Here is a 56,437-nt window from a genome sequence, read left to right as displayed (position 1 = left end):
TCCAGGCGAACCTCGCCCTGGGCCACCGGGCCGACATGCGCGACTACGGCATCGGCCTGCAGATCCTCAAGGACCTGGGCCTCACGAAGATCCGCCTCCTGACCAACAACCCGAAGAAGACCGACGCCTTCGTCTACTACGGGTTCGACCTGAAGGTGGTCGACCAGGTGGCGATCGTCGCGCCCGAGCACGTCGACCGCCGGCGCTACATGGACGCCAAGCGCGACAAGATGGGCCACATCCTGCCGACGCGCCCCTGCTGCGCCGGCGAGGACGACCGCCCCGCCGGGGCCGACGCCGAGGCCGACGTCGACCGCGACGCGGTGGGGGCCTGAGCCCCACGGGTGTAGCTCCCGATCTCGGGACTCGCTGATGACGTCTTCCCCCTCGCGGGGGAGGACAGGCCGCGAAGCGGTCAGGAGAGGGGGACGACGAGCGCGGACGCTGTTGGAGTCACCAACGGCCTATCCGACCGGCTCCAGATCCCACCGGCCGTCTCGCTTGGCTCCCCCCCCGTCCGGCCCTCCGGGCCGCCTTCCCCCGCCAGGGGGGGAAGCGCGTGATGATGTCCTATTCAAACCCAGGCCCGCGGGCAGTGGCCGGGCTCATCGCGAGAATGTCAGCGTGGGCCCTTCCTCGCCCTCGGCGGGGCCGAAGGTGAACGAGTTGGGGCCGATCCCGGAGATCTTGCCGGCCAGCGGCGGGCCCTCCTCCTGGAACAGGCCCAGGGTGTCGTCCCGATAGCCGGCCATGCCGGTGATCGTCTCCTTGCGGCCCTTCGAGTCGACCTCCCAGGTGAAGACGCCGTCCGCTTCCAAGGTCAGCGTGATCGTCAGGTCGTCGGAGGGACTGGCCGTCCACCGCCCTTGCAGGCTTGCCGGGGGGGGCGGCGGGACTTCGCCCTGGCCGTCGGCCGGCTGGGCCTCGGCGGGGCTCGACTCGCCCTTGGCCACCTGGTCGGCCTTGCGCAGGACCTCGACGAACGAGGCCGCGAGTTCGTCGTCCGGCGCGCTCCGGAGCACCCACTGGAACTGGGCCGCCGCGGCCGCGGCATGTCCCTGCGCCATATAGTGGTACGCCAGCAGGAAGTGGGGCGCCGGGTCGTCGGGCTTCGCCTTGGCCTCGGCCTCGAGCGCCCGGATTTGCGCCGTGTAGGTGGCGACGTCCGAGTACAGGCCGATGAGCGTCTCCCAGTCCCACGCCGGGACCGCGGAGAGGACCGCGTAGACGACCGTCGCCGCCTCGTCGAACCGCCCCAGCGCGAACAGGCAGAGGGCGCGGAACTCGTGGACCGACGGCTCGTCGGGCGTCTGCTTGATCACCTCGTCGATCATCTCCAGGGCGCGGGCGTAATCGCCCGCCTTGAAGACGTCGCGCGCCGCGGCGAAGGCCTGGTCGCTCGTCGCGACGACCTCGGGGGCCGGGGGATCGGCGGCGACGTTGATCGGCCGGGAGTAGTCGAACGCCGGCGCGGGCTGGCCCGCGGCGACGGCCGCGTTGTACGGGTTCGAGTAGTCACCGTAGATCACCGGGGCCGCGACCGTCCCCAGTCCCCAGGTGTCGTACGCGCCGACGCTCCAGGTCGGGAAGTAGTGGTACACCCCCATCGGCCGCGTCATCGGGACGCCGACCACGGCCGGGCGGAACCAGTTGGCCATCGCGCCGACGCCGACGCCCGTCAGCGCGCCGACTCCGAAGCCGGTCCAGAAGCGATCGCCCCCCCGGCCGCCTCGCCAACCGTAGCCGCCCATCCCCGGCCCCCAGCCGGGCCCCCCGCCCCAGCCGGGGCCGCCCCAACCTCGATTGTTGTAGATATTGGTCGTCCTGACGCTGTTCCCGCGCGCGACGCCGTTCCAGTTCGGCCGGCCACCGTCCCACGGGGGCCGATTCGCGACGCCGCGGTCGGGACGACCGCCATCCCAGCCCGGTCGGCCGGGGAAATTCCCGATCGCGCCGCCGCCGCCCGGCGGGGTCGGGCGCGCCGGCTGGGGCGCGAAGCCGGGCTGGCGCATGCCGCCGCCAGGCTGGGCCGGCCGCGCCATGCCGTCGGCCATGTTCGGGCGCGTCGGCGCGTTCGGGCGCATCGGCTGGGCCGGGCGCGTCGGCTGGGGGTTGAAGCCGGGCTGGCGCATGCCGCCGCCGGGCTGGACGGGCGGCCGGGCCATGCCGCCGGGCTGGCGCATCCCTCCTCCCATGTTCGGGCGCGATTGCGGCATGGACGGGCGGCCCGCGGGCGCCGACGGCCGGGCCATGCCGCCGGGGCGTCCCCCGCCGCCGCCTCGCATGCCGCCCCCGCCGCGCATGCCCCCGCCTCGCTGGGCGAACGCGGCGTCGCCGGCGATGAGGACGAAGCCGAGGCCGAGGGACGCGACCGCGGCGATGAAACGATGCCTGACCATGACCGGGCCTCGCGCTGCATGGGGACGGCCGTGAATGCCACGCTACATTGTAGGGCGCGAGGGCGTCGCCCCTCGCCGGAAAATGAACGAACCCCGGCCGCGGGCCGAGAAGTTCGGCCCGCGCCGGGGCGATTCGCGTCAGGGGATCGCGGCGCTGGGTCAGATCACGAAGCCGCCGATGGTGCCCGGCAGGCCGGTCGACGGGAGGCCCATGCCGAAGGGGCTGGTGATCCCGGGGACCATGGAGCCGGTGCCGATGCCACCGATGCCGCCGATCCCGGCGAGCGGGCCGGTGCGCAGCCAGGTGGAGGTGAACGGGCTGGCCAGGCCGGGCGTCACCACGCCGGTCCCGACGCCCGTCCCGACACCGGTGCCGAGGCCGCCGCCGATGCCGCCGATCCCGGCGAGCGGGCCGGTGCGCAGCCAGTTGGAGACGAACGGGCTGGCCAGGCCGGGCGTCGCCACGCCCCCCGTGCCGCCGAAGCCGCCGGGCGTCACCACGCCGGTCCCGGTCCCGATCGAGCCGGGGGTCGCGGTGCGCAGCCAGTTGGAGGTGAACGGGCTGGCCAGGCCGGGCGTCACCACGCCGGAGCCCAGGCCCCCGGAGCCGCCGAAGCCGAGCCCGCCGCCGCCGAGCCCGCCGGGCGTCACCACGCCGGGGCCGACGCCGACCGAGCCGGGGACCGCGGTGCGCAGCCAGTTGGAGGTGAACGGGCTGGACACGCTAGGCGTCACCACGCCGGTGCCGACGCCCCCCACCCCGCCGAGCCCGCCGGGCGTCACCACGCCGGGGCCCAGGCCGACCCCACCAGTCCGAAGTCCGCGCAGGGAGTTCGTGGTGCTGAAGCCGTCGGGCGAGAGGTTGCCCGGCGCGAAAAACCCGCCGTTGGGGCTGGGCGTGAGGTTCGTGCTCGGCGGATTCACCAGCACCGGATCGGCGCGGAGGGCGGAGGCCCAGGCGGACGCCACGCCGATGGCGGCCGGGGTCTCGCGAGTCTCCAGGGATTCCAGGGTCGGGCGACGCTTGATGGTCTTGGCTCGGCTGCGGATCATCGGTGTCTCTCCGGGCTGCTATATCGATAAACCGCGACGAGGGCTCGCGGGGGATCCCGCCGGCGATTGGCGCCGGTCCGTCGAGGGCTGGCGGCGGCCTTCCCGGCGGGCTACTCTTGACATTCGGGAGATCGTATTCGCGAAACGCGCGCCAAACGATCCGATCCAGATGCGAGATTCCGTCGATATTCCCGCGACGCGCGGCGGGCGGTGGCGACGGGGCGAGATGCGGGGGCGGGGAGACGATGCCAGAGCGCCGTACCTTCGTGCTGACGGACACGGCCCACGACCTATGGACCGAGGACTTCTCGATCGACGGCGACGCCGCGGCGGGCTGCGTCGTCTCCAAGCGCCGCCTGCGGGGGGGCCGTCGCGACGGCGTGGACCTGATCCGGGTCGACAACGGCGCCCTGACGTTCCAGGTCGTCCCCACGCGCGGGATGGGCCTGTGGAAGGCGGCGCTCGGCGGCGACCGCGTGGGATGGGACTCCCCGACCCATGACGGCCCGGTCCACCCCGCCTACGTCCAGCCCCACGACCTGGGGGGCATCGGCTGGCTCGAGGGCTTCGACGAGTTGATGGTCCGCTGCGGCCTCATGAGCAACGGGGCCCCGTTCCGCGACGGCGAGGCGCTCCACCCGCTGCACGGCCGGATCGCCTCCATCCCGGCCTGGTACGTCGCGGTGCATGTCGAGGGCGATTCCGTCGCGATCGAGGGCCGCGTCCGCGAGTCGTTCCTGTTCGGCGGCGGCGTCGAGCTGAGGACGACCTACGCGACGACGCGCGGGTCGAACGCGGTGACGGTCCGCGACGAGTTCGTCAACGTGAAGGACGTGCCGACGGCGATGGAGATCCTCTACCACTGGAACTTCGGCCCCCCCCACCTGGGGGAAGGGTCGCGGTTCGTGGCCCCCTTGAAGGAGTTGGTCCCGCGCGACGCCCGCGCGGCGGAGGGGCTGGCGACGTACGACGTCTACGGCCCGCCGGAGCCCGGCTTCGCGGAGCAGGCCTACTTCTGCTCCCTGCGCGACGAATCCGGCCGCACCGCGGCGATGCTCCGCGACAAGGCGGGGGAAAGGGCCGTGGCCCTGCGGTACGACGTGACCGCCATGCCATGCTTCACCCTGTGGAAGTGCACCGGCGGCCTCCGCGACGGCTACGTCACGGGCCTGGAGCCGGGCGTGAACTTCCCCAACCCCCGCCCCTTCGAGGAGGCCCAGGGCCGGGTCGTCACCCTCCCCGTCGACGGCCGCCACGTCATCGAGACGACCCTGGAAGTCCTCTCCGGCCGCGACTCGGTCGCCGCCCTGGAATCCGAGATCGCCCGCATCCAGTCCCAGGGCAATCCCGTCGTCCGCCCGAAGCCGACCGCCCCTTTCGCGCGCGAAGGTTGAGGGGTTCCCGCGACATGCGCGTCGGGCTATCGGCCCGACGCTTTAACGCCGGGAGCCCCGAGACGACGGTCTTCCCCCCTCGCGGGGGAGGACAGACCGCGAAGCGGTCAGGAGAGGGGGACGACCAGCAGGTGCGCTTCCACGATTCGGAAGCCCGCCCGACCGGCCGGGGAACCCGCCGGCCGTCTCGCCTGGCCTCCCCCCCATCCGGCCCTTCGGGCCAGCTTCCCCCACCAGGGCGGAAGCGGCTTAAGATGATCACGGCGGCGAAGAATCCTCGGCTTCGGGGACCTAGCGAGCGATGGAACCGAAACCTCGGCCCGAGTCGGATCGGCCGGAAGACGCGGAGTCGGCGAGGATCGATCCGTTGGCGCGCGCCCGCCGCCTGCGCCGGGAGATGACTGGCCCGGAGCGATCGCTCTGGCGGGCGCTCCGTGGGTTGAATCGGCGTGGCTGGAAGTTCCGTCGCCAGGTCCCGTTCGGCCCATTCATCGTGGACTTCTACGAGCCGGCCCGTCGACTCGTCATCGAACTGGACGGCGACAGCCACGCCGACCGAGGCGAATACGACCAATCACGGCAAGCCTGGCTGGAATCCCAGAACCTCCGAATGCTCCGGATTGCGAACGACGACGTTCTCGAGGACGTCGACGCCGTGGTCGAGGCGATCCTCGCCGATGCGAGGCTGGTGGAGGGGGTCGAGTCGCGGTAGGTTCGCGCCAAGTCGGATTCCGCCTCGCGGGGAAGCCAGGCTCCGAAGGAGTCACACGAGGGCGCGACGGCCGCTGGTGTAATCGAAGGCCCGTCCAGCCGGCTTCATAATCCGACGGTCTTCTCGCTTGGCTTCCCCCTCATCCGGCCCTCCGGGCCACCTTCCCCCGCCAGGGGGGAAGGGGGTTATGAGAGCCGATCGGGAGTCGTCAGCCCCCGGGGGGGGCAGGGGACGAATTCCGGTCCGACGAGAGCCCCCGCGTCCCCTTCGGGTCATCACCCGCGCCGGGCCACGTCGCGCATCGGCGGGAGGTCATCGAGCGCCTCGCGGGGGAGGGCCTCGACGAAGCGGCGGAGGGCCAGCTCCAGGTGTTCGGCGGCCTCGCCGTGCTGCTCGATGACGTCGTTCTGGTCCCAGCGGTCCTCGGGCTTGCGGTAGAGCTCGGGCCGGCGGGGCTCCTCGGGGTCGTCGACGAGGGGGAGGATCATGTGCCAGACGTGGGTGCGGATGGCGTACTCCTCCACGTCCATCCCCATGACGGCGTAGTCGCGGAACTTGGTCCGCTCGCCCCGGATCAGCGAGAGCAGGTCGCCGCCGTGGATCGGCGGGGCGTCCTCGGGGGGGCGGACGCCGAAGTGGCTCAGCAGCGTCGGCAGCAGGTCGACCGTCTGCACGATCGCCTGGTGCCGCGCCCCGCCGAACCGGGCGCCGGGCATGCGGACGATCAGCGGCGTGTGGACCAGCTCCTCGTACAGCCAGGGGCGGAACCGCCGGACGAACCCGTGCTCGCCCAGGGGCTCGCCCTGGTCGGCGGTGAAGATCAGCAGCGTGTCCTCGTCGCGCCCCAGCCGGTCGAGGGCGTCGAACAGCTCGCCGAGCCAGCGGTCGACCAGCGTGACCGCCCCGGCGTAGGTCCGGCGCAGGCGGTACAGCTCGGCCTCGGAGAGCACGTCCCCCACCGCGCCCGCGGGGACGTCGATCAGGGCGGCCACGTCCTCGATGTCGATCTCGGGCTCGTCGGAGAGCGCCTCGTCGACGAGGTCCCCTTCCTCGCCCGCCTCGAATTCGTCGGGCTCGATGGTGGCGTAGCGGTCGCGGTATTCCTCGGGGAGGTCCCAGGGGCCGTGGGGGCTGAAGACGTCCATCCAGAGGCAGAACGGCTCGGGGTCGTCCTTCCGGCGCTCGAGCCACTCGATCGCCGCCTTGACCGTCCGCGCGACGCCCGTGTTCTCCTCGCGGTCGGTCCCCAGCGCCTTGCGATTGCGCAGGAACTGCTCCCAGCGGGCCCGCCAGCGCTCGGCGACCTCGGGGTCGTCGTCCTCGTCCTCGGGGAGCCGCAAGCCGGGCTCGTCCTCCAGGCGGACGCCGCGGACCCGGGGATCGTCGGCGGGGATGTACGGGTCGTAGCCCTGGCCCCGGATCCAGATCACGTCGTCGAACCCCCGGCCGTAGCCCATCCCCTTCTCGCGCAGGAACGGGGAGTCGGAGATCAGCGCCGTGCGCACCCCCTGGCCGTTCAGGAAGTCGGGCAGGATGAGCTCGTCGGGCTGGAGCGGGGTCCAGCCGAGGTCGGGGTCGGTCAGGCCGTAGCGGCCCGTCCACCAGCTCCGCCGGGTGGGGAGGGTGGTCAGGTTCTCGGGGAAGTGGTGATCGAACACCACCCCCTGGGACGCCAGCCGGTCGAGGTTCGGGGTCTCGATCCAGGCGTTCCCGTAGGCGCCGAGGAATCCCAGGTGCACGCTGTTGCAGGCGACGACGATGGCGTTCATGGGGGACATTGTAATGACGCGCGCCGCCGCCGCCTACGGCCTGCGCAGCACCACCAGCGAAGGCCCCCGATACGCCACGTCGAAGCCCTGGTCCTCGAAGACCCCCACGTCCATCCGGCCGGGGAGCTTCCAGAAGATCCAGCGGAACTCCGGCGCGAGGTTCGGATACCCCTTCGGCTCGTTGACCGGCAGGACGTGGCTGTACAGCGACTTCCGCGAGGAGAGCGGCGCGGTGAACTCATACGACGCCAGCACCGCGTCGTCCGGGCCGACCTGGGCGGCCCACGACCAGAACGGCTCAACGTCGGCCGCGTCGACGGGCCTCGGGATGTGGGCCATCCGCTTCTGGACCTCGCGCGCGCCGAACGCCGACCACCCCGCCGCCGCCAGCCAGACGGCGGCCAGGATCAGCGCCCCGCCCCGACGCCCTCGCAGCCAGATCGCCAGCCGCGAATAGCCGATCAGCCCGGCGGCCATGGTCGTCGCGACCGACGGGACGACGTAACGGACGTGATGCCACGCCGTCCCGAACAGGAACCGCATCGCCCACTGCCCCGAGCAGAGGCTCCAGACCCACGGCGCCGACAGCAGCGCCGCGACCGGCGACAGCAGCGCCAGAACCCACCACGGCCCCAGGCCGTCGCGCAGCACCCACCACATCGTCTCCCAGGTCTGCGCCAGCGTCGGCTTGGCCCCCGTGAACTGCCCGACGTACTGCATCGGCGCGTACCGGCCCACGACCCAGTACAGGTACAGCAGGAAGACCAGGATCCAGCCCAGCCCGACGTCGAACAGGACGAGCCGCCAGGTCGCCTTGCGGCCCACGTCCTCGTCCTCGCGGGGGGGGAGGAACGCCAGCGCGGCGACCATGACGGCGAACTCCTGCCGGCACGCCAGCATCCCCGCGATCCCCGCCGTCGCCAGCCCCGCCCGCCGCGACCGCGCGCCCTGATACGCCCAGAAGACGAACGGCACGCCCATCGACAGCTCGCGGAAGTCGTTCCACGCCAGCGGCCAGATCAAGGGCGCGATCACGACCAGGCCCACCGCCGACAACGCCACCCGCCTCGATCCCGACTCCGACAGCACCAGCGTGAACGCCGCCGGGATCAGCCACCAGTACACGATGTTCTGGATCACCAGCAGCGTGCGAGGGTCCGGGAACGCGGCATAGATCGGCAGGATCAGGTAACGCGCCGGCGACAGGTAGTTCGACTTCCACGCCGACGGCCCCTCCGTCCCATAAGACGCGATCGGCCTCACCGACAGCACCGCGTCCCCCTGGGTGATCGACCAGTACCACTGGTTGTAGTACGCCAGGTCCCACGACCACCCCGTCCGCAGGTCGTGGTAGCTCCGCAGCGCCTGGACCGTCGTGACCGCCGTCAGCCCCGCCGTCAGCCCCGCCACCACCAGCCACGAGCCGATCCTCCCGTCGATGCGCATCGGTCCTCGGCCCCCAGGGACAGACGTTGGCGTCGGCCCGGGATACGTCGTCCCGGGAGCGAGGCGACATTATAACCGCGTTCGAAACGCCGCGGGCCGTCGACCCTTCCGAGTCGACGGCCCGCGGGCGGATCGGGGTTTCACCCGGCGTCGGTCACGAGCAGCCCATGCTGTTGCCACAGTTGAAGCAGCGGTAGCAGGTGCCGCAGCGGACGGTCAGGGCGCCGCAGTTGTCGCAGGCGGGGGCGTCGCTCTGGAACGAGGCGAACTGGCGGTCCTGGACGTCGAGCGCCGCGTCGGCGGAGACGGCCTGGGGCTGGGTCGGCGCGGCCTTGGCGGGGGCGACGCCCAGCGCGGCCTCGTGCTCCTCCAGGTCGGCGATCGTCGCGGAGCGACGGCCGTTGACCTTCACCGTCGGCGCCTCGACGGCCGGCGCGGCGGCCGCGGCCGCGGCGGGCTCCTCGTAGCCGCGGTTCGGCGAGTTGGCCTCGCGATAGCCCTCGATGAACTCCATGCCCAGCCAGCGGAAGATGTAGTCCGCGATCGACTTGGCGATCGGGATGTCCGGGTTCTTGGTGAACCCGGCCGGCTCGAACCGGCTGTGGGCGAACTTGTTGACGAAGACCTCCAGCGGCACCCCGTACTGCAGGCCGATCGAGATCGACGTCCCCAGCACGTCCATCAGGCCGCCGATGGTGGAGCCTTCCTTCGCCATCGTGATGAACAGCTCGCCGGGGCGGCCGTCGGGGTAGAACCCGACGTTGATGTACCCCTCGTGCCCCTGGATGTCGAACTTGTGCGTCATGCTCCGCCGCGTGTGCGGCAGCCGCTCGCGACGCGGCCGGGCCGACGCCGCGACGGCGGGGGCCTGGGCCGGCTTCAGCGACTCCACCAGGATCACCGCCGGCGCGGGCGCGGGGGCCGGCTCGACGGCCTTCGCCTCGGGCTTCTCCGACTTGTCCTTGGTGGAGACCGGCTGGCTCCCCTTGGAGCCGTCGCGATAGATCGCCAGCGCCTTCAGGCCGAGCCGCCAGCCCTCCAGGTAGGTCTCGCGGATGTCCTCGACGGTCGCCTCGTTCGGGAGGTTGCACGTCTTGGAGATCGCCCCGGAGAGGAACGGCTGCACCGCCGACATCATCCGGAGGTGGCCCAGGTAGTGGATGCTCCGGCCCCCCTGCGGCGGGGCGAACGCGCAGTCGAAGACCGGCAGGTGCTCGTCCTTCAGGCCGGGGGCGCCCTCGATCGTGTCGTGCGAGTCGATGTAGTCCAGGACGCCCCGGATCTCCGGCTCGTCGTAGCCCAGCTTGCGGAGCGCGGCGGGGACCGTCCGGTTGACGATCTTGAGCATGCCGCCGCCGGCCAGCAGCTTGTACTTCACCAGGGCGATGTCCGGCTCGATCCCCGTGGTGTCGCAGTCCATCATGAAGGCGATGGTCCCGGTGGGGGCCAGCACCGTCACCTGGCTGTTGCGGTAGCCGTTGGCGCGGCCGGTCTCCAGGCACTCGTCCCAGATCTTGTGGGCGGCCAGGCGGATCGCCTCCGGCGCCTTCTCGTCGATGGCGTAGGCGGCGTCGCGGTGCATGCCGATGACGTTCAGCATCGGCTCGCGGTTGATCGCGAACCCCTCGAACGCCCCCACGCGGCCGGCGTGCTCGGCGCTGGTCAGGTACGCCTGGCCGTGCATGACGGCCGTGATCGCCGCGGCGACCGCCCGGCCTTCCTCGGAGTCGTACGCCATGCCCGACGACATCAGCATGCTGCCGAGGTTCGCGTAGCCCAGGCCCAGGGGCCGGAACTTGTGGCTGTTGGCGGCGATCTTCTGCGTCGGGTAGCTGGCGTGGTCGACCAGGATCTCCTGGGCGGTGATGAAGATCCGGCACGCCGCGCGGAACTTCTCCACGTCGAACGCGCCCGCCTCGTCGACGAACCGGGCCAGGTTCAGCGACGCCAGGTTGCACGCCGAGTCGTCGACGAACATGTACTCGCTGCACGGGTTCGACGAGTTGATCGGCGCCGTGTTCGGGCAGGTGTGCCAGCGCTGGATCGTGTCTTCATACTGCACGCCGGGGTCGCCGCACAGCCAGGTCCCCTCGGAGATCCGGTCCAGCAGCATCTTGGCGCTGTAGGTCTCCATCGGCTTGCCGGTCATGACGGCGCGGGTGGTCCACTCGCCGTCGGCCTCGGCCGCCGCGAGGAACTCGTCGGTGCAGCGGACGGAGAGGTTGGCGTTCTGGAACAGGACCGAGCTATACGCCTCGCCGTTGAAGTTGGCCTCGTACCCCCGCTCGATGAGCGCCTGGGCCTTGGCCTCCTCCTTGATCTTGCACTCGATGAATTCCAGGATGTCCGGGTGCCAGACCTTGAGCGTCTGCATCTTGGCGGCGCGACGGGTCTTGCCGCCCGACTTCACCACGCTGGCGACGGCGTCGTACACCCGCATGAAGCTGACCGGGCCCGACGGCTTGCCGCCGCCGGCGAGCTTCTCGCGGCTGGAACGCAAGGTGGACAGGTCGGTCCCGGTCCCGGAGCCGAACTTGAACAGCATCGCCTCGCTGTGCGCGAGCCGCATGATGCCGTCCATGTCGTCGGAGACGCTCTGGATGAAGCAGGCCGACGACTGCGGCACCTCGTAGGCGTTCGTCGCCTGGACGACGGTCCGCGTCTCCTCGTCCCACTTCCAGTTGTTCGCCGGGCCGACGATCCCGTAGCAGTGGAACAGGCCGACGTTGAACCACACCGGCGAGTTGAACGAGCCGTACTGGTTCAGGCAGAGGGCCGACAGCTCGTCGTAAAACCGCTCGGAGTCCTCGACCGTGGCGAAGTAGCCGTCCTCGCGGCCCCAGTCGGCGATGGTCCGGGTGACGCGGCCGACGAGCTGGCGGACGGAGTACTCGCGCTTCCCGTCGGCGGGCGAGCCGTTGCCGGACGACACGTCGCCGTAGAAATACTTGCTGACGACCACGTTGGTCGCGAGCTGGCTCCACCCCTTCGGGATCTCGCAGTCGACCTGCTCGAAGATCACCGCCCCCCGCTCGTCCTTGATCGCCGCCGAGCGGGAATCCCACTCCACCTGATCGAACGGGCTGACGCCGTCCGTGCTGAAGACGCGCGGCACCACCATCCCCGAACGGCCCCTGGCGTCCTTCGCCCTAGCCGACGCTCCCTCGGGCTGGTGCTGCTTGCTCACGGTGGTCGCCCCGTCCAGCCTTCCTGCTCTCGCCATCGGCTCTCACTCCCCGTTGGTCGATCAGGAAATCGACAACGAAACGGCCGAGCCGGACTTTCGCCGGCCGACCAATTTTAGTCGATTGCCGTCCACCAATCCAGATGTTCATGCCTCGCCGGACGAATTGTTCGGCGTATCGGTTCGCGGAACTTGAGTCGGCGCACCCTTTAGGGCATGCGTCCTCGGCCCGGCGACGGCCGGGGCCGAGATGTTCGCGACGAAGCGGGATAAGGCTCCCCGACTGGGACGGCCTCGGCAGTTCCCTGGCAGTGGTTCTTCGCTCCACGACTCGGCAGCGGAAGCATGCGCGCGCCGGGCGTCGGACGGGGCGCAAAAAAAGCCCGCGGCCGGCGGGCGCGCCGGGCGCGGGCGGTAGAGGCGTTAGATCCGCGCGACGCGCGGGCCGGGGCCCGGTCAGGAGGCGCTGGGCAGGCCGACGATCTGGACCGTGGTGTACGGCTGGCGGTGGCCGCGACGACGACGCATGTTCTTGCGGCGGCGGAACTTCTGGATGATGATCTTCTTGGCGCGGAACTGGTCGACGATCTTGGCCGCGACCGCGGCGCCTTCGATCACGGGCGCGCCGATGGTCGGCTCGCCTTCGCCGGCGATCAGGAGGACCTTGGAGAAGGTGACGTCGTCGCCGGCCTTCCCTTCGCGACGGTCGACCTGGATGAAGTCGCCTTCCTGAACGCGATACTGGTGGGAACCATCTTCAAAAATGGCGTACATGGTTGGATCCGAAGCTCCTGGGCGGACGACGGGCCCGCGTTCGACGAGTCCGGGATGTCCGGGCTCGCCCGCCCCCCGACCTCTACCTGCTCGATTGGGTGACTCGATCTCGACGCGCGGAATCCCCTCCCGCGCGAGAAGAAAGTGAAACTGTACCCCAAGCAAGGGGGCCGAATCAAGGCGAGTCGACGCGCGTTGAACGGCAAATTCGACAAGGCCGTCCCACGCCTCATCCATAGGCGAGACCGCGAAACGCATGCGTCCCCTCTCCTCCCGGGAGAGGGGACGCGTGTTTCACGCTCTCCGAGAATATCATCGAATCCCGCGGATTCCCGGGGCCGATCGCCCGCCTCGCGGCATGGGAGGGGTGGAATCGGGAGGGAGGGGGGCCGGATGCGAGCGTTTCGACAATCGCCGGATGGCCTGCGAGCCCTGTTCGCGGGCGGATCGACGACCGGGATGACCGACGGCGAGTTGCTGGAGCGGTTCCGCGCGCGGACCGGGCCGGCGGACGCGGCGGCGGAATCGGCGTTCGAGGCGCTCGTGGACCGGCACGCGGCGATGGTCTGGGGCGTCTGCCGACGGTCGCTGGGCCGGGCCGACGCCGAGGACGCCTTCCAGGCGACGTTCGTGGTCCTCGTCCGTCGCGCCGGGTCGATCCGCGTCGACGGCCGGGGCTCGGCGGGTCGCTGGGTGTATGGCGTGGCGAGGAAGGTCTCGGCGCGGCTCCGCTCGGAAGCCCGCCGACGCCCCTCGGCCATCGTCGACCCGGCGCGTCACGACGACCCTGCCACGCTCGCCGAGCGCCGGGACGTCCGCGACGCCGTGGCCGACGAGCTGGACCGCCTCCCCCCGAAGTACCGTCGCCCGATCGAGTTGTGCGACTTCGAGGGCCTGACCTACGAGCAAGCCGGGCTCTCCCTGGGCTGGCCGACCGCGACGATCAAGAGCCGACTCGCCCGGGGCCGCTCGCGGCTGCGGTCGCGGCTGGAGCGCCGGGGCCTCGCCCCCTCGGCGGCGTTCGTCCTGGCCTCCTTCGCCCTGGAGGCCCGCGCCGGCGTCCCGAAGTCGCTGATCCCCCCCACCCTGCGCGCCGCCGCGCTCGCCTCGGGCCTGATCCCTGGGGCCGTCGCTAGGCTGGCCGACGGAGTCATCCGCGCCATGCTCATGGAGAAGCTGAAACCGCTGGCCCTCCTCCTCATCGCCGGTGCCGCCACCGCGGCCGTCGCCCGTTCGGCCCAAGATCCGGCCACGCCCCAGCGCCCGCCCATCGCGACCACGGCCGAGGCCCCTCCGGAGCCCGAACCCGACCGGCGGTTCATCAGGCACCTCGACGACGGAACGGTCCTGGAAGTGGTGGCGGTCGGCGACAATCGAACCGGGGCGACGAGTTGGTGGAGGCCGGATGGAACGCCGTTGCGGGAGGCTCCCTACGATCCGGGCCAAGCCGTGAGCAATCCCAACCCGATACCTGTCGATGCGCTGTCCCGGAAGCTCCTCGTCCGGATCGTCGGCGCGCCCGAAACGACCGACATCTCGGTGGGCCTCCCGTCGCGCAGCTATAACGCGCGGCGCATGGTAGACGATGCCCGTCCCGTCCTAACCGAACTCAGCGCCTTGTACCCCGAGACCCAGGCGTCCGCCGTCGTGGAATTTCGGTCCGCGGCCGGCCCCTGGAATACGGTCTCGGAGTGGATCGAGGGCATGGGCGCCATCGGCGGCGGGGAGCACCGCAACTTCGTCTTCGGGGACGTCATGCGCGCCGGGGCACCGCGTACGGACATCTCCCTCGCCCATGACGTCGGCGACGACGAGACCGTCCGGATCGTGGCCGTCGACGAGGAAGGACGCGAGCACGACGGGACCCGCCTGGGAGCATCCGCGCGTCATGTTCGACTGCTCACCGCCACATTCGACCTCCCCCGCGAACGGATCAAAAGATTCCGCGTCCAGGTCCGCCCCTGGACGACCATCACCATCCCCGACATCGCCCTCCAGCCCCGCGCGGCCGACAATCCACGTTGACCGATCCGCCCGGCCGGGATACCAAAACCGTCACGCCGCGTCGCGCCCGGGGTCCGACTACCGGGGTTTCGCGATTAATTTCCGGAATCATGAAATCCTCGCGCGCGACCCGCGGATTATCCGGCCGAAGAGGGATTCCTCGCTCTTTGGCAAATCGAAGGCAGCGGGAGAAGACGGGAACGGCCGGCGGCTCCATGCCCGACGAGCGTGAAACGCGCGTCCCCTCTCCCGTCGGGAGAGAGTGGCCCGGAGGGCCGGGCAAGGGTTGTCGGACTGGTAGACATAGCGGGGATTCATAACCACCCCCCCGCCAGCATGCCCGCGCTCCGACGCCCCTCACCCGCCGCTGGCGCGGCCGCCCTCTCCCGGGGGGAGAGGGGACGGGAACGCATCGACCGCCAAGACGACGGGGCTCAAAAAACCACTTCGAATTCGACGAACGAAGCCAACCTCGAACGACAGTCAATCGGATTGGCCGCAACAACTTACATCATTCCAGCGGCCGCTCGCGGCGCGCGAACGAAGCCAAATCGGACCCAGGGCGCGGGAGGGAGGCCGGCGATGCTGACAGCGATCCTGATCGCGGCGGTCACGGCGACGGCCGGGGGGTGGGAGCCGGTCGAGGACCGGGCGGGGCTCCGGGCCACGGCGTTCGCCGCGCCGGGGGAGGATCCCGAGCTGAAGCGGATCGACGCCATGCTGCTGGCGGAGACCGCCGGCCGGCCGATCGAGAATTGGCGGCTGGAATCGGTCCGATCGGCCTACGAGGCGCTCGCCCGCCAGGTCGGAGAAGACGCCGCGCGACGTCGGGCCGTCGACGAACGGCTCCGGCGGTTGGACGGGCTCGAACGGGCCTCCGCCGCCGCGCGGGGGTTCGTCGAGAAGGCGTCGAGGAGCGCCGAGCTTGACCGCGAGTTCGCCCGGCTGGAGCGTCGGCTGGCGGACGCCGAGCGCCGGCGCGGCCGGGCCTTCGACGCCGTGGGGTTCGTGCAGCCCTCGGCCCGGATGCACGAGGGCCGCAAGCTGTTCGCGCTGATCGGCCTGAAGGACGGCCTCGTCGCGGCCTACCTGGACGTCCCCCCCGGCCTCGACGCCCACGCCCTGACCGCCCGCCGCGTCGGCATCCGCGGCGCGGCCCGCTACGACGCCGACCTCAAGGCCCGCCTCATCTCGGTCCGCGACCTGGTGGACCTGGAAGCCCGAGAGTGATCGCGGAGGGGCGCTCGCCGTTGTTGCCTTCCTCTATATATAGGGGAGGCGGCGTCTCGACGGGCCGCGCGCGGGGCGGCTACGATGGGGGCGACGCCCGGGTCGGGCGCGAGGCCGGTCCCGTCGGGTCCGGGCGCCGACGCGGGGCACGTTCGCGATCGACTCGTGAAGGACGACAGATGCGTTCATATCCCCCCGCGCCCCGGGCGCGCGCCCGCTTCTCCGGCATCGTCGGGGCGGCCGGGCTGTTGCTGGTCTGGGGCCTCGTGGCCGCGGCGCAGGACCCCCAGCCGCCGGCCGACCAGCCGAAGGAGAAGGCCGACGACCCCAAGGCCGCCGCGCTGCTGGGCGAAGTCGCCAAGGCCTACCAGGCGCTCGAGGGCTACTCCGACCAGGGCCGGTTCGTGGTCGACATGACGGTCGGCGGCCGGCCCCAGAAGCAGGAGATGCCGCTCAACCTGACCTTCGCCCGGCCCAACAAGCTGAGCCTGGACGCCGGCCCGGTCAAGCTCGTCAGCGACGGCGAGACGATCACCACCGCCATCGAGCCCATCAAGAAGTACGTCGCCGGCCCCGCCCCCAAGGAGGTCTCCCTCGACGTCTTCCGCGAGGGCCCCGTCGGCGCCATGCTGTTCGGCGGCCCCTCGGGCGTGCCGATGTACATCCTGGTCAACATGCTCACCTCCCCCGACCCGGTCAAGGCCCTGGAGCAGCTCGGCGGCTCGCTCCAGCTCGAAGGGGACGACGAGGCCCCGGCGATCCTGATCGCCCGGTCGGAGGGCCCCGGCCTGAAGCTGAGCGTCGATCCCAAGACGAAGCTGCTGACCGACGTCGACATGATGATCGATCCCAAGCTGCTGGAGCGGGTCGCCCAGCAGGGGGGCGCGGTGACGGTCGGCAAGCTCGGCTGGACTTCCGGCGCCGTCTCCACCGAGCCGGTCGACGCCGCCACGTTCGCCTTCAAGGCGCCCGAGGGCTTCGAGAAGGTCAACTCCTTCCAGGAGGCCATGGCCGACGGCGGCGCCGGCGCCGGCGCCGCGCCCGGCGAGCGCCCCAAGATGGCCGTCGACGCCAAGGTCGGCCAGCCCGCCCCCGACTTCACGCTCACCCTGTTCGACGGCCCCGACAAGACGAAGACGGTCACCAAGGCCGACCTCGCCGGCAAGGTCGTGGTCATCGACTTCTGGGCGACCTGGTGCCCCCCCTGCCTCGCCGAGCTTCCCGAGATCCAGAAGCTCGTGGAAGAGCTGGCGAAGGACGAGGCCAAGAAGGACGTCCTGGTGATCGCCCTGAGCCAGGACCGCGAGCCCGCCGAGCCGGCCGAGGTCCGCGAGCTGATCGAGAAGACCCTCGCCGACAACAAGATCGAGCTGGCGGGCAAGCCCAACGCGGCGATCGGCCTGGACCCCGCCAACGCGATCGGCGAGCTGTTCCAGGTCGAGGGCCTGCCGACCCTCGTCATCATCGACGCCAAGGGCGTCGTCCAGGCGGCCCACGTCGGGTTCAGCCCCGATATCCGCGAGAAGCTGACGGCCGACCTCGACGCCATCCTCGCCGGCAAGCCGGTCCCCAAGCACGACGGCCCCGAAGGGGAGGCCGCCAAGGCCGAGCCCGCGAAGGACTGACCCCCGCCGAGGCCCCGCGCCCCCCCCCCCGGCGGCGCGGCGAGCCCGCCCCTCGGCCGACCCGGCCCGCCGTTTGCAATTTCTACAAGCGACGGGGGAGCCAGGGTCACCGAGGAGTCATCCACATGAAAGCGTTGCGCTGGTACGGGACGGGGGACGTGCGCGTCGAGGACGCGCCCGACCCGAAGATCGAGGATCCGCGGGACGCCGTGATCCGCATCACGTCGACCGCCATCTGCGGGTCGGACCTGCATTTATATGACGGCCTGATGTCCGGCATGGAGAAGGGGGACATCCTCGGCCACGAGCCGATGGGCGTGGTGGAGGAGGTCGGGCCGGCGGTCAGGAAGTTGAAGAAGGGGGACCGGGTGGTCGTCCCCTTCACCATCTCCTGCGGCTCTTGCTGGTTCTGCCAGAAGACGCTGTTCTCGCTGTGCGACGAGTCCAACCCCAACGCCGAGGTGGCCCGCCAGATGATGGGCCAGTCGCCGGCGGGGCTGTTCGGCTACTCGCACATGCTGGGGGGCTTCGCCGGCGGGCAGGCGGAATACCTGCGCGTGCCGTACGCGGACGTCGGCCCGATCAAGATCGAGTCGGATCTGCCGGACGAGAAGGTGCTGTTCCTTTCCGACATCTTCCCCACCGGCTACATGGCCGCGGAGAACGCCGACATCGAGCCCGGCGACGTGGTGGCCGTCTGGGGCTGCGGCCCGGTCTCCCAGTTCGCCATCCAGAGCGCCTGGATGCTGGGCGCGGGGCGCGTGATCGCCATCGACCGGGTCCCCGAGCGGCTGGAGATGGCCCGCTCTCGCGGCAACGCCGAGACGATCAACTTCATGGAGGAGGACGTCTACGACCGCCTCATGGAGATGACCAAGGGCCGCGGCCCCGACCGCTGCATCGACGGCGTCGGCTGCGAGGCGCACGCCGCGGGGAGCTTCGACGCGGTGATGGACAAGGCGAAGTCCGCGCTCCACCTGAAGACGGACCGCGTCCACGTCATCCGCGAGGCGATCATGTGCTGCCGCAAGGGGGGGACCGTCTCCATCCCCGGCGTCTACATCGGCATGGTCGACGGCCTGCCGCTGGGCCCCCTCATGAACAAGGCGCTGACCATCAAGTCGGGCCAGACGCACACCCAGCGCTACATGGGGCCGCTGCTGAAGAAGATCGAGGGCGGGGAGATCGACCCGTCGTTCGTCATCACGCACACCGTCCCGCTGGACAAGGCCGCCGAGATGTACAAGACCTTCCGCGACAAGAAGGACAACTGCATCAAGGTGGTGCTCAAGCCCTGACGACCCCCGCAGGGTCTACCCGGCCGTCGCGACCCCTCCCGCGGCGGCCGGGCCGCGCGATCCGAGGCGTCCGTTCTGGCATCGGGGTTGCGTTATCCCATCATCATCACTTCGAGCCCGCACCTCGATCGGCCCCGTGATATGCCAGAACCGACCGCCGCGACACTCGGCGGCTTCTCATAGACGGGTCCGCCCCGCGCGGGCCAGGAGGGATTCCCATGCGCGCCCAGATCCGGATCGCGATCGTCGGCCTGTCGCTCGTCTCGCTGTCGTTCCCCGGCTGCGTCGCCGGCTCGCGCCGCGTCGACCCGTTCGACTCCCCCGCGCCGCTGGCCGCGTCGCGGGTCGTGCGCCCCTCGGTGGCCGACCGCGTCCGCGCCCGGCTCGCCCGCATCTGGGATCGCGACGAGACCCCGCGCGAGGTCGTCGTCCCCGAACTCGTCCCGACGCCCACCACCCGCGTCGTCCGCGACGGCGTGCTCGACCTGCCCCGCGCCGTCGAGGAGGTCGACTGAAGCGGCGACCGACGCGTCGTCGCGCCGGCCCCGACAGGGTCGTCAGCGACCGGCCTCCTCCGCCTCCGTCGCGCGGGCCTCGGCCTGCCTGGCGAAATGGGGGGCGGGAGTGGACGTGGACGCGGGAGCGGGGGTGGAGGCGTCGGCCTTCCCCTTCCGGGCGAATGGCGCCGTGACGAGGCCGACGCACCAGCGGATCGAATTCTTGCCCAGCATCAGGACCACCCCGACCACCGTCGCGATGATCGACGTGGCGGGCAGGACGGTCTCCGGGCCGAAATACGCGAGCAGGGGCGTCATGCGCGACCTCCTTGGACGCAGCCGATGGGGCGGACGGGCTCGACATGCGAAGGCGCGTCCCGCTTGTTTGGGGGGAGGCGCGCGATTACATACGAAAGCCGCGATCCTCGCAAGGCGGATCGCGGACCCATCGCGGGGATCGGCCGTCGAGCCCCGGCGACTCCAGCGAAAACCGCGAGAGCACACCCATGACGCGGCAAGCGACGCTCGCCCTTTGCCTCGGCCTCGGCCTCCTCACCCTCCTCGGCGCGGGGGCGACCGCCGCGGAGCCTCCGGCGCCCATCGTCCTGGACGTCTGGCCGGGCCCCGCCCCCGGCGAGGTCGGGACCATCCCGGCGGAGGGGTACATCGACGAGCAGCCGCCGGGCGTCACGCGACTGACGAACGTCTCGCGCCCGACGCTGACCGTCTACCGCCCGGCCCCGGAGAAGGACACCGGCGCGTCGGTGGTGATCTGCCCCGGCGGGGGCTACTACATCCTGGCGATGAACCTGGAGGGGGACGAGGTCGCCGCCTGGCTGAACTCGATCGGCGTGACCGGCATCGTGCTGAAGTACCGCGTCCCGCGCCGCGAGGGGACGCCGCCGGAGAAGCTGCCGATCCAGCCGCTGATGGACGCCCAGCGCGCGGTGCGGCTGGTCCGGAGCAAGGCGGCCGAATGGAAGCTGGACCCGGGGCGCGTCGGCGTGCTGGGATTCTCCGCGGGGGGCCACCTGTCGGCCGCCGCCTGCACGCGGTTCGGCGAGGAGGTCTATCCGCCGGCCGACGACGTGGACAAGCTCGACGCCCGGCCCGACTTCGCGGTCCTCGTCTACCCCGGCGGCATGGAAGACCTGAACAACCCCGACAACCCCGCGACCCGCGTCACGGACGGGACACCGCCGATGTTCATGGCCCATGCCGGCGACGACCACGTCGGCCCGATCAACAGCGTCAACATGTACTCGGCGCTGAAGAAGGCCGGCGTCCCCGCCGAGCTGCACATCTACGCCTCGGGGGGCCACGGCTTCGGCCTGCGGCCTAGCGACAAGCCTTGCTCCACCTGGCCCAGGCGCTGCGAGGAATGGATGCGGTCGATGAAGTTCCTCGGCGGGTCGTGAGAGGAGACCGGCATCGGCCTTGACGTCGCCGATTAGCAGGCATCCTCTCCCTTCTCCCCTCGTGGGAGAATGTGCCCCGGAGGGGCGGATGAGGGGGCGCGCGACCGAAGGCCGGCGGGGAGTCCCCCTCATCCGGCCTTCGGCCACCTTCTCCCACGAGGGGAGAAGGGATGCTCGTGGTAGCCTGCTTCAAACCTTCTAGCGGGGAGGCCCGTCGGCTCAGGCGTTGGCCTTGGCCTGGCCCTCGGCGAAGGCCTGGTCGAACAGGCGGCCGGGGGTGGGGAAGCCCATGCGCTCCTTGACGAAGCGGGCGGCCTCGGCGGCGCCGAACTCCCGGTCCATGCCGGGGTCTTCCCACTCGACGGAGAGCGGGCCTTCGTAGCCGATGTCGTTCAGGGCGCGGGCGATCGAGTCGAAGTCGACCTGGCCGCGGCCCGGCGAGCGGAAGTCCCAGCCGCGGCGGGGGTCGCCGAAGTTGATGTGCGAGCCCAGGATGCCCGTCTTGCCGTCGAGCGTCCGGGCCGCGTCCTTGACGTGGACGTGGTAGATCCGGTCCGGGAACGCGCGGATGAACGCGACCGGGTCGACGAACTGCCACAGCAGGTGGCTGGGGTCGTAGTTGAACCCGAACTCCGGCCGGTTGCCGATCGCCTTCAGGGCCGTCTCGGCCGAGTACAGGTCGAAGGCGATCTCCGTCGGATGGACCTCGAGCCCGAACTTCAGGCCGAGCTTCTTGAACTCGTCCATGATCGGGTTGAAGCGGTCGGCGAAATCCCGGAACCCCGCCTCGATCATGGCGTCGGAGACCGGCGGGAAGCTGTACAGCAGGTGCCAGATCGACGAGCCGGTGAAGCCGTTGACGATCTTCACGCCCATCTTGGCCGCGGCGCGGGCCGTGTCGATCATCTCCTTCGCCGCCCGCTCCTTGACCCCGTCGGGCTTGCCGTCGCCCCAGACGTGCGGGGGGAGGATCAGCTTGTGGCGCTCGTCGATGACGTCGCAGATCGCCTGGCCGACCAGGTGGTTGGAGATGGCCCAGGTCTTCAGGCCGTGCTTGGCGAGCTGGTCGTGCTTGGCCTGGCAGTATTTGTCGTCCTCCAGCGCCTTCTGGACGTTGAAGTGGTCGCCCCAGCAGGGCAGCTCGATCCCGTCATACCCCCACTTGCTGGCCTTCTCGCAGATGGATTCGATCGGCAGGTCGGCCCACTGGCCGGTGAAGAGCGTCACGGGACGCGACATGATTCGGTCTCCAGCAGTCTCGGGGAGGAACGACGTTGGTCGGGACGCGACCCGGCATACGGCGACGGCTCGCCAGCCTTCGGGAAACCGCAGGATAGGGGGGCCGGTGGACGTAGTCAACAATTTGACGCCCCCCGCGGCCCCGAGGATAATGGGCCCCGCGGCCCCGTCTCCCTCCCCTTTCCCCAGTGCGAAGCCCCATGCCCCCCACCGCGGTGATCCTCGACTTCGATGGCGTCCTCGCCGACGCCGAGAACGTCCACGTCGTCGCCTGGCAGCGAGCCCTGTCGAAGCTCGGATGGGAGGTCCCCGACGAGGTCGCCGCCCGCGCGGCCACGACGGGCGATCGCGCCTTCGCCTCCGACGTCTTCGCCCTCCGGGGGATCGACGACGCCGACCTCGACGGCTGGGTCGGCGAGAAGCGGCGGCTCGTCGCCCACATGCTCGGGCTCGACCCGCGAGCCTTCCCCGGCGCGGCCGCGCTGGTCCGCGCCCTCTCCGGCCGCGCCCGCCTGGCGATCGTCGCCCCGACGGCCCGGCGCGAGGACGTCGACACCTTCCTCGCCGCGACCGGGCTGGCCGACGCCTTCGAGCTGGTCGTCGCCGGGGAGGAGGCCACGGCCCCCGACGCCCTCGCGACGGCGCTGGCGAGCCTGGGCGTCGCCCCGGCCGACGCCACGGCGGTCGTCGCCTCGCCCGCGGCCCTCGCCGCCGCCGAGACCGCCGGCCTCCGGCGCGTGGCGGTCGGGCATCGCCTCGGGGCCGGCGACTGGTCGGCCGGCGCGGAGTTCGTCCCGGCCCTCGAACCCCCGGCCGACGCCCTCGCCGCGCTCGGCTTCGACGATCGGAGCGCGTCATGAGCGAGTCCAACGGCCATTCCGACGGCCCCCCGCCCAAGCCCTCCGGCCCGAAGCGACGGCCGAGGAAGCCCGCCCCCCCCGACCGCCCGCGACACGGCAAGCCCAGTCCCATCGGCCTCCGCCAGGTCGAGCCGGGCGTCTTCGAGCTGGTCCATCCCGACTGCATCGACGAGGTCGACCTGGACTACTCGGAAGCCATGGAGATGTGGAAGGCCGGCGACCCCGAGGAGGCCCGCGACGCCCTCCGCTTCGCGCTGGAAGGCTGCTCCGACAACATCTGGATCCACGCCGCGCTCGGCGAGATCGCGCTGAAGGAGCACCGCGACCCGCGCCTCGCCATGGGCCATTTCGGCTACGCCTTCGACCTGGTCCAGCGCGCCATCCCGGCCGACTTCAAGGGCCGCATCCCCCGCGAGATCCCGGCCAACCGCCCGTTCCACGACGCCATCCAGGGCCTCGTCGCCTGCCTCGGCGCGCTCGGCGAATCCCGCGAGGCGGACCGGCTCCGGAAGATGCAAGATTCGCTGCGGTGAAAGGTCGGTAATCCCGGCCAGGACGCCAAGATGCCGAAAACCGACCCAATCCCTCGCCTTCGCCGGTGGTCGCGGAGACGATGGCCTCTGATCACCGCGACGTAGCCCACGAGGCCCTCCATATCAGGGAGGAGACAATTGAGTCACGTCTTCCGATCGGCCGCGATCACGCTCGCTCTCACGCTTGCCCTGCTGCCGCCCCTGGGTGGTTTGCGAAGCGCGTCGGGGCAGCCGCCGGACGCTCCCCGCGAATCGGCGTGGCGCGTCGTCCGGAAAGAAGGCTCCCGCATGGCCGTCTTGTCGCCGGACGGGGCACGATTGGCTTATGCCGAGGACCGGTCCTTGGTCCTCATCAATACGGGACGAGGCGACGTCCTGTTTCGATCGGACGAAACGCGGTTCGAGGTTTCGGCTGTCGCGATGAGCGCGGACGCTTCCAAACTCGTCATCGTCCGCATGTCGCACGTCCCCCCTTTCTTCGCTGGAGTTCCCCTCAAACCGGACCCGAATCCGCGGATTGAATTAGAGTCAATCATCCGCCTGTCGACCCTCCCCCTTCCCTTCCGAGGAGTTTGCCTCCAAGCGGACCCGAACCGGTCGGAAGGAGGTTGGAAGTCCATCGGACGGGGATGGGGCATGGTCACCGAACAGCTTCGCCGGTCACTGACCCTGGGATCGACCGTCCCCCGCCGGACTGACCCCGTGATGATGACGCATGCCATCTCGATCCCGCCGCTTTCATCGAGCGTCGAGGTCTGGGACGTCGCTCGCAAGGTCAGACTTGGGGCGTCTCCCAACGACGGCCGTCCGCTCATCGCCGCGGCCTTCGATACCGAGGCCGCCAAACTCCATGCGATCGGGGTGGATTTGCGGCGGGCCGAGATCGCCGTGGGGCGGCCGGATGCCGCCGTGCCCGCCGTCGGGGAGGTAAAGCCCCACGTCTTCGCGCTTGTCGATACAGGGCCCGCGCCCATGACAAGCTTCAGCGCCGACGGCCGCCGGGCGGCGACGCTCCGCGCGGCGACGTCCGATGGCCGGATTTCCATCGCGATCTGGAAGGGGGACGGGGCGTCGCCGACCCTCATGGACCCGCCGGCGTCCGTCCCGCCGCGATGGGTCGTCTCGGTCGCTCCCGACGGCAAGCGGTTTGTCACCGCGGGCGTCGGCAACCGTATCCAGATCTGGGATTTCGATCGGTCGGCGATCGAAAGGACGATCATCAACGGCGAGGAGGCCGTCCCCCACGTCTCGTTCGTGGCGTTCGCGCGCGATTCATCCAGGATCGTCTCCGTCGACGCGATCGGGGCCGTGCGAGTATGGGACGGCGACTCGGGCCGGCTGCTCTCCACGCTCAAGGAGCCGATCAAAGACGCGCGGGACGCCGCGTTGGTCGGCGACCGCCTGACGATCGTTCGCGGCGGGATCCACCGGGACGGCTTTCCTCGCTCGCCATTGGCCGTGCGGACGTTCGACCTGTCGAAGGAGGCGGCGGGCTCGGATTGACTCGGGCGCGGGCCTTTATCGAGCCCCCGCCCGATCCCGAGGCGGGAAATGCTGGCGACCGCCCGCGGGGCGGCATAGAATCGGGCTCGATCGACCCTCGGACGACTCCCCGAACGTTCCCACCTGCCCGGCGGAGGCCCCCCATGCGCGAGCGGAATCGACGTCACTTCCTCCACGACACGGCGACGCTCGCGGCGGCGATCGCGGCCCTGCCCGCGGCGAGCGTCGCCGCCTCGATCGACGACGCCGCCGAGCCCGCGCCGGCCAGGCCGAGCGCCAACGAGACGATCCGCGTGGCCGTCGTCGGCGTGAAGGGCCGGGGGATGGCCCACGTCGAGGGCTTCAGCGCCCAGCCGAACGTCAAGGTCACGGCGATCTGCGACATCGACGAGAACGTCATCGGCCCCGCCAAGCAGGCGCTGGAGAAGGTCGACCCCAAGTCGCCGCCGAAGTTCTACCAGGACATCCGAAAGCTCCTGGAAGACAAGGATATCGACGTCGTCTCCATCGCCACGCCCAACCACTGGCACGCGCTGGGGGCCATCTGGGCCTGCCAGGCGGGCAAGGACGTGTACGTCGAGAAGCCCGTCAGCCACAACGTCAGCGAGGGCCGGCGCATCGTGGAGGCGGCCCGGCACTACAACCGGATCGTCCAGACCGGGACGCAGTGCCGCAGCCACAAGGCTGTGCGCGACGCCATCGACTTCATCCGCTCGGGCAAGCTGGGCGAGGTCTACATGGCCAAGGGCCTCTGCTACAAGCCCCGCGGCTCGATCGGCCACAAGCCCGACGGCCCGGTCCCGGCCGGCGTCGACTTCAACCTCTGGCTCGGCCCCGCCCCCGAGCGGCCGTTCAACCCGAACCGCTTCCACTACAACTGGCACTGGTTCTGGGACACCGGCAACGGCGACCTGGGCAACCAGGGCATCCACCAGATGGACATCGCCCGCTGGGGCCTCGACAAGAACGAGTTCCCCAAGGCCGTCACCTCCTCCGGCGGTCGGTTCGGCTACAAGGACGACGGCGAGACCCCCAACACCATCTCCAGCTTCTTCGAGTTCGGCGACAAGGAGCTGCAATTCGAGGTCCGCGGGCTGATCACCAACGCCGAGCTGGACGTGAAGATCGGCAACATCTATTACGGGACCGAGGGCATCCTCGCGATCGACGGCTACAACACCTGGCGCACCTACTTCGGCCCGAACCTGGAGCAGGGCCCCAACGGCAAGGGGGGCGGCGACCACTTCGCCAACTTCCTCAACGCCGTCCGCGCCCGCGACCACAAGCTGCTGAACGCCGACATCGAGGAAGGCCACCTGTCGAGCGCGTACTGCCACCTGGGCAACATCGCCTACCAGCTCGGCCGCAAGCTCCAGATCAACCCCGCCTCCGAGTCGTTCATCAACGACCCCGAGGCCGACGCCATGCTGACCCGCCAGTACCGCGAGCCGTTCGTCGTCCCGGCCAAGATCGGGTGAGATTCCAACGCCCCCGCCGCGCCCTCGCGAGCAAGCCCTTCTCCCCTCGTGGGAGAAGGTGCCCCGGAGGGGCGGATGAGGGGGCGAGACCGATAGGCGGCGGGATGAAAGTCTCGTAGGCTGGGTCGAGACCCAGCATGGGATACGCGACGCCTCGCCCGAGCTGGGTCTCGACCCAGCCTACGAGATCGTGGAGCCGTCGGCTCCCGGTCTCGCCCCAATCCGGCCTTCGGCCACCTCCTCCCGCCAGGGGAGGAGGATGCTTGTCCTCGGCCCGTTCCGCGATCTCCAGGCGGAGCGAGCCCCACCAGGCCCAGGAGCACGCCCCATGAGCGGCCCCATCGTCCGCAAGTATGGATTCCCGAATCATGAGCAGATCTTCGGCCGTCGCCCCGTGGAGCACGGGGTCGAGGAGCCGAGGAAGGACGAGGCGAAGGCCGAGAAGGCCGAGAAGCCCGGGTCCGAGACGAAGGACGATCAGCGCGGCGCCTGAGCCGGCACCCGGGCGGGCGGCCGGGCCGGCGCCTTCGCCCGGCCCGCCGCCGCGAGGTCGGCGTTGAGGACCTCGGAGAGCCGGAGCCCGGCCTTCGTCAGCCGCTCGACGACGACGGGGAGGTTCGCGTCCTGATATTCGCGGCCCAGCCGCGCGCCGGACTGGATCGGCCGGTTGGAGCCGGGCTCGCGGTAGGCTCGCCGCGCCGCGGCCAGGCTCTCGTCGGCCCAGTCCTCGGCGGCGCCGCCGGTCCAGTCGCGGGCCTCGGGCTCGCGGGCGAGGTCGAACAGGGCGTCGGCCACCGCGCGCTCGTTGCGATAGCCGTTGCGCAGGAGGCCCGAGTCCCACACTTGATGCAGGTTCGTCCTGTCGTCGCGGAACAGCGAGACCTGGGTCGCGTTGCCCCCGCGGTCGCGGCGGTCGCCGACGTGCAGCGGCTGGTGGAGGTCCTGCACGAGGTGGACGACGTAGCGGAGGGCCATCCGTCGACGCTCCCTCGGCGCGGTCGGGTCGGCGAGGATCCGGCGGAACTCGGCCAGCCGCGAGACGACGCAGTTGTCGCGGCAATGGCGGTCGTCGTAGCGGGGAGCGTCGATCGGGACGTTGACGTAGTGCCACGCGCCGCTGCCGGGGATCTCGCGCGAGTGCTCGTCGGCCCAGGTGGAGGCGTCGGCCAGCGATTCGCCCTCATCGAGCAGGGCGCGCGCGGCGGCGCGGGCCTCGGGCGTCAGCCGGCTCTCGGCCAGCCGGGCCGAGGCGCGATGGCCGTTGCGCCCCCACGCGAGGGCGGGGGTCGGCAGGGCGAGGAGGGCCGTGAGGACGAGCGCGACGGCTCGGCGCGCTGGGAGGTCGCGGGGCATGTCGGGGGCCTTCCGGGGTGAGGCGCGATGGCTTCTCGCGCGGCCCCGCGACGGGGCCGGACGCCTTCGGCATCAGGATAGACGGCGGCGACGCCGTTTTGCTAGTGTGGCCCCAGGTACAGCGAGCCCCCCCCTCCCGACAGGACATGGTGACGATGGCGGCGGTCGACCCGTATTCCCCCTGCCCTTGCGGCTCCGGTGAAAAGTACAAATGGTGCTGCCAGAAGGCGGAATCGTACATCGAACGCTCGCTGCGGCTTGAGCGCAACGGTCAGTACGAGGCGGCGCTGGCCGCGATGAACGAGGGCCTGGCGAAGGTCCCCGGCGCCCCCTGGCTGCTGCTCCGGAAGGCCGTCCTGCTGTCGAACCTGGGGCGCGTCGAGGAGACCGACCCGGTCGTCGCGGAGCTGCTGGCGAAGCACCCGAACCACCCCGGCGCGCGCGGCCTGCAGCTCCGCCTGCTCCTGGCCTCCGCCCGGCTCCGCGAGGCCGTCGACCTGCTCCAGGCGCTGTTGGAGCAGGCCGACGATCGCGGCGAGCGCGCGCCGGCCGACCTGACCGTCGCCGTCGGCTCCGGCCTGTTCCGCGCCGGGCTCATCCCCGCGGCGCTCGCGCACCTGGAGCTGGCCGCCCCCGGGGCCGAGGACGACGAGGCCGCGCCCCCCGAGGACCGCGTCGAGATGGCCCGGCGCGAGCTGATCGGCGCGCTGCGGGCCGCCCCCGAGGCCTCCCCCTGGCTGAAGAACCCGTACCGGCTCGTCCCCCGACCCGAGGGCCTGGGCGAGGACGCCGCCCACCGGTTCGACGACGCGCTCGGCTGGGCCGGGCGCGGCCTGTGGGAGCGGGCCTCGGCCGCGTTCGAGCTGCTCTCCGGCGACCCCGCCGCCGCCCGCGCCGCCGAGATCAACCAGGGGCTCTGCCGCCTCCGCCTGGCCGACCACGCCGGCGCCGTCGCCGGGATCGGGCGCGGGCTGGAAGGCGCGCCGGCGACGACCGACGCCGTCGACCTGGAGGCGCTCCGCCAGTCGATCGACCCGTCCGTCGGCCCCGACCCGGTCGAGGAGGTCGAGCTGTCGTGGACGCTGCGCGACCGCGACGGGCTGCTCCAGCGGCTCCGCGCCGACCTCTCGTGCGTCGAGCGCGCCGACCCCGAGGCCGACGAGGGGGACGACCTGGAGTTCGCCCTCCTCGATCGCCCCCGCCTGGCCGACGACGCGACGCCCTCCGCGGCCGACGTCCCGCTGACCGTCGGCACGCTCGTCGTCGAGGCCGGGGCCCTGAAGCTGGAGACGTTCGACGACGGCCGGCTGGAGGCCCTCGCCGATCGCGTGACCGAGATCGCCGGGCCGACCATCCCCCCCGCGCACCCCAAGACGAAGGAGCTGGGCCCGGTCTCTCGCCAGTCCCTGGTCCTGGATCTCGCCTGCCACACCCCCGCCGGGCTCTCGACCAAGGAGCGCCGCCGCCTGGTCGGCGAGCTGGCCGCCGACCGCATCCGGTCGCGCTGGCCCGACACCCCCATGGCCTTCCTGGGCGGCAAGACCCCGAGGCGGGCCGGCCGCGAGGGCGGCCACGAGGTCGCGCTGCGGGCCGCGCTGCTCCTGCTGGAGTCGCACCCCAGGTGGGAGGGAGCCGTCGACTGGGACGCCCTGCGGGCGGACCTCGGCGGCGTCCCGGCCGAGCCGGCGATCGACCCGATCGACGCGGAGCTCGACCAGGTCCACGTCGGCCGCCTGAAGTCCATCGACCCCCACGGCCTGGACGACGAGCGGCTGGTGGACCTGCGGGCGCGGGGCATCCGCTGGGGCCTGCTGGACGTGGTCGCGGCCGCCTGCCGCGAGATCATCACGCGCCGTCGGCTGCTGGAGCGCGAAGGCTTCCCGACCCTGCACGTCTTCTCCGACCTGGCGATGGACGCCGTGATCGCCGGCGACCGCGACGCCGCGCTGGGGTGGATCGCCAAGGGCCGCGAGTCCGAGCCCGCCGCCAGGCGCCCCGCGACGGCGCCGTCGTGGGACATGCTGGACCTGCGCGTCCGCACGATGACCGACTCGCCCGAGGAATGGGTCCCCGAGGTCGCCGCGATCCTCGGCCGCTACGAGGGGAATCGCCAGGCGATGGAGCAGGTGGTCTCGAACCTGATCGACCTGGGCCTGGTCGAGCTTGCGCCCTCGCCCGACGACCCGGGCCGGTACGTCGCCGACCCGACGGTCCTCTACAGCCTGCTGGCCCGCTACGGCCCGCGCGTGCAACCCGTCGGCGGCGCCCCGGCCGGCGGCGGGATCTGGACGCCCGGCTCCCAGCAAGGCGGCGGGGGGGGCGGGGTCTGGACGCCCGGCTCCGCCGCCTCCGAGCCGTCGGGCGACAAGCCCCGCATCATCCTCCCCGGCCGCTGACCTCGCCGCGCCCCCCGTTCAGGAACCCCAGGATGGCCCCCACCACCCGGAACGAAACCGACGCGGCCCTTGCCCTGGTCCACGAGGGCTGGAACCACCTGATGTCCCAGCGCCCGCTGGCGGCCTGGGGGTCGTGGCGGCGCGCCCTGCGCGTCGAGCCCGGCTCCGCGGCGGCCCGCCAGGCGCTGACGACCCTGGAGAGCGCCCAGGAGCTGCCGCTGGCGGCGCGCAAGACGTACCGCTTCCGCCAGCCCCGCACGCCCCAGCAGCGCGAGCGCTGGGAGGTCGCCATGCGGGGGGGCGGGGTCGAGGAGCTGGACGCCGCCGCCGACGTCTTCGACCGGCTGGTCGCCGACGCCCCGGACGACGTCGAGGCCTGGTTCAACCGCGCCCTCTGCCTGGCCTGGCGGGGCCGCGACGTCGAGGCCGTGGAGTGCCTGGAGCGCGTCGTCGCGCTGGAGTCGGCGCACGACGTCGAGCGGGCCGTCGAGGCCTGGACGCTGGCCGAGGTGCTCCGCCAGGGGGGCGGGGCCGAGGCCCTGGCCGACGACCTCCGCTACGCCTGCGCCTACCCGCGCGACGGCGTGGGGGCCGACGACCTGATCGCCGCCTTCCCGGAGATCCGCCGGATCCCAACCCCCCACGACCCGACCCGGCCCGACGCCAAGGCCGCCGACGTCGAGGTGCTGGAATGGCTCGACCGGCCGTTCCCGGACGCCGACCGCGACGACGAGGGGGTGTCGGCCGCGGAGCTGCCCCGCGTCCTGGCCACGATCTACCTCGGGCCGGAGACGCTGCGGCTCTCCAGCCCCTGCGTCGACGGCCTGGAGCGCGCCGAGGAGCGGCTTCGGCTGCTCGTGGACGACCCCGGCGACGCCGTCGAGCGGACCGCCGCCCCCCTCCCCCTGCCGTTCCTGGACGCCGCCGCCTGGACCGCCCGGTTCCGCGAGGGCCGCGACCCGGCCGACGCGGCGCGCTGGTCGCGCGAGGTGGTCGAGGACTTCCACGAGAACCGCTGGATCCACCGCCCCCGCCAGGGGCTCGACGGCCTGTCCCCCCTGGCCGCGGCGCGCGACGCCCGGGGCGGCGACGCCCAGGCGCTGGCGCGGCTCGCGGCCGTCGTCCGGCTCCGCGAGCAGCTCGGCGCCCGGGGGGGCTCGGCGTCGATGTACCAGGGCTACCCCTTCGACCGCCTCCGCCGCCGCCTGGGCCTGGAGCCGGACGACCCGGCCTCGGTCGACTCCGCCGACCTGGGCTGCGCCAGCCCGTGGGAGCTGGAGGCCCTGGACGCCGCCTCGCTGGAAGACCACGCGCTGATCGACGCCTTCCTCTCGGCCCGCGGCCTGGGGGACGACGCCGTCACCGCGCCCCTGGCCGAGGAGATCCTCCGTCGCCGCCCCGAGGGGCCGGGCCGCGTCGCCGCCGACGACCTGGCCGCGCCCCTGGTCCGCGCGGCGATGCGAGCCGACCGGCCCGGCCAGGCGCTCGCCGCGCTCGACCGGCTCCGCCCCGCGGCCCCGCCGCGCCAGGCGCGGGTCCTGGACGTCTGGCGGGCCGAGATCCTCGCCCGCGTCGGCCGCGCCGGCGAGGCGGCCGACGTGTACGACGCGTTCCTCGGCGGCGACGACCCCGTCGAGGCCGCCCGGCTGGCGCTCGACGCCGCCGAGACCCTGATCGACGCCGGCGCCCCCGACCGCGCCCGCCGCTTCCTCCACGAGGCCGCGCGCCTCGCCCCCCGTCGCGGGCTCCGCGGGATCGAGGCCCGCGCCCGCCGTCTCCTGGACTCGATTGGACGAGACTGATGCCCCCCGCCCCCGCCACCGAGAGCGGCCCCCCCTTCCTCCGCGAGATCGCCTGGAACGCCGACGGCCTGGTCCCGGCCATCGTCCAGGACGCCGCGTCGTCCGAGGTCCTGATGATGGCCTGGATGGACGAGGCGTCCCTGCGGAAGACGCTGGAGACCGGGCTGGCCCACTTCTACTCCCGCTCGCGCCGGCGCGGCTGGCTGAAGGGGGAGACCTCCGGCCACGTCCAGCACGTCGAGTCGATCCACGTCGACTGCGACGCCGACGTCCTGCTCGTCAAGGCCCGCCAGGTCGGCGGCGCCTGCCACGAGGGCTACCGCTCCTGCTTCTTCCGCCGCGTCTCCGACGACGGCCGCCTGGAGGTCGTCGGCGAACTCGTCTTCGACGCGGAGTCCGTCTACCACGGCGGCGGCGAGGCCCCCGCCCCGCCAGGCCCGGCGTGACCCCCGGCCCGTCCGCAGGGCCGGCAGGAGGCACCCATGCACGTCGACCCGGATCGCGGCGACCGGCCCCTCCGGCATGGAATCCTCGCGGCCGTCGCCGTGACCGTCCATGTCGCCTTCCGGGACATGTCGGCCACGACCCGCGTCCTTGAGGGCTACGCTCCGGCCCTGGGCTCGCGCCTGGCGTACGCCGTGGCCGCGCTCTCGCTCCTCGCGTCGGCGGTCGCCGCGGTCGTCTGGATGGGCAAGGCGGACGCGGCCCGCAAGCGATCGGCCCTCCTCGCCCGGGGTGGCGAGCCGGCGCGAACGACGTCGACTCGAATCAACCGCGCGGAAGACCCCTTACCCGGAAAGGCCCCGCGCCACTAAAATGGTATCCTTGCCGAGCGGGGGCGCGACCGCCCCCCGGGACGACGAGAGAGGAACGGAGAGGCGATGCGCAAGCCGCGACTGATGACCCCGGGCCCCGCGATGGTCCCGGAAGACGTTCTGCTCGAACTGGCCAGGCCGGTCATCCACCACCGCTCCGACGAGGCCAAGCAGGTCATCGTCGAGGTCGCCGAGGGCCTGAAGGAGGTCTTCCAGACCAAGAACGACGTCATGATCCTGACGTCGTCCGGCACCGGCGCGATGGAGGCCGCGGTCGTCAACGTCGTCCCCCCCGGCGGCAAGGCCATCGTCCTCAACGCCGGCCACTTCGCCGCCCGCTGGGCCGCGATCTGCAAGGCGTTCGGCATCGTCGCCGTCACCGTCGACACCGAGTGGGGCCAGCCCGTCGACCCGGCCCGGGTCGCCGAAGCCCTGGAGCGGCACCCCGACGCCGTCGCCGTCTACGGCACGCTGTCGGAGACCTCCACCGGCACCGGCCACCCCGTCAAGGAGATCGGCGAGGTCGTCGCGAAGACCGACGCCGTCTTCGTCGTCGACGGCATCTCCGGCGTCGGCGCCATGGAGTGCCGCCAGGACGAGTGGAAGATCGACGTCCTCTGCGCCGGGTCGCAGAAGGCCCTGATGCTCCCCCCCGGCCTCGCGTTCGTCTCCGTCGGCCCCAAGGCCTGGGCCAAGATCGACGCCTTCGAGAGCCACTCCTACTACTTCAGCCTAAAGGCGGCGCGGAGCAAGGCCAAGGAGTTCGACACCCCGTACACCCCGGCCCACACGCTGATCCTCGCCCTCCGCGCGGCCCTCCGGCGGATCAAGGACGAGGGGGTCGAGAGCATCTGGAAGCGACACGCCCTGATGAGCGAGGCCTGCCAGGCCGGCGTCAAGGCGCTCGGGCTGGAACTCTTCAGCGCCCGCCCGGCCGAGGGCCTGACCGCGTTCCTCGTCCCCGAGGGGATGAAGGACTCCCAGATCCGCGGCAAGATGGCCGAGCGCTTCGGCGTGACGACCGTCGGCGGCCAGGGGAAGATCAAGGGGAAGATCGTCCGGATCGGCCACATGGGCTACACCGACGAGCTCGACGTGATCTCCGCCCTCGCCGCCCTGGAGATGGCCCTCTCCGACCTGGGCCTCGACGTCGAGCCCGGCAAGGCCGTCACCGCCGCCCAGCAGGTCTTCCTCGGCAAGGGCGAGCCCGTCACCGCCTGAGCCCGGCCGGGCCGGACGCGTCGACTTCGATCCGGGGTCAAGGCCCCCGCGGCCAAGCCCCCCCTCCCCCGCGGGAGGGGGACGCTTGGCGTCGTCCCGTTCGAACCCCACCCGCCGCCGGCGCCGCCGGCCTTCCCCAACACACGCATCCCCCGAACATCCCCGGAGCAATCAGCGTGGCCTACCGCGTGCTCGTGACCGACAAGCTGTCCGAAGAGGGGCTGGCCCTCCTCCGCGCCGAGGAAGGCGTTGAGGTCGTCGTCGACACCAAGCTGGCCAAGGACCCGGCGGCGCTCAAGGAGGCCCTGAAGGAGGCCGACGGGATCGCGATCCGCTCCGGGACGACGCTCACGGCCGACGTCCTGGACGGGCAGACCCGGCTCAAGGCGATCGTCCGGGCCGGCGTCGGCGTCGACAACATCGACGTCCCGGCGGCCACCAAGCAGGGCGTCGTCGTGATGAACACGCCCGGCGGCAACACGGTCTCCACCGCCGAGCAGACCATGGCCCTGATGCTGGCCCTCGCCCGCAACACCCCCCGGGGCGACGCCAGCCTGAAGGCCGGCAAGTGGGACCGCGGCAGCCTGACCGGCGTGCAGCTGGAGGGGAAGACCCTGGGCGTCGTCGGCCTCGGCCGCGTCGGCCTGGCGGTGGCCCAGCGGGCGCTCGGCTTCGAGATGAAGGTGCTGGGGTATGACCCGCTCCTCTCCGCCGAGAAGGCACGCGAGCACGGCGTCGAGTTCGTCCCCCGGCTGGACGACCTCTGGCCCCGCTGCGACTTCATCACCCTGCACACCCCGCTGACGCCCGAGACCCGCCACGTCGTCTCGGCCGAGGCCATCGCGACGATGAAGCCGGGCGTCCGGATCATCAACTGCGCCCGCGGCGGCCTGATCGACGACGCCGCGCTGCTGGAGGCGCTCAACTCCGGCAAGGTCGCCGGCGCGGCCGTCGACGTGTTCGAGACCGAGCCCCCGCCGGCCGACGACCCGATCGTCTCCCACCCCAAGACGGTCGTCACGCCCCACCTCGGAGCCTCCACCGAGGAGGCCCAGGTCAACGTGGCCGTCGAGGGCGCCAGGCTCCTCTGCGACTACCTGCTCCGCGGCCAGGTCCGCTGCTCCGTCAACACGCCCACCCTCGACCGCGCCGAGATGGAGGAGCTTCGCGGCCACCTCGACCTCGCCTGGCGGCTGGGCCTCCTGCACGCCCAGATGGACCGGGGCGCGATCCGCAAGGCCGTCCTCACCTACCGGGGCGAGGCCGCGAGCAAGAACACCAAGCTCCTGACCGCCTGCTTCGCCGCCGGCCTGATGGAGGCCTCGCTCGCCCAGAGCGTCAACCTCGTCAACGCCCTGCCGTTCGCCCGCGAGCGCGGGCTGGCGTTCGAGGAGAAGATCATCGAGGCCCCCGGCGACTTCGGCACGCTGATCCACGCCGAGGTCACGACCGACAAGAAGACGTACATCGCCGCCGGGACGCTGTTCGGCAAGGAATACCTGCGGCTGGTGCAGCTGGGCTCGTACCAGCTCGACGCCCACTTCGACGGCCCGGTGCTGATCTTCACCCACCAGGACCGCCCCGGTTTGATCGGCTTCCTGGGGACGACCCTGGGCGACCACGGCGTGAACATCGCCCAGATGAACGTCGGCCGCGAGCGGCCCGGCGGCGAGGCCATCGGCGTCGTCAACCTCGACGGCATCCCCTCGCAGGAGGCCCTCGACGCCATCGCCAAGCACCCCGACATCCTCAGCGTCCGCGTCGTCAAGCTCCCCGCCCAGGGCGAGTTGCCCAGCTGGCTCGGCTCCTGACACCCCCGCCCCGGCGGATCAACCCGGGACATTCCCGTCCGCCTCCGCGGGCCCCAGCCGGCCCCGCGGAGGCGTTTTCATACCATCCCTTGTGGCGCGCCGGCCCGAAGATTAACCTTGTTCCAGAGAACCGATATCGATACTCATGTATCAGTCCTAGCGCATTCCTTCTCGATGCGCCGGCCACGAGCCGGACATTTGAAGACCCTCTCCGGATCGATCGCATGAGTCCTTGTTTGATGCAGTCACGCCGTAATGGGTTCACGCTCATCGAGCTACTGGTGGTGATCGCGATCATCGCCGTCCTCATCGCCTTGCTCCTGCCGGCCGTCCAGTCCGCCCGCGAGGCGGCCCGGCGCGCCCAATGCGTCAATAACCTGAAGCAGCTCGGCCTGGCCGTGCACAATTACGTCTCGCAGCAGGGCACCCTGCCGCTGGGAGACCTGTTCCCGGCGGCGACCGCCTACACCGCCAACGGCGTCCGGGGCAACGGCGCCAACGAGTGGAGCTACTGCTGGACGGTCTGCATCCTGCCGCAGATCGAGCAGCAGCCGCTGCACAACGCCTACAACTTCTCGTTCTCGTACGTCGACCCGGGCGGCGGCCTGGGGGCGAACACGACCGTCTGCTTCACGCAGATCGCGGCCTATGTCTGCCCGTCCGACGGTGCCGGCGCGCGGGTCGCGCCGCCGTGGGGCTCGCTGGGCTACGTGGGAAACTGGGGCGGCCCCGGCGAGATCCGGACGTTCACCGGGACCATCATCTCCCCCAACTGGGGCGACAACGCGAACGCCCCGGGGACCAACGCCATCGGCATCGAGGCGGTCTCCGACGGCACCTCGAACACGGCGCTGTTCAGCGAGCGGCTGATCGGCCTGCAATCCGCCCAGCCGGTGAGGCCGGGGACGTCGCCGGACTCCAAGCGAGGGGCCTTCCCCGCCGGCGTCCCGGTCACGATCAACAACCCGACCCAGGGCACGCCCACCACGCTCGCCCTGCTCGCCGCCTGCAAGGCCCTGCCGCCGACGACCACCGGGGTCTCGAACTACAACGGCCGCCTGTGGACCGTGGGCTACCCGTGGAACTACGTCGTCAACCGCTACAACCACGTCGGCGCGCCCAACAGCATGATGTGCTACGCCAGCAACTCGTTCGGCGGCCCCGACGGCTCGGCGCAGGATTCCATCCCGCCCACGAGCAGCCACCCGGGCGGCGTCAACGTGGGCATGGCCGACGGCTCGGTCAAGTTCATCAAGGACAGCATCGGCCAGCAACCCTGGTGGGCCCTCGGCACCCGCGCCGGCGGCGAGGTCATCAGCTCGGACGCCTACTGACGCCCCGGCGAGAGGGAAGAACCATGACGAAGCGAAGACGCGCCTCCTGGGCCGCCACGGCCCTCGCCCTCGCCGCCTTCTGCGGCTGCGGCGGCTCCGACGGCCTGGCCCCGGGCATGCCCGACAACCTCGACATGTCGAAGGTCTCCGACCCCATGGCCGGCAGCCAGATGAAGACCATCGGCAAGGAAGTCAAGACGAAGAAGGCCCCCTGACGACGGGCCCGCGAACGCGAGAGGGGGCGGCATCCGCGCGGCGGGGCCGCCCCCTCGCTTCATCTCCCCCCACCCGCGGGCAAGCGCCCTCCCTACCCCGCCATCTCGCCGAACGCCAGACGGAATCCGTGCAGGACGACCGCGGCGGTGGCGAGGCAGCCGACGAGCAGCACGAACCTCCCCAGCCCGGGCCGCTGGCGCTCCGCGACCTCGCCGACGGTCACGACGAACGCCACCACCGATAGCTTGAACACCGCCATCCCGGCGATGTTCCACCGCGCGAAGACGAACTGGGCCACCGGGTTGGCCTCGTAAAATTTCGGGTGCGTCCTCAAGAGGTGGTACGTCGCGAACAGGTCGGCCAGGCTCAGAGCCAGCAGCGCCACGATCTCCGCCGACAGCAGGCTGTCGCGCCGGGCCGACTCGTGGAACAGCCGCCGCCAGCCTCCCCCCGATCGCGGCTTCGTGGGACTGCCGAGCCTCATGGCCGGCTTCGCGGGGGCGGTCGGCCGCTCCTCCATCAGCGCGTAAGTCTCCGGCGCCTCGCGCGGTGCGGCCCGCGCGGCCCCGCAGTGCGGGCACTTCATCGCGCCCCCGGCCGCGGCCATCTCCAGGCCGCACCAGGAGCAGCGGCATTTCACCTCGCCATCGCCCATCGCCCCTCCCCTCGCCCGTCGATCAGACCACGCCGCCTCGCGGGCCGTCCAGCGCAATCGGCCGCGCGACCACTTGACGTTCTATTGATTGACACGTAAACTATCGACATGCAAAGCGAAGGAGGACGGGAGATGGCGGGGGACCTGGGGCAGCGGATCGGCAAGCGCGAGCCGTTCGAGACGAAGGAGGAGGAGGCGCTCCTCAACCTCGTCCGGACGGCGGACCGGGTTCAGGCGCGGGTCGCGCGGCTGTTGAAGGAGCACGGCCTGACGCCGGCGCAGTACAACGTGCTGCGGATCCTCCGGGGGCTGGGGCGGCCGACGCCGATCCTGGAGGTCGCCGAGCGGATGCTCACGGAGACCCCCGGCATCACCGGCCTGATCGACCGGCTGGAGAAGCTGGAGTTGGTCCGTCGCCAGCGCTGCGAGCACGACCGGCGCGTGATCTTCGTCGTGCTGGGCCCGAAGGGGGCCGACATGCTCGCCGCGCTCGAGGGCCCGACGGCCGAGCTGCGGTCCGCGTTGCTCTCGGGGCTCGACGAGGGCGATCTGTCGACTCTCATCCGCCTGCTGGACCGCGTCCGGGAGCCGCTCGAGGGGCCGTAGGGCGCCCCCCCGGCCATGAAACATCCAGTTTTCTCCACGTCTTCACCAGAAGGATTTGAAGCCATGATGACGATTCGCAGGGCGTCGGATCGCGGCGGGGCCGACCACGGCTGGCTCAAAACCGCGCACACGTTTTCGTTCGGCTCGTATCACGATCCCGATCACATGGGGTTCCGCGACCTCCGCGTCGTCAACGAGGACGTGGTGAGGCCGGGGAGCGGCTTCGGCCGCCACGGCCACCGGGACATGGAGATTATCTCCTACGTCCTGGAGGGGGCGCTGGAGCACCGGGACAGCATGGACAACGTCTCGGTCCTGGGGCCGGGCGAGGTCCAGGCGATGTCGGCCGGCCGGGGGATCATGCACGGCGAGCGGAACGCCTCGACGACCGAGCCGGTCCACTTCTACCAGATCTGGATCCTGCCCGACCGTCCGGGCCTCGAACCGCGATACGACCAGAAGGCATTCCCGACGGCCGACCGCCGCGACGCCTGGCGGCTCGCGGCCTCGCCGGACGGGCGCGAGGGCTCGCTGAAGATCCACCAGGACGCCGCTATGTACCTGGCGTCGCTCGACGCCGGCGCGGAGCTTGCCCGTGATATCGCGCCGGGCCGCCACGCCTGGCTGCAAGTGTTGAGGGGCCGCGTCGTCGCCAACGGCGAGGCGCTGGAGGCCAGCGATGGCGCCGCCCTGAGCGACGAGCCCGCGGTCTCGATCCGGGCCGAGGGCCCCGCCGAGATCATGCTGTTCGACCTGGCGTGAACGGGGGGGGCCGGCCGTCGTCTCGGCCGGTCGGCCCCGCCCGATCACGATCCCTAGATTATGATGAAGGAGACTCACAATGGACGGGACGATCCGAGGTGTGATCAGCGTGGCGGGGCGTTCGGCGCTCGCGGCGATCTTCCTGCTCAGCGCGTTGGGGAAGATCCCGAACTTCGAGGCGACGGCGGAGATGATGGGGTCCAAGGGGATGCCGGCGCCGAAGTTCCTGCTCGTCGGGACGATCGCGTTCCTGATCGCGGGGAGCCTGTCGCTGATCGCCGGCTACAAGACGCGCTGGGGCGCCCTGCTCCTGATCCTGTTCTTGCTGCCGACGACCTATCTGTTCCACGACTTCTGGAATTACACCGGCGAGGCGGCGCAGAACCAGCAGGCCCACTTCATGAAGAACCTGGGCCTGGTCGGGGCGGCGCTCTTCCTGCTCGCCAACGGCGGCGGCGCCTGGAGCCTCGACGATCGCCGGCCCGCGCCCACGGCGGCGCCGACCGACACGCCCGCGAGTCTCTCGTAACGCCCTTCCCCCCTGGCGGGGGAAGGTGGCCCAGAGGGCCGGATGAGGGGGAGGCCAAAAGCAGGCTAGGTGCCGGGATTCGCGACGGCCGGACAAGCCTTCGACGACTCCAACGGCCGTCGCGCATGCCGTCCCCCTCTCCTGACCGCGTCGCGGTCTGTCCTCCCCCGCGAGGGGGGAAGACGATTTCGCGCGTCAGGCGAGGCGTCGGCGCGCGGCGAGGGCGCCGACGACGCCCAGGCCCAGCAGGGCCAGCGAGGCGGGCTCGGGGACGGCGGCGGCCTGGGGGGCGTAGGTCGTGAGGTTGTCGATCGCGACGTAGGTCGGCGTGTTCGGGCCGTAGTCGACGGAATTGTCGGTCGTGAAGAAGTCGAAGACCAGACTCGTCGCGTCGCCGAGGGCCAGCAGCGAGATGGTTTGCCAGGTGTCCAGGATGAAGGACTGGCCGTCGCGGTAATCCGCCAGGACGACGCGGACGTCGCCGGTCAGGGCACCGGTGGAGTCGTAGCCGTTGATGATCAGCTCGAAGTAGTCCCCCGGGCCGAACTGGCCGCCGTAGCTGTTGCCGGTCCGGATCAGGTTCTCGGCGTACCAGGTGTTGGTCAGGTCGATCGAGTGGGCCTTCTGGCCCGCCGCCAGGTCGATCGTCGCGTACGACTCGAAGCCCGGGGAGAGGGACGAGAAGGCGACCGCGTAGTTGTCGCCGCCGCTCGCCCCGCCCGGGGCCGCGAGGTACTGGTTCAGGAAGTAGGCGTCCGGGCTCACGTCGATCGCGCGGGACTGGCTGGAGAGGGCCCAGCCCTGCCAGTAGTTGAAGCCCGGGTCGTACGAGTTGTTGAAGGCGTTGCCGTCGATCTGGAACGCCCCGGAAGGGCCGGCGTCGTTGAGGAAGCCCCCCGCCGTCGGGTCGGAGGGGTCGATCAGGGTGAATTGATCGGCGGGGACGCCCTCGAAGGTCGTCACCGTGTAGACGTCGGCGGCGAGGGCCGGCGAGGCGAGCGCGAGGACGAGGGCGAGGGCGAGCGACGAGGCGGGCGCGAGGCGCATGGGGAGACTCCGGGGGAAGGTGGCGCGCGGGGGTACGCCGCGCGGGGACGCGGGCCGACCTGCCCGGTGAGTCGCCGGCGGGCCCGTCGCCCTGGCGCGCTCGTCCGGATGCTCGCGGCCGAAGCATCCCAAACGGAAGACGTATCGACGGGTAGGTCTTCTGGCTCTCGGCCCCGCGTCGAGCGGCCTTCCCGCCCCATGGCAGTGGCCCCGTGGCTCGCGCTTCCCGGCCGATTACAGCGGCGGCCCCGCGCCGGATTCCCACCGGCTTCACTATTCTCCCCCGGACGGGCGAGGCCGTTGGCCTCCCCTGGGGGCTCCCGTCGATGTTGCGATTAGACCACGCGCGTTGACGAACGGTCAAGCCGTGGCGCAAGCCAGCGCACGAGATCGATGGTCACCCGTTCGCGGCCCAGCTCGTTGAACGGCTCGTGGGACATGCCGGGGTAGAGCATCAGCGTCTTGTCCTCGGACCCCGCCGCGTCGAAAAACTCGCGGACCGAGGCCGGGTCGACGACCGGGTCGTCGCCGCCGACGATCGCCAGCAGCGGCACGCGCAGGTCGCGCGCCCGGCGGATCAGCAGCTCGCCGCCGTCGACCATGCCGAAGAAGAAGGGGGGATTGATGCGGTTGTGGCGGAGGTCGTCGCGGAGCATCATCCGGCCGACGGCCGGGTCGCGGTTCTCGGCGGGCGACGCGTCGAACGCCCGGAGCGTCGCCCACGGGGCGACCCGCAGGAGGATCCGGCCCAGCCCCAGCTTGTGCCGCGGCACGCGCATCGCCAGCCGGATGAACGGGTTGGAGACGATCAGGCCGTCCATCCCCTCGGGCCGTTCCAGCGCGTACCGCAGGGCGACCTGGCCGCCGTTGGAGTGGCCCAGAAGGAAAAGCGGGGCGCCGGCGTAGCGCAGCCGCGCCCACGAGGCGACCGCGCGGAGGTCGTCCACCAGGTCCTCGTAGCGCCGGACCACGCCGCGGCGCCCCGGGCTGCGGCCGTGGCCGTGGTAGTCGTGCGCGATCACGTCCACGTCCAGCGCCTCCCCCAACGCCTCGGCGACGTGGGCGTAGAGGCCGCCGTGCTCGCCGAACCCATGCGAGACGACGATCGCCCCGGCGGGGCTGTCGCGCCGCCACCAACGGCCGCGGAGCCTGCGCCCGCCCCGCGCGGTGACGGTGAACTCGGACGATCGCTGGCCGACGGTGCTCATGCGTGACGCCTCGGCATCCGTGAGTATGACGCTCGACGCGGGGCCCCGCCCCCCCGCGCGGAGTCTATCAGAGGGCCGCCGATCCGATCGAGGCCAATCGTCCCGCCTCCTCGACCGGGTCGCGGTCCAGCGTCAGCATGGTCACGTCGTCCTCGTAGCCCTCCGCGCCGGCGAAATGGCGGAGGGCCTCCAGCACGGCGTCCAGCCGAGGCCCCGGGGGCAGGTCCGCGCGCCGGAAGATGTCCAGGATCGGCTCGGTCCCGAACATGCCGGACCCCGCCGGCGAGCGGGCCTCGGTCACGCCGTCGGTGTAGAGCAGCAGCGACTCGCCCGGCGCCAGCCGGTCGGCCGATTGCACGCAGGGGAAGCCGTGCAGGGCCGAGGAGAGGATGGGGCCGGTGGAGCCCAGGGTCCTGATCGCGCCGTCCCCCCCCCGGATGTACGCCTCGGGATGGCCGGCGTTGACGTACTCCAGCAGGTCCCCCTCCGGGCCCAGCCGCACGCAGCAGAGGGTGACGAACCGGCCGGGGTCGAACTCGCGGATCCCCTCCTTGATCCGCTCGGCCACCCATCGGGGCTCGAAGTCGTCGACGTAGGCCGCCCGGAAGCCCGCCTTGACGACCGCCGTGACCATCGCGGCGGACGTGCCGTGGCCCGCGACGTCGGCGATGAGGATCGCCACGCCCCCCGCCTCGGTCTCGGCGTAGTCGTAGATGTCCCCGGCCAGCTCGTTCGACGCCATGTACCGCGCGGCCAGCGACAGCCCACGGCCGCGATACTCCGGCGCCGGCAGCATGCCGAGCTGGAACTGCCGCGCCTCGTCCAGCTCGCGGGCCACCCGGTCCAGGAACCCCTCGCGCTCCTCGCGCAGCCGGCGCAGCTCCAGGCAGCGGTCGACCAGCGCCAGCATCACGCGGCGGTCGAACGGCTTCTGGATGAAGTAGTACGCCCCCTCGTCGATGGCGCGCAGCAGGTTCTCGTCCGACTCCTCGACGTTCCCGGTCATGATGATGACGTCGAGGTCCGGGTGCTCCCGCTTCAGGGTCCGCATCAGCTCGAAGCCGTTCATCTCCGGCATGCGGACGTCGACGACGGCCAGGTCGAAAGGGGCCCCCCGCGCCAGCTCCAGGGCGGCCCTCGGCCCCGGCGCCTCCACCACCCGCCGGCCGCCGCGCGCCAGGATCCGCGACACGGCGCGGAGCACCCCCTCGTCGTCGTCGACGACCAGGATCGAGGCCTCTCGGATATCCATCACCGTCCCTCCTTCCCGACGATCGGGAAGCCGACCTCGACCGTCGTCCCCCGCCCGACCTCGCTGCGGATCTCCAGGTGGCCGCGGAGCTGCGCCGCGATCGACCGACAGATGGCCACTCCCAGTCCGTGGCCGTCGGGCTTGGTGGTGAAGAACGGCTCCCGCAGCCGCGCCAGGTCGTCCGGCGAGATGCCGCAACCCGTGTCCTCCACCTCCAGCACCAGCCGGCCCCCCACCGACCGCCCGCGGATCGTCACGCGATCCCCCGGGCCGGTCGCGTCGCGGGCGTTGCTGATCAGGTTAAGCAGCAATTGTTCCACGTCCGCCTGGACGGCGAATAAGGGGGGCAGGTCGGCCGGCACGTCGACCGCCAGCGTCACCCCCCTGCGCTCCAGCCCCTCGCGGAACAGGGCCAGCGCCGACTCCACCGCCTGCCGCGGCGCCACCTCGCTGGGGTTCCGCGTCGACTCCCGCGCGAAGTTCAGCATCCCGCCGAAGATCCGCCGGCATATGCGGATCGAGCGCTCCGCCTGGTGCAGGTCGGCCTTCGCCGCCTCGGGGTCGAACCGGCCGGCCTCCAGGTCGTCGGCCAGCTGCTGCACCAGGGGCAGGACCGTCGCCAGCGCGTTGTTCACGTCGTGCGCCACCCCCCGCGCCAGGTCGGCCATCGCGTGCTTGCGCTCCGCGTCGATCATCCGGCGCTCCAGCGACTCCGTCCGCCTCGCGTTCCGCAGCGCCACCGCCGCCTGGGGGAGGAACTGCGAGACCAGCCCGACCTCGTACTCGCGGAACGAGCCGGGGTGGATGGACGCCACCTTCAGCACCCCCAGCAGCCCCTCCCGCGTGATCAGCGAGGCGCACAGGACGGCCCCCTCCGACGGCGCGAAGCCCCCCCCGCGCGGCAGGCGGTCGTAGTCCAGCACCTCCGCCAGCGTCGTCGAGCCGCCCCCCGCCCAGTCCTTCCAGCCCCGGCCCTCGCGGTCGAAGCCCAGGACGACCGGCTGCGCCAGCATCTCCTGGAGCGTCGCCTCCAGCGGGAACCGCCGGCCCACGTTCTCCCCCTTGGCCTTCCGCCAGGCGACCTGCTCCGCCACCACCTCCAGCGCCCCCGCCTCGGCGTCGTGGATCAGCAGCGCCGCCGAGTGGTCGTAGGCGATCAGCGACCGGATCCCGTGCAGCACCTCGTACGAGAGGTGCTTGGGGTGCGACTGCGCCATCACCTTGCGGTCGACGCGCTCGCGCACCTCGCGGATGCGCTGGAAGTCCGCCTGCTCGATCAGCTCCGAGGCCAGCCCGCCGATCGTCGAGAACGCCTGGCGGGCATCCCAGAAGTAATCGGCCCCGGGGGAGCGGACGGCCAGCGCGCCCCACATCCGGCCGCGACGCCGGATCCGCGCCAGCATCACGTCGCGCGGCACCCTCGCCTTCTCCCCTCGCAGGAACCCGGAGATCAGCCGACGGTCCCAACGCGCGTCGTCGGGGGTCGCGTGGAGGACCCGCGCCTCGGGCGACCCGGGGAGGATCGCCGCGACGCACCCCTCCGGCGCGCGGAACAGCTCCATCGCCATCCGGAGCGCGCCCCCGAGGATCTTCTCCGGGTCGCGCCCCTCGCGATGCTGGATCCGGAACCGCCACAGGTGTTCCGTGAGCCCGCCCCAGCCCCCGTCGGGCCGCGACGATTTCGCCCCATCCCGCTTCAAGTTGCCCCCGATCGTCGAACCATGCAGGCCGGAGAGCGGCCGGCGCGAGTCCCCGGATGAATCATGGCTCACGCCGGCGGCGTTGTCCATGATTGGATCGACGGACGGCGATCGACGGCGGGGTCGGGCACTCTGATCGGATTCAAACGGCCTCAAAGAAAGTCGCGATCGTCCTCCATGCGAGGCCGGCGGCCGGGCACCACGTCCCACTCGACTCGGAGGCCCTCGCCCGGGGGCATCCCCCATTCCCAGCCGCAAATCGCCAGCCCGACGCCCCGATGTCCGGACGAGTCCAGGACGACGATCTTGAACCCCGTCTGGCCCGGCCGGATCATCCAGCTCCGGTCTCGGCCGGGTCGACCTGCCTCGATGAGCTTATAGCCTTCAGAGCGGGCCCACCCCTCCACGACCTTCAAGGCATTTCGCCTCCCCCGCCGTTGGATTATCAGGCATGCGACGGCAAGCGGCCCGGCCATGAGGCAGAAGATCAGGCCGTCGTGGATAGATTTTCCGACCCCGGCGAGATCCATCCCTCTCCCCCGCCGTACAAGGAGGGCGGTCGCGGCGAGGCGCCGATTCATCGCCCCGATCCGATCCCTAATCTACTCTCCCCCGCCGCGCATCGACAGGCCCCGGACCTCGAACGTCGCGTCATACGGGCCAGGGGCTTCCCATCCCAGGTTGAACGAGTCGATCGCCAGATCCTCGAATCGGGTGGCCTTCAGGTAGCCGTGGCTCTGGGAGATCGCCAGCGCCTCGCGGAGCAGCGGGACCATGTCGACCTCCAGCCGATGCCAGGCGCCGTCGCCGGTGGGGGTCTTCCAGAAGCGCTTGCCGTCGATCAGGCAGATGAACTTGCCGCTCGCGTCGTCCTTGCCCACGTCCAGCGCGTGGTGGGCCGGGGGGATGGGGTGTCGGGCGTCGAAGATGGGGATGCCGAACCAGATCATGTCCCGATGGTCGGGATTCCCCTTCGTGGCGTTGTGGACCGTCCAGAACGCGGATACCTGGGCGGTGTGGCGGCCGGGGTCGAGCTTGTCGGCGGCCCAGGAGGCGGGATCGCACGAGGGTATCCGCGCCTCCATCGCGAAGGTCAGGGTCTCGAAGTCCCTCGGGGCGATCGGCCGTTCGAAAAGCTGCTCGATCAGCAGGTGGGGCCAGGCCTCGCCGTCGGCGCGCATGCGGCCGTCGTACTCGAAGTCGCCCCGGACCTCCAGCAGCAGGCCGACGGGCCCCGCGCCGGAACGATCCACGACGACGCGCTTGGCCCGGTTCTCGGCGGTCCACCGGCCGTCGGCCTCGACGGAGCGTTGGGGCTGGAGCAGTTCGCGCGTCCCCCACTGCGGCATCCGCCAGGCGGGGGGGCCCGCGTCCGGCCCTGCCGACGCCCGAAGCTCCCCGATGAGGAGCTTCGGGACGGGGTGGCTCGCCGCCGTCAGCATGAACCCGCGTTCGAACGTCGGGTCGGCGAACAATTCTCGGGAGCGGTCCGCGCCGGGAGCCTGTCCCAGCGCGGCCGCGAGCATCATCAGGCTGGTCAGCACGGACATTCCTCCCCGGCCCGGCCTCAGCCGGCCGGCTTGATGAGCTTGGCGAGGGCCTCGTCGAGCGCGCCGCCGCGGAGGTCCAGCCGGACGATCGTCCCCTGGGGGTCGATGAGGTATGTCGCCGGGATCGAGGCCACGCCGAACGCGTCGACGAGATCCACGCCGGCCGTGGCGTTGTGGAGCTGCGCCCAGGGGATCTTGCGGGCCTTCACGAAGTCGACGACGGCCGACCGGGTGTCGTCCAGGCTGACGCTGACGATCTCAAGCCCCGCGCCCTGGTACTTCTTGTAGGCTTCCTCCAGCCGGGGCAGCTCGACGATGTTGGGGGTGCACCAGGTCGCCCAGAAGTCGACCAGGACGTACTTGCCGCGGAGGTCCGCCAGCCGGACCGTCTTGCCCTCGACGTCGGTGGCCTCGACGCTCGGCGCGGGCTTGCCGACGAGCGCCAGCCGGGCCAGCTCGGCGTCGGTCCGCTGCTTCACGGCCTCGTTCTCGGGGAACTTCGCGGCGAGCGTCCGATACACCTGGGCCGCCGTCTCGACCTCGCCGGCGGAGACGGCCGCGACGGCGAACGTCTCGGAGAAGCTGGAAGCGAACTCCTCCTGCTCGGCCAGCGTCAGCCCCTGCATCAGCTCCTGGTAACGGGCCAGCGCCTCGGGGAACCGCCCCCCCTTCGCCCGCCCCATCACCGTGATGACCTGCGCCAGCGCCTTCACCGGGCCGTCCGGGCTCTCCTTGAGATACCGCTCGGCCGTCTCCTGATTCTCCGCGAACCAATCATGCTCGATCGCCTTGTTGAACAGGGCGGCGTAGGCCTGGTCGCGGTCCTCCGCCTGGGGGTCCTTGACGAGGTACTCTCCCAGCTCCCGGACCAACGCCCGGTCGTGGCGATTCTGGATATCGGCCACGCTCTCGCGCGCCGGCGACTGCGCCCGGGCACCCGCCACGATCGCCGACGACGCCAGCAACACGATCCCGACACGGCGAAAACTCATGGCGCGCTCCTCGCCAGGACGCCCCCGCGATCCGCCCCAGGCAACACGCATGCATTCACATTCCGCGCCTTTTTTTTCCTGAGCGTCGTTTGTGTAGCACTACATGGTGGGAAGGCGTCGCGCGAGGGTCCCGGGGGGTATGAAAGGTGGATGAAAAAGACCGTCAGGGAAATCGGGGGGCAGTCACGATGGAGGGGAGGTCGCGCGACCGGTTCGAAGGGCCGCGGAAGCCCCTCGGGCTGGGTTCCGGACGCGGACGGTCGTCGCGCGCGGTGGCTTCCTCGTCCGACCGCCGCGCGGCCCGCTCCGCCTCGCGAGGGGCGAAGGCCCTCCGCGCGGAAGGCCCTCGGGATCTCGCGACGGCCGAGAAACACCATATCGAAAACGACGAACGAAGCCAACTCGTTTTCGACTCAAACTCCCACGTCGTCGCCCGTTGCGCCAAAACCAGCGCCGACGCGCGACGACGAACGAAGCCAGATCGGACCCACCCCGCGCGGGGCCCGGTCGGCGTCGCGAACTCAGCCGATCTCGACGGCCTGGAGGCCGATCGCGGGGGCTGGTTCGGGGGAGCGCGTCGGAGCGAACAGGCCGCGAGTCAGTTCGAACCACTGGTAGCAGCAGGTCGCCATCTCGTGGGAGGCGAGGAACGCCTGCCGCCCCTTCTCCCCCATCTGGCGGCCGAGGTTGCGGTCGTCGCGGAGGCGTTCGATCGCCCGGATCACGCCCTCCGCGTCGCCGTAAGGGACGGCGAACCCGCCCCCGGAGCGGCGCACCAGGTCGGCCGACTCGCAGTGCGCCGGGCCCACGAAGACCGCCGGCCGGGCCGCCGCCATGATGCCGTAGAGCTTCCCCGGCACCACGACGCCGGTCATCTCCGGTCGCATGGAGATCAGGTGGACGTCGGCCGCGGAGAGCGACAGGTGCAGCTCCTCGCGGGGGAAGTAGTCCAGGATCCGGACGTTGTCCAGGCCGTCGCGCTCCTTGGCCTCCTTGACCTCGGCAAGCCTCGGCCCGCCGCCGACGTACAGGAACGCCACGTCCCGGCGCTCTCGCAGCGCCCGGGCCGCGGCGAGGAACTCGTCGAAGGTGTGGGCCAGGCCGAGGTTGCCGGAGTACATGCAGACCAGCTCGTCCGCGTACCCCAGCCGCTTGCGCAGGGAGTTGGATTCGCGGGGGACGGGGAAGACCTCGTCCTTGCGGCTCCAGACGGGGATCTCGACGATGCGCTCGGCGCGGACCCCCTTCATCAGGATCCTGTCGCCCATGTACGGGCCCAGGACGACGACCCGGTCGGCCCGCCGCAGGACCGAGTCGCTGAGCCAGGCGAGGGCCTTCACGACCGGGTTGGTGGGCGACATCCGCTTCAGGGCGATGCTGGCGTCGGGATGCAGGTCCATGCTCCAGCAGACGTGCGCCGAGCCCTTGAACCGTCGGAGGAGCGTCCCGACCAGCCCGATGATCGGCGGGGTGGTCAGGGTGACGACGGCGTCGAACCGCGGCAGCCTCGCCGCCTTGAGCACGGCGCGGGCGTAGAAGCTGAGGTAGTCGGTCATCCGGGCCAGCGTGCTCTTGCGCCCCAGCGAGGTGGCCGGCACGCGGTGGATGTGCACGCCGTTGCGGACCTCCTCGGCCGGGGGCGCCGGGTCGCCGGGCTTGTAGCGCGACTGCGAGCAGAGGACGTGGCACTCGTAGCCCCGCGCCGCCAGCGACTCGGCAAGGTCGGTCAGGTGCTGGGCCGTGGAGGCGTGGTCGGGCCAGTAGTACTGGTTGATGAACAGGAGCTTCTCGCCGCCCCCGCGCGTCGGGCCGGCCTCGGGGGCCGGCGGGCCGTCGGCCGGGGCCGCGAACGGGACCGGGCCCAGGGGGCGCGCCGGCCTGGGCCTCCCGCGGAACCAGAGCTTGCGGTTCAGCATGTGTCGTCCACCCGGACCGTCTCGGCCCGCCTGGGGATGGTGATTCGTGATGGGGTGCTGGGCGAGTCGGGCCGCGCGGCGGGAGAGCTCCCCGCCCGCGCGACGGCGAGCGTCCGGGGGCCTCGCGGCGCGCGGGGCCCCCGGACGGGCTTCGGGTCAGACGTTGGCGAACGGATTCTGGAACGAGATGAGCTGGGCGGCGCGGACCAGCTCGGCGATGCCGCGGTCGAGGTCGACGGTGGTCTCGAACCCCTTGGCGCGGATCTTCTCGTAGGAGACCTCGTAGTTGCGCTGGTCGGCGTCGGAGCCGACCTCGGCGAAGTGGAGGTAGAAGTCCGTGTGCTCCAGGATCTTCCGGGCCACGTCCTCCTTGGTGAAGTTCATGGTCTCGTGGCCGACGTTGTAGACGTCGTCCTTCACGTCGTCCCAGCGCTCCAGGGCGAAGATGAAGGAGCGGGCCATGTCGCGGACGTGGACGAAGGTCCGCTTGAAGCCCCCCTCGTAGACGATGAGGTTGCGGTTCTTGACCGCCTGGTAGGTGAAGTCGTTCGGCATCAGGTCCAGCCGCATCCGGTTGCTGGCGCCGAAGGCGGTGGCGAAGCGATAGGCGATGCCGTTGCCGGCCTCGAGCGTCATCTGCTCGGCGGTCGCCTTGGTCTCGCCGTAGAGCGTGATCGGGGCGCGAGGGGTGTCCTCGTTGCAGACGTAGTCGGGGATCGACCCGTAGATCGACCCGGTGGAGGCGAAGAGGAACCGCGTGTCCTTGGAGCGGGCGGACAGCAGGTTGCGCGTCCCCTCGACGTTGATCGCCTGCGCGAGCTGGGGCTCCTTCTTGCAGGCGGGGTAGCCGACGATGGCGGCCAGGTGGATGATCGCGTCGACGCCGTCGACGGCCTTCTTCACCGCGGCGGGGTCGCACACGTCCCCCTGTTGCAGCTCGAAGTGGCTGTCCTGGCAGCAGGGGAGCAGGCCCTGGCCGCCGAACCGGAGGTTGTCCAGGACGCGGACCCGATGGCCCTTCTCCAGGAGCATCGGGACGAGCGTGGAGCCGACGTAGCCGGCTCCGCCGGTGACGAGGATACGCATGGCGGTTCCATCCTTGGTGAGGTCGCGGAGCGCCCGGGGGCGACGATCGCGCGATGGGTGACGGGCTGCACGGCCGACAAGTGGGGAGTCGGCGAAGCCGAGGCGTCGCGCCAGGCCCCCGTCCTTGTGGGCTCGTCTCTTGGTTGCGAAACAACGTCCTTGGCCGGATCGGACGACCGCCGACGCGAGGGCGTCGGCCTTGATTCGGCACCCATGGGCCCGGCGACCAATCCGTCGGGCGGGCCTAGCTCGGGGAGGGGGCCGTTCGTCCCGGTCCGTCGGCGGAGAGTATCGGCGTCGGAGGCGTTGATGTCAATCGCAACTTTCGTCCGGATTTCATCCCGCCCCCGCCCCTTTTCAGCCCAGGCTCGCTCCGTCGCGCCCGGCATGGCCTCCGCCTCCCCGGCGCGAAGCTCGGCCGCCTCGGGCATTCCATGCGGGGCCCGGGCTCATGGCGGAGACTTCCGCGCCTCATCGGCGGCACGAGCCTCCAGACCACTCCTCTCGCGAACCGCGCCGGCCCGCCGGGCGAGGCCGGGGGCCGGCGCGTCGGCGACGGCCGGCTCACATCCGAGGGCGTCGGCGCGCGAGCAGGCCCGCGACCAGGACGGCCGTCCCCGCCATGGCGAGGCTGGTCGGCTCCGGGACGGCCGCGGCGCCGATCGTGTAGGTCACGTCGTCCACGGCGAAGTAGCCCGGCGCGTTCAGCCCCCATTGGCCGGAGAGCGTCGACGACACGTTGAAGTAGAGCCGCTGGGCGCCGGCCAGATCGGCCAGGTCCATGTACAGCCACTCATCGGCGATGAACCGCTGGCCCTCGCGGTTATCCCCGAGGAAGAGGTCGACGAACCGGGCACCCCCGGAGGCGTCCGTGAGGATGTTTCCGTAGGCGTCCGTGCCGTAGGCCGTCACCTTGAACCAGTCGGGGATGTTGCCGTCCACCCCGCCCATCGGGCGGCCGGTGAAATCGTCGCCGAGCGACAGCGACAGGGCGGTGTAGGTGGTGTTGGTCACGTACATGCCCTGGATGATCGCGTCCTCCGGCAGCGTGAAATAGGGCAGGCCCTCCAGGTGGACGAGGTTCAGCGGGTTGAAGGCTTCGACCCCGAGCAACGGGATGGCTTCCAGGTCGTGATATCCGTAAGCCACCCCGAAGTTCGCCCCCGAGTGCGCCTCGCCGGCGTAGACGGAGAACTGGCTCGCCAGGCCCGGGACATCCGTGTTGGTCTGGTTGGAGTAGGCGAATCCCTCCCAGTAGCCCGCCCCGCCTCGGTTGATGAAGTCCACCCCGTCGGAGGAGAAGGACCCCTGTTCCACCGGCCCCCACCGCCCGGGGATCTCCACCGTGGGATCGAACGGGCCGCTCTGGGCGGAGTTGGGGCTCAAGGCAAGGCCGTCGAAGTCGGCGACGACGACGCCCGCGCGGGCGGTGCCCAGGGCGAGGGCGAGGGTCGCGGCCAGGCACGTCAGGGATCGGTACGGTCGGAGGCTCATCAGCATGTTCTCCAGGTCGAGAATCGGGGTAGGCCGGCGGGGCGGCGGTTCGGCGCGCACCGCGATCGGGCCGGCCTCCCCGCGGGATGTCGGCGGAAGGGGACGACGTCCCCGGTCGCGAGGTCGACGACGCGCGGGCGCGTCGCCTATGTCGTGGCGGGCGTCATGGAGCCTTTCCGCCGGCAAGGGCGGGATGAAGGCGCGCGGCCGTGCCGGGCGAACCCCTCGCGGCCGATCCGCGCGAGCGTCCACCGCGGACGCCGACGGCCGGGCGTCCTCGCGGATCTCGACGGGCAGGTCTTCTGGCTCTCGGCTCGAACGGCCTCGGACGACCTTCCCGCCCCCGATCGAAGGGGGCAGTGGCCCTGTGGTCCGAGACCTCGCCGATTACAGCGGCGGCCCCGCGCCGGAATTGCACCGGCTTCCCTATTCTCCCCCCCGAGCGTTCTCGGCCGGGGGCACCTGTCGAGCGGCCCTCAGGGTAGCACCCCGGGCGCGAAACCTCAAGACGGCCCCGCGGCGTCGCCGCCGTCCATCTTCATATGAAGCAGCGGGAACGGGTTGCCCAGGCCGTCGCGCGCGGAGCGGCCGACGACCCGGAAGCCCATCCGCAGGTAGAAGCCGACGGCTTGCGGGTTCTGCTCGTTGACGTCGACCTCGTCGCAGCCGAGCGCCCCGACGGCGTGCTCGACCAGCGCCCTCCCCGCCCCGCGGCCCCGACGCTCGGGCGCGACGAACAGCATCTCGATCCGAGTCCCGAGCCTCCCCAGGAAGCCGACCAACTCGCCCGCCTCCTCGCAGCCGGCCAATTCGACCAGCGGGAGGTACTCGTGCAGGACCAGCGGCTTGAGGACCTGGATGTCGACCTCCGTCAGGAAGTCGTGGGTGGCGCGAACGGCCGCCTCCCAGATCTCGACCAGGCGGGGGTGATCGGCGGGGGCGACGGTGACGATGGTCATGGCGGGGTGCCTACTGGTCGACCGAGAACAGGACGCACCGGCCCTCGGCGGCGGCCTTCCGGAAGAGCCGCCGAATCTCCTGGAAGTACCCCCAGGTGTATTTGAAGTCGTCGTCGTCCTTGTACCCGTGGTAATCCTCCGCGTCGATCGCGTCGTAACGCCGCCGCATCTCGGGCTCGGTGATCATGGCGGCGGCCTCGGCGATCTCGCGGACCAACTCCGGCGACTTCAGACTCAAGATATGGTCATCCTCGAAGTAGAGGTGCTCCCCTCCCAGGATGAAGTGACCGAGGGGATATTCTGAGCCCCCGTCCGCACTCAGCCCGTCCGGGTCGAAGCAGCGGTGGATGGCATCCCAGGCCTTGTCGTTCTCGGCGAGATCCTCCCGATGGTTTTCGAAGTATTCCTCCTCGATCACTGAGAGGACGTATTCGAGGCGTTCTCGCTCATCGCGGATGTCGCGCAGGCGTTGCACCTCGGCCCTCGACAGCGAGAAATGGACTCCGCGACATCCCATTTGCAGCCTCCCGCTCGCACGCGAATTCCGGACAGGATCGGTCGCCAGGCCCCGGGCATGGTAGCCGCCCTGCACCTCCGCAGCGACGGGAAACCGCCTTGGCGCTCCCGGGACGCGCTGCGATCATCGGGGCCGACGACCGCATTCCTTAAAGGATCGAGCCCGCCGCCATGCCGATCAGCATCATCCGCCAGCCGCTCTCGACCGTGGACGCCCCCTGGGTCGCCGCCGGGATCTTCGACAAGGAGCCGGCGGCCGACCTGCGCGGGACCGGAGCCGAGGCGCTGGCGGCCCGCCTGCTGGAGGAGAAGGAGATCAAGGGCGGCGTCGGCGATACCGTGCCGCTGTACGAGCCGGCCGGGTTCCGGTCGCCGGCCCTCCTCCTGTTCGGCCTGGGGGCAAAGGCCAAGCTCGACGCCCGCGCGGCGTTCTCGGCCGGCGTGGCGCTCTCGAGGCGGCTGGCGGGCAAGCCCCGGGAACGCGTCGCCGTCAGCGTCGCGGCGATCCTGGAGGCGGGCGACGCCCCGCTCGTCTCGGCGCTGGTCGAGGGGATCACCGTCGGCATGCGGGGGCCGGGGCTGCGCAAGACGGAGCCCAACCGTCATCCCTTCCCGTTCGACCTGATCGCGCCCGAGGGGACGAGCGACGAGGGCGTGGCCGAATTGGAGCGGCTCGCGGCTCGCGGCGCGATCGTCGGGGAGGCGGTGAACGAGGCCCGCCGCATGGTCAACACGCCGCCGTCGGAGAAGGCCCCCGCCGTCCTGGCGGAGGCGATCCGCGACGCGGCGTCCGCCTGCGGCGTGACGGCCGAGGCCTGGACCGAGGCGCGCATCCGCGAGGAGCGGTTCGGCGGCCTGCTGGGGGTCGCGGCCGGGTCGGACGAGCCCCCGGCCTTCGTCACGCTCGAATACCAGGGGGCCGGCGACGCCCCCTTCCTGGCGATCGTCGGCAAGGGGGTCACGTTCGATTCCGGCGGCCTCAGCCTCAAGCCGACCTCGTCGATGGAGGACATGAAGGCCGACATGACCGGCGCGGCGGTCGCGGCGGCGACCATCATCGCGGCGGCCCGCCTCGGGCTGCGGGTCAACGTCCGGGGGTACCTGGCCCTGACCGAGAACATGACCGGCGGCCGGGCCATGAAGCTCGGCGACGTGCTGACCATGCGCAACGGCAAGACCGTGGAGGTCCTCAACACCGACGCCGAGGGCCGGCTGATCCTCGCCGACGCCCTGAGCTACGCCGCCGAGGCCGCCCCGGCGCGGATGGTCGACCTGGCCACGCTCACCGGCGCCTGCATCGTCGGCCTGGGGACCAGGATCGCCGGCCTGTTCGCCAACGACGACGACCTGGCCGGGGATGTCGCCGCCGCCGCCGAGACGACCGGCGAGCGCGTCTGGGCCATGCCCATGGACGACGACTTCAAGGACGCCCTCAAGAGCGGCGTGGCCGACCTCAAGAACGTCGGCGGCAAGTGGGGCGGCGCGATCACCGCGGCGAAGTTCCTGGAGGAGTTCGTCGCCGGCATCCCCTGGGCCCACCTCGACATCGCCGGCCCGAGCTGGGTCGACGGCGAGAACTCCACGCGCGACGCCGGCGGCACCGGCTGCTTCGTCCGGACCCTGGTCGCCTACCTGGAACGATCCGCCGGGGCCTGATCCGGTCTCGGCGCGACCCGACGGCCTCGCTCCGCTCAGCCCGCCGCGTTCTGACGGAACCGGTGGGCGGGGTCGAACCGGCAGGGGACGCGCGAGCTGTTGACGTCCAGGATGGTGAGGATCAGGCGGATCTCATCCATCGGCTGGCCGGCGTCCATCGCCCACTGGATGATGTGGAGGTTCTCCTCCCCCCAGCGGAAGTGCTCGAGGATCGTCTCGGTCAGCGGGGAATCGAGGAGGGGGGATCGGCGCAGGATGCCGAAGGCGCGGGGGTCGAATTCGATCCAGCAGGTCTCGCCGTGCAGGTGCTCCAGCCACCTCAGGCGGATGAATCGATTCCAGTGGCGACAGATCCACAGGCGGATGGCCGCCTCGCCCAGGTCGTGGCCCGCCTTCTCGCTCTCGATCCACTTGAACCGCAGGGCCTCCAGCTCCCCACGCTCCTGGAGGCTCGAACGGACCATCGGCTCGATCTGGGCTCCAGCCGTTGCAAGAGACGACATCGACCCCTCCGAGCAAGGAAGCGGCTCTCGTTCCCGGGACGCGCGGACGTACCCCGCGGCGTTTGAGGCGAACGCCTCGACACCTCGTAGTTGAGAAGAACGCCCCGGGCGTGGGACTCCCTGGGCGATTCGCACGGGTTGCCGGATTCGATCGAAGATACCGCCCCGCCCGCGCGGAAGGCAAGCCTCTTTCCGTGCGAGTCATCAAGATCGTAACAAGCGGCGCCACCGGCGGCCCCGGCGGACGTCAGGCCGGACCGACGTGGCGGAACCATGCGAGGTCGCGGCCGATCATGACGGCGACCCCCGAGCGGCCGGCGGCGGCGGGGCCGACGGCCTGGGGCGCGACCGACCGCCACCGCACCCGGCCATCCAGCCCGGAGCAGAGGATGTGCATCTCCTTGCGGACGACGCGGACGGGCCGGCCCTCGGCGTCGAGGCCGTGGACGTCCCCCGCCCCGCCGCCGGGGGGACCCTCCGCCCGGACGTCCCCCGCGCCGTCGAAGGCCATCGCGCGGCCGTCGGCGGAGGCGATCAGCGCGAACGGGCCGAGCCGGGCCAGCGACCAGCCCTCCCACGGCAGCCGCCGCGTCCAGACGACCTCGCCCCCCCGCGAGTGCCCGCGGAGCTGCTGCGCCCGCC

Annotated in this window: 50 protein-coding genes and 2 riboswitches (2 of these 52 only partly in view); of the genes, 26 read left to right on the top strand and 24 right to left on the bottom strand. The window is 71.4% G+C overall.

Features of this window, described 5'->3' with window-relative positions; genetic code table 11:
- A protein-coding gene (gene ribB, locus WG209_RS14600; protein WP_337175792.1) for a 3,4-dihydroxy-2-butanone-4-phosphate synthase crosses the window boundary here: on the top strand, positions 1–335 show its 3' portion. The gene continues 955 nt to the left of window position 1, outside the view; the window shows 335 of its 1,290 coding nt (coding positions 956–1,290); the start codon falls outside the window, past its left edge; it ends in the stop codon at positions 333–335.
- A 270-nt stretch (positions 336–605) separates the two neighbouring features.
- On the opposite strand, the gene WG209_RS14595 is transcribed toward ribB, so the two are convergent.
- Positions 606–2,399, bottom strand: coding sequence for a tetratricopeptide repeat protein (locus WG209_RS14595; protein ID WP_337175791.1), 1,794 nt, complete (start codon positions 2,397–2,399; stop codon positions 606–608).
- 159 nt (positions 2,400–2,558) lie between these two features.
- Positions 2,559–3,452, bottom strand: coding sequence for a hypothetical protein (locus WG209_RS14590; RefSeq protein WP_337175790.1), 894 nt, complete (start codon positions 3,450–3,452; stop codon positions 2,559–2,561).
- A 245-nt stretch (positions 3,453–3,697) separates the two neighbouring features.
- Here WG209_RS14590 and WG209_RS14585 point away from each other — a divergent pair, with 245 nt between their 5' ends.
- Together WG209_RS14585 and WG209_RS14580 are read left to right on the top strand one after the other, a co-directional pair.
- Positions 3,698–4,846 (top strand): aldose 1-epimerase family protein, encoded by a 1,149-nt coding sequence (locus WG209_RS14585; protein ID WP_337175789.1) that lies wholly within the window; start codon positions 3,698–3,700, stop codon positions 4,844–4,846.
- Between the two features lie 367 nt (positions 4,847–5,213).
- Positions 5,214–5,558, top strand: a complete 345-nt coding sequence (locus tag WG209_RS14580; protein ID WP_337175788.1) for a DUF559 domain-containing protein — start codon at positions 5,214–5,216, stop codon at positions 5,556–5,558.
- A gap of 275 nt (positions 5,559–5,833) precedes the next feature.
- Here WG209_RS14580 and WG209_RS14575 read toward each other — a convergent pair whose 3' ends face one another.
- The 4 genes from WG209_RS14575 to rplU all read right to left on the bottom strand — a co-directional run bounded on the left by WG209_RS14575 (position 5,834) and on the right by rplU (position 12,989).
- Positions 5,834–7,327, bottom strand: coding sequence for a sulfatase (locus WG209_RS14575; protein ID WP_337175787.1), 1,494 nt, complete (start codon positions 7,325–7,327; stop codon positions 5,834–5,836).
- 33 nt (positions 7,328–7,360) lie between these two features.
- A complete protein-coding gene (locus WG209_RS14570; RefSeq protein ID WP_337175786.1) occupies positions 7,361–8,773 on the bottom strand; it encodes a DUF2079 domain-containing protein in 1,413 nt (470 codons plus the stop codon).
- Positions 8,774–8,927: 154 nt separating this feature from the next.
- The gene (locus WG209_RS14565; RefSeq protein ID WP_337175785.1) at positions 8,928–11,996 is read right to left on the bottom strand and encodes a vitamin B12-dependent ribonucleotide reductase; all 3,069 of its coding nucleotides are present in this window, start codon (positions 11,994–11,996) and stop codon (positions 8,928–8,930) included.
- A 417-nt stretch (positions 11,997–12,413) separates the two neighbouring features.
- The gene (gene rplU / locus WG209_RS14560; protein ID WP_337175784.1) at positions 12,414–12,989 is read right to left on the bottom strand and encodes a 50S ribosomal protein L21; all 576 of its coding nucleotides are present in this window, start codon (positions 12,987–12,989) and stop codon (positions 12,414–12,416) included.
- 135 nt (positions 12,990–13,124) lie between these two features.
- On the opposite strand from rplU, the gene WG209_RS14555 reads away from it, so the two are divergent.
- The 5 genes from WG209_RS14555 to WG209_RS14535 all read left to right on the top strand — a co-directional run bounded on the left by WG209_RS14555 (position 13,125) and on the right by WG209_RS14535 (position 19,403).
- Positions 13,125–14,756, top strand: a complete 1,632-nt coding sequence (locus WG209_RS14555; RefSeq protein ID WP_337175783.1) for an RNA polymerase sigma factor — start codon at positions 13,125–13,127, stop codon at positions 14,754–14,756.
- A gap of 561 nt (positions 14,757–15,317) precedes the next feature.
- Complete coding sequence (locus WG209_RS14550; RefSeq protein WP_337175782.1) at positions 15,318–15,965, top strand: hypothetical protein; 648 nt, start codon at positions 15,318–15,320, stop codon at positions 15,963–15,965.
- 179 nt (positions 15,966–16,144) lie between these two features.
- Positions 16,145–17,590 carry a TlpA disulfide reductase family protein gene (locus WG209_RS14545; RefSeq protein WP_337175781.1) on the top strand — a complete coding sequence of 482 codons (1,446 nt, stop codon included), beginning with the start codon at positions 16,145–16,147 and terminating at the stop codon, positions 17,588–17,590.
- 125 nt (positions 17,591–17,715) lie between these two features.
- Positions 17,716–18,888 carry a zinc-dependent alcohol dehydrogenase gene (locus tag WG209_RS14540; protein WP_337175780.1) on the top strand — a complete coding sequence of 391 codons (1,173 nt, stop codon included), beginning with the start codon at positions 17,716–17,718 and terminating at the stop codon, positions 18,886–18,888.
- Positions 18,889–19,106: 218 nt separating this feature from the next.
- Complete coding sequence (locus WG209_RS14535) at positions 19,107–19,403, top strand: hypothetical protein (RefSeq protein ID WP_337175779.1); 297 nt, start codon at positions 19,107–19,109, stop codon at positions 19,401–19,403.
- A gap of 42 nt (positions 19,404–19,445) precedes the next feature.
- Here WG209_RS14535 and WG209_RS14530 read toward each other — a convergent pair whose 3' ends face one another.
- Positions 19,446–19,703, bottom strand: coding sequence for a hypothetical protein (locus tag WG209_RS14530; protein WP_337175778.1), 258 nt, complete (start codon positions 19,701–19,703; stop codon positions 19,446–19,448).
- Between the two features lie 188 nt (positions 19,704–19,891).
- On the opposite strand from WG209_RS14530, the gene WG209_RS14525 reads away from it, so the two are divergent.
- Positions 19,892–20,803 (top strand): alpha/beta hydrolase, encoded by a 912-nt coding sequence (locus tag WG209_RS14525; protein WP_337175777.1) that lies wholly within the window; start codon positions 19,892–19,894, stop codon positions 20,801–20,803.
- A gap of 219 nt (positions 20,804–21,022) precedes the next feature.
- On the opposite strand, the gene WG209_RS14520 is transcribed toward WG209_RS14525, so the two are convergent.
- Complete coding sequence (locus WG209_RS14520) at positions 21,023–22,042, bottom strand: sugar phosphate isomerase/epimerase family protein (RefSeq protein WP_337175776.1); 1,020 nt, start codon at positions 22,040–22,042, stop codon at positions 21,023–21,025.
- 200 nt (positions 22,043–22,242) lie between these two features.
- On the opposite strand from WG209_RS14520, the gene WG209_RS14515 reads away from it, so the two are divergent.
- The 5 genes from WG209_RS14515 to WG209_RS14495 all read left to right on the top strand — a co-directional run bounded on the left by WG209_RS14515 (position 22,243) and on the right by WG209_RS14495 (position 26,909).
- Positions 22,243–22,902 carry an HAD family phosphatase gene (locus WG209_RS14515; RefSeq protein ID WP_337175775.1) on the top strand — a complete coding sequence of 220 codons (660 nt, stop codon included), beginning with the start codon at positions 22,243–22,245 and terminating at the stop codon, positions 22,900–22,902.
- On the top strand, positions 22,899–23,435 hold the full coding sequence (locus tag WG209_RS14510; RefSeq protein WP_337175774.1) for a hypothetical protein: 537 nt from the start codon (positions 22,899–22,901) through the stop codon (positions 23,433–23,435). Before WG209_RS14515 ends, WG209_RS14510 begins: the two co-directional genes overlap by 4 nt.
- Before the next feature lie 138 nt (positions 23,436–23,573).
- Entirely contained in the window at positions 23,574–24,938 is a 1,365-nt protein-coding gene (locus WG209_RS14505) for a hypothetical protein (protein ID WP_337175773.1), read from the top strand.
- 143 nt (positions 24,939–25,081) lie between these two features.
- Positions 25,082–26,416 carry a Gfo/Idh/MocA family oxidoreductase gene (locus tag WG209_RS14500; protein WP_337175772.1) on the top strand — a complete coding sequence of 445 codons (1,335 nt, stop codon included), beginning with the start codon at positions 25,082–25,084 and terminating at the stop codon, positions 26,414–26,416.
- A 328-nt stretch (positions 26,417–26,744) separates the two neighbouring features.
- A complete protein-coding gene (locus WG209_RS14495) occupies positions 26,745–26,909 on the top strand; it encodes a hypothetical protein (RefSeq protein WP_337175771.1) in 165 nt (54 codons plus the stop codon).
- Here the strand turns inward: WG209_RS14495 and WG209_RS14490 are convergent.
- Entirely contained in the window at positions 26,894–27,769 is an 876-nt protein-coding gene (locus WG209_RS14490; RefSeq protein ID WP_337175770.1) for a S1/P1 nuclease, read from the bottom strand. The genes WG209_RS14495 and WG209_RS14490 overlap by 16 nt on opposite strands.
- A 155-nt stretch (positions 27,770–27,924) precedes the next feature.
- Between WG209_RS14490 and WG209_RS14485 the strand changes: the two genes are divergently transcribed.
- From WG209_RS14485 to WG209_RS14450, 8 genes are all read left to right on the top strand, one after another.
- Positions 27,925–30,165 carry a hypothetical protein gene (locus tag WG209_RS14485; RefSeq protein WP_337175769.1) on the top strand — a complete coding sequence of 747 codons (2,241 nt, stop codon included), beginning with the start codon at positions 27,925–27,927 and terminating at the stop codon, positions 30,163–30,165.
- A gap of 32 nt (positions 30,166–30,197) precedes the next feature.
- A complete protein-coding gene (locus WG209_RS14480) occupies positions 30,198–31,967 on the top strand; it encodes a hypothetical protein (RefSeq protein ID WP_337175768.1) in 1,770 nt (589 codons plus the stop codon).
- Complete coding sequence (hisI, locus tag WG209_RS14475) at positions 31,967–32,413, top strand: phosphoribosyl-AMP cyclohydrolase (protein WP_337175767.1); 447 nt, start codon at positions 31,967–31,969, stop codon at positions 32,411–32,413. The genes WG209_RS14480 and hisI overlap by 1 nt, the downstream gene beginning before the upstream one ends.
- A gap of 36 nt (positions 32,414–32,449) precedes the next feature.
- Positions 32,450–32,782: a hypothetical protein gene (locus tag WG209_RS14470; RefSeq protein WP_337175766.1), complete on the top strand. Its 333-nt coding sequence runs from the start codon at positions 32,450–32,452 to the stop codon at positions 32,780–32,782.
- A gap of 66 nt (positions 32,783–32,848) precedes the next feature.
- Positions 32,849–34,003: an alanine--glyoxylate aminotransferase family protein gene (locus WG209_RS14465; protein WP_337175765.1), complete on the top strand. Its 1,155-nt coding sequence runs from the start codon at positions 32,849–32,851 to the stop codon at positions 34,001–34,003.
- 176 nt (positions 34,004–34,179) lie between these two features.
- Positions 34,180–35,814, top strand: coding sequence for a phosphoglycerate dehydrogenase (gene serA, locus WG209_RS14460; protein WP_337175764.1), 1,635 nt, complete (start codon positions 34,180–34,182; stop codon positions 35,812–35,814).
- 239 nt (positions 35,815–36,053) lie between these two features.
- Positions 36,054–37,148, top strand: a complete 1,095-nt coding sequence (locus WG209_RS14455; protein ID WP_337175763.1) for a DUF1559 domain-containing protein — start codon at positions 36,054–36,056, stop codon at positions 37,146–37,148.
- A gap of 23 nt (positions 37,149–37,171) precedes the next feature.
- On the top strand, positions 37,172–37,363 hold the full coding sequence (locus tag WG209_RS14450) for a hypothetical protein (RefSeq protein ID WP_337175762.1): 192 nt from the start codon (positions 37,172–37,174) through the stop codon (positions 37,361–37,363).
- A gap of 92 nt (positions 37,364–37,455) precedes the next feature.
- On the opposite strand, the gene WG209_RS14445 is transcribed toward WG209_RS14450, so the two are convergent.
- Positions 37,456–38,019: a DUF5658 family protein gene (locus WG209_RS14445; protein ID WP_337175761.1), complete on the bottom strand. Its 564-nt coding sequence runs from the start codon at positions 38,017–38,019 to the stop codon at positions 37,456–37,458.
- Between the two features lie 132 nt (positions 38,020–38,151).
- On the opposite strand from WG209_RS14445, the gene WG209_RS14440 reads away from it, so the two are divergent.
- From WG209_RS14440 to WG209_RS14430, 3 genes are all read left to right on the top strand, one after another.
- Positions 38,152–38,625, top strand: a complete 474-nt coding sequence (locus tag WG209_RS14440; protein WP_337175760.1) for a MarR family transcriptional regulator — start codon at positions 38,152–38,154, stop codon at positions 38,623–38,625.
- Between the two features lie 63 nt (positions 38,626–38,688).
- Positions 38,689–39,387: a pirin family protein gene (locus WG209_RS14435; protein WP_337175759.1), complete on the top strand. Its 699-nt coding sequence runs from the start codon at positions 38,689–38,691 to the stop codon at positions 39,385–39,387.
- Between the two features lie 79 nt (positions 39,388–39,466).
- Entirely contained in the window at positions 39,467–39,916 is a 450-nt protein-coding gene (locus WG209_RS14430) for a DoxX family protein (protein ID WP_337175758.1), read from the top strand.
- A gap of 195 nt (positions 39,917–40,111) precedes the next feature.
- On the opposite strand, the gene WG209_RS14425 is transcribed toward WG209_RS14430, so the two are convergent.
- From WG209_RS14425 to WG209_RS14370, 12 genes are all read right to left on the bottom strand, one after another.
- On the bottom strand, positions 40,112–40,963 hold the full coding sequence (locus WG209_RS14425; RefSeq protein WP_337175757.1) for a DUF4465 domain-containing protein: 852 nt from the start codon (positions 40,961–40,963) through the stop codon (positions 40,112–40,114).
- 131 nt (positions 40,964–41,094) lie between these two features.
- A riboswitch (cobalamin riboswitch) is annotated at positions 41,095–41,303 on the bottom strand.
- Positions 41,299–42,171 (bottom strand): lysophospholipase, encoded by an 873-nt coding sequence (locus WG209_RS14420; RefSeq protein WP_337175756.1) that lies wholly within the window; start codon positions 42,169–42,171, stop codon positions 41,299–41,301. (Overlaps the previous riboswitch by 5 nt.)
- A gap of 67 nt (positions 42,172–42,238) precedes the next feature.
- Positions 42,239–43,423, bottom strand: coding sequence for a SpoIIE family protein phosphatase (locus WG209_RS14415; protein ID WP_337175755.1), 1,185 nt, complete (start codon positions 43,421–43,423; stop codon positions 42,239–42,241).
- Positions 43,423–45,213 (bottom strand): ATP-binding protein, encoded by a 1,791-nt coding sequence (locus WG209_RS14410; protein ID WP_337175754.1) that lies wholly within the window; start codon positions 45,211–45,213, stop codon positions 43,423–43,425. The genes WG209_RS14415 and WG209_RS14410 overlap by 1 nt, the downstream gene beginning before the upstream one ends.
- A gap of 62 nt (positions 45,214–45,275) precedes the next feature.
- Complete coding sequence (locus WG209_RS14405) at positions 45,276–45,539, bottom strand: hypothetical protein (RefSeq protein WP_337175753.1); 264 nt, start codon at positions 45,537–45,539, stop codon at positions 45,276–45,278.
- Positions 45,540–45,725: 186 nt separating this feature from the next.
- A complete protein-coding gene (locus WG209_RS14400) occupies positions 45,726–46,667 on the bottom strand; it encodes a hypothetical protein (protein ID WP_337175752.1) in 942 nt (313 codons plus the stop codon).
- A gap of 23 nt (positions 46,668–46,690) precedes the next feature.
- Positions 46,691–47,665: a TlpA disulfide reductase family protein gene (locus WG209_RS14395; RefSeq protein ID WP_337175751.1), complete on the bottom strand. Its 975-nt coding sequence runs from the start codon at positions 47,663–47,665 to the stop codon at positions 46,691–46,693.
- A gap of 521 nt (positions 47,666–48,186) precedes the next feature.
- On the bottom strand, positions 48,187–49,581 hold the full coding sequence (locus tag WG209_RS14390; protein ID WP_337175750.1) for a glycosyltransferase family 4 protein: 1,395 nt from the start codon (positions 49,579–49,581) through the stop codon (positions 48,187–48,189).
- A 156-nt stretch (positions 49,582–49,737) separates the two neighbouring features.
- Positions 49,738–50,667 (bottom strand): NAD(P)-dependent oxidoreductase, encoded by a 930-nt coding sequence (locus WG209_RS14385; RefSeq protein ID WP_337175749.1) that lies wholly within the window; start codon positions 50,665–50,667, stop codon positions 49,738–49,740.
- Between the two features lie 564 nt (positions 50,668–51,231).
- On the bottom strand, positions 51,232–52,161 hold the full coding sequence (locus WG209_RS14380) for a DUF4465 domain-containing protein (RefSeq protein WP_337175748.1): 930 nt from the start codon (positions 52,159–52,161) through the stop codon (positions 51,232–51,234).
- Positions 52,162–52,435: 274 nt separating this feature from the next.
- Positions 52,436–52,642, bottom strand: a riboswitch (cobalamin riboswitch).
- A 22-nt stretch (positions 52,643–52,664) separates the two neighbouring features.
- The gene (locus WG209_RS14375; RefSeq protein ID WP_337175747.1) at positions 52,665–53,120 is read right to left on the bottom strand and encodes a GNAT family N-acetyltransferase; all 456 of its coding nucleotides are present in this window, start codon (positions 53,118–53,120) and stop codon (positions 52,665–52,667) included.
- 10 nt (positions 53,121–53,130) lie between these two features.
- Complete coding sequence (locus WG209_RS14370; RefSeq protein ID WP_337175746.1) at positions 53,131–53,637, bottom strand: YfbM family protein; 507 nt, start codon at positions 53,635–53,637, stop codon at positions 53,131–53,133.
- A 170-nt stretch (positions 53,638–53,807) separates the two neighbouring features.
- Between WG209_RS14370 and WG209_RS14365 the strand changes: the two genes are divergently transcribed.
- A complete protein-coding gene (locus tag WG209_RS14365; RefSeq protein WP_337175745.1) occupies positions 53,808–55,292 on the top strand; it encodes a leucyl aminopeptidase in 1,485 nt (494 codons plus the stop codon).
- A gap of 35 nt (positions 55,293–55,327) precedes the next feature.
- On the opposite strand, the gene WG209_RS14360 is transcribed toward WG209_RS14365, so the two are convergent.
- The gene (locus tag WG209_RS14360; RefSeq protein WP_337175744.1) at positions 55,328–55,795 is read right to left on the bottom strand and encodes a hypothetical protein; all 468 of its coding nucleotides are present in this window, start codon (positions 55,793–55,795) and stop codon (positions 55,328–55,330) included.
- Between the two features lie 247 nt (positions 55,796–56,042).
- Positions 56,043–56,437 carry the final stretch of a hypothetical protein gene (locus WG209_RS14355; protein ID WP_337175743.1) on the bottom strand. It continues 1,609 nt past the right edge of the window, so only the last 395 of its 2,004 coding nucleotides appear in the window; its start codon lies beyond the right edge, outside the window; its stop codon occupies positions 56,043–56,045.

Source organism: Paludisphaera sp., assembly GCF_037189885.1.
GTDB lineage: Bacteria > Planctomycetota > Planctomycetia > Isosphaerales > Isosphaeraceae > Paludisphaera.
Note: the sequence above shows the minus strand (reverse complement) of the source record. Positions and strands in the feature narration are given on the sequence as shown.

Excerpts from the sequence above, each read along its gene's own strand:
- WG209_RS14590 (WP_337175790.1), bottom strand. The coding sequence starts at position 3,452 with ATGATCCGCAGCCGAGCCAAGACCATCAAGCGTCGCCCGACCCTGGAA.
- WG209_RS14495 (WP_337175771.1), top strand. The coding sequence starts at position 26,745 with ATGAGCGGCCCCATCGTCCGCAAGTATGGATTCCCGAATCATGAGCAG.
- WG209_RS14540 (WP_337175780.1), top strand. The coding sequence starts at position 17,716 with ATGAAAGCGTTGCGCTGGTACGGGACGGGGGACGTGCGCGTCGAGGAC.
- WG209_RS14575 (WP_337175787.1), bottom strand. The coding sequence starts at position 7,327 with ATGAACGCCATCGTCGTCGCCTGCAACAGCGTGCACCTGGGATTCCTC.
- WG209_RS14385 (WP_337175749.1), bottom strand. The coding sequence starts at position 50,667 with ATGCGTATCCTCGTCACCGGCGGAGCCGGCTACGTCGGCTCCACGCTC.
- WG209_RS14435 (WP_337175759.1), top strand. The coding sequence starts at position 38,689 with ATGATGACGATTCGCAGGGCGTCGGATCGCGGCGGGGCCGACCACGGC.
- WG209_RS14545 (WP_337175781.1), top strand. The coding sequence starts at position 16,145 with ATGCGTTCATATCCCCCCGCGCCCCGGGCGCGCGCCCGCTTCTCCGGC.
- WG209_RS14455 (WP_337175763.1), top strand. The coding sequence starts at position 36,054 with ATGCAGTCACGCCGTAATGGGTTCACGCTCATCGAGCTACTGGTGGTG.
- WG209_RS14595 (WP_337175791.1), bottom strand. The coding sequence starts at position 2,399 with ATGGTCAGGCATCGTTTCATCGCCGCGGTCGCGTCCCTCGGCCTCGGC.
- WG209_RS14525 (WP_337175777.1), top strand. The coding sequence starts at position 19,892 with ATGACGCGGCAAGCGACGCTCGCCCTTTGCCTCGGCCTCGGCCTCCTC.
- WG209_RS14535 (WP_337175779.1), top strand. The coding sequence starts at position 19,107 with ATGCGCGCCCAGATCCGGATCGCGATCGTCGGCCTGTCGCTCGTCTCG.
- WG209_RS14440 (WP_337175760.1), top strand. The coding sequence starts at position 38,152 with ATGGCGGGGGACCTGGGGCAGCGGATCGGCAAGCGCGAGCCGTTCGAG.
- WG209_RS14470 (WP_337175766.1), top strand. The coding sequence starts at position 32,450 with ATGCACGTCGACCCGGATCGCGGCGACCGGCCCCTCCGGCATGGAATC.
- WG209_RS14360 (WP_337175744.1), bottom strand. The coding sequence starts at position 55,795 with ATGTCGTCTCTTGCAACGGCTGGAGCCCAGATCGAGCCGATGGTCCGT.
- WG209_RS14395 (WP_337175751.1), bottom strand. The coding sequence starts at position 47,665 with ATGAGTTTTCGCCGTGTCGGGATCGTGTTGCTGGCGTCGTCGGCGATC.
- WG209_RS14585 (WP_337175789.1), top strand. The coding sequence starts at position 3,698 with ATGCCAGAGCGCCGTACCTTCGTGCTGACGGACACGGCCCACGACCTA.
- WG209_RS14530 (WP_337175778.1), bottom strand. The coding sequence starts at position 19,703 with ATGACGCCCCTGCTCGCGTATTTCGGCCCGGAGACCGTCCTGCCCGCC.
- WG209_RS14550 (WP_337175782.1), top strand. The coding sequence starts at position 15,318 with ATGCTGACAGCGATCCTGATCGCGGCGGTCACGGCGACGGCCGGGGGG.
- rplU (WP_337175784.1), bottom strand. The coding sequence starts at position 12,989 with ATGCGTTTCGCGGTCTCGCCTATGGATGAGGCGTGGGACGGCCTTGTC.
- WG209_RS14490 (WP_337175770.1), bottom strand. The coding sequence starts at position 27,769 with ATGCCCCGCGACCTCCCAGCGCGCCGAGCCGTCGCGCTCGTCCTCACG.
- WG209_RS14410 (WP_337175754.1), bottom strand. The coding sequence starts at position 45,213 with ATGGACAACGCCGCCGGCGTGAGCCATGATTCATCCGGGGACTCGCGC.
- WG209_RS14450 (WP_337175762.1), top strand. The coding sequence starts at position 37,172 with ATGACGAAGCGAAGACGCGCCTCCTGGGCCGCCACGGCCCTCGCCCTC.
- WG209_RS14465 (WP_337175765.1), top strand. The coding sequence starts at position 32,849 with ATGCGCAAGCCGCGACTGATGACCCCGGGCCCCGCGATGGTCCCGGAA.
- WG209_RS14390 (WP_337175750.1), bottom strand. The coding sequence starts at position 49,581 with ATGCTGAACCGCAAGCTCTGGTTCCGCGGGAGGCCCAGGCCGGCGCGC.
- WG209_RS14370 (WP_337175746.1), bottom strand. The coding sequence starts at position 53,637 with ATGGGATGTCGCGGAGTCCATTTCTCGCTGTCGAGGGCCGAGGTGCAA.
- WG209_RS14430 (WP_337175758.1), top strand. The coding sequence starts at position 39,467 with ATGGACGGGACGATCCGAGGTGTGATCAGCGTGGCGGGGCGTTCGGCG.
- WG209_RS14480 (WP_337175768.1), top strand. The coding sequence starts at position 30,198 with ATGGCCCCCACCACCCGGAACGAAACCGACGCGGCCCTTGCCCTGGTC.
- WG209_RS14375 (WP_337175747.1), bottom strand. The coding sequence starts at position 53,120 with ATGACCATCGTCACCGTCGCCCCCGCCGATCACCCCCGCCTGGTCGAG.
- WG209_RS14365 (WP_337175745.1), top strand. The coding sequence starts at position 53,808 with ATGCCGATCAGCATCATCCGCCAGCCGCTCTCGACCGTGGACGCCCCC.
- WG209_RS14415 (WP_337175755.1), bottom strand. The coding sequence starts at position 43,423 with ATGGATATCCGAGAGGCCTCGATCCTGGTCGTCGACGACGACGAGGGG.
- hisI (WP_337175767.1), top strand. The coding sequence starts at position 31,967 with ATGCCCCCCGCCCCCGCCACCGAGAGCGGCCCCCCCTTCCTCCGCGAG.
- WG209_RS14425 (WP_337175757.1), bottom strand. The coding sequence starts at position 40,963 with ATGCGCCTCGCGCCCGCCTCGTCGCTCGCCCTCGCCCTCGTCCTCGCG.
- WG209_RS14520 (WP_337175776.1), bottom strand. The coding sequence starts at position 22,042 with ATGTCGCGTCCCGTGACGCTCTTCACCGGCCAGTGGGCCGACCTGCCG.
- WG209_RS14500 (WP_337175772.1), top strand. The coding sequence starts at position 25,082 with ATGCGCGAGCGGAATCGACGTCACTTCCTCCACGACACGGCGACGCTC.
- WG209_RS14555 (WP_337175783.1), top strand. The coding sequence starts at position 13,125 with ATGCGAGCGTTTCGACAATCGCCGGATGGCCTGCGAGCCCTGTTCGCG.
- WG209_RS14445 (WP_337175761.1), bottom strand. The coding sequence starts at position 38,019 with ATGGGCGATGGCGAGGTGAAATGCCGCTGCTCCTGGTGCGGCCTGGAG.
- WG209_RS14510 (WP_337175774.1), top strand. The coding sequence starts at position 22,899 with ATGAGCGAGTCCAACGGCCATTCCGACGGCCCCCCGCCCAAGCCCTCC.
- WG209_RS14380 (WP_337175748.1), bottom strand. The coding sequence starts at position 52,161 with ATGAGCCTCCGACCGTACCGATCCCTGACGTGCCTGGCCGCGACCCTC.
- WG209_RS14515 (WP_337175775.1), top strand. The coding sequence starts at position 22,243 with ATGCCCCCCACCGCGGTGATCCTCGACTTCGATGGCGTCCTCGCCGAC.
- WG209_RS14485 (WP_337175769.1), top strand. The coding sequence starts at position 27,925 with ATGGCGGCGGTCGACCCGTATTCCCCCTGCCCTTGCGGCTCCGGTGAA.
- WG209_RS14565 (WP_337175785.1), bottom strand. The coding sequence starts at position 11,996 with ATGGCGAGAGCAGGAAGGCTGGACGGGGCGACCACCGTGAGCAAGCAG.
- WG209_RS14570 (WP_337175786.1), bottom strand. The coding sequence starts at position 8,773 with ATGCGCATCGACGGGAGGATCGGCTCGTGGCTGGTGGTGGCGGGGCTG.
- WG209_RS14420 (WP_337175756.1), bottom strand. The coding sequence starts at position 42,171 with ATGAGCACCGTCGGCCAGCGATCGTCCGAGTTCACCGTCACCGCGCGG.